Source organism: Cronobacter dublinensis subsp. dublinensis LMG 23823, assembly GCF_001277235.1.
In the GTDB taxonomy this organism is placed as follows: Bacteria; Pseudomonadota; Gammaproteobacteria; order Enterobacterales; family Enterobacteriaceae; genus Cronobacter; species Cronobacter dublinensis.
This window is the reverse complement of sequence record NZ_CP012266.1, coordinates 571341-629011: the sequence shown is the minus strand read 5'-3', so window position 1 is coordinate 629011 and position 57671 is coordinate 571341. Positions and strand designations below refer to the sequence as shown.

Here is a 57671-nt window from a genome sequence, read left to right as displayed (position 1 = left end):
GCCGAGCGCATAAGCGGCAAGCCCGGCGTAGTTGAAGCGCGGCAGGTTCGCCTCGCGCAGCGCCGGGTAACGCCCGCGGCGGTGGAACCAGTAATCGGCGATAATCACTCCGCCGACTGGCGGAATAATGCTGCCGAGCAGCACCAGAAACGGGATAAGCATTTCATACATGCCGCCAATGGCGAGCAGAATACCGATGCCCGCGCTGGCGACGGTCAGCGTGCGGCGGCGCTCGCTGCGCAGTAAATGACAGGCGGCAGCAGAAACGTTATAGATCGTCGGCCCCTGGATGGTCCACAGATTCAGACACAGCATAATCACCGCGGCGACCGAAAGCCCCTGCAACATCATCACCGCCACGATATCCGCCTGCTGATAGACCACCGCGCACCAGGCGCCGGCGATCACCATCAGTCCGTTGCCGAGCAGAAAGCTTATCAGGCTGCCGGTGATGGCGGTGCCGCTGCTGCGCGCCAGCCGCGTCCAGTTAGTCGCCTGGGTCGCGCCGCTCGCGAACGTGCCGAAGACCATGGTGATGGCCGCCGACCAGCCCAGCGTCTGGGTCGGCGCGATGCTCTGCATCCCCTGCCAGCCGCCTGCATGGCGGGTTGCTATCCACATCGAGACCACCAGCAGAATAAACATCAACGGCACCGAGACGCGCGAGAGCAGATCCAGCCCGCGATAGCCCACCAGCGCCGTCACGCAAAACGCCAGCCCGAAGAACACCATCAGCGGCGTCGTTATCCACTCGGGCAGCGCCAGCAGTTTTACGAGCGTTATCGCGACCGTCGCGGTGCCCCAGGCGTACCAGCCCAGCTCCGCGAAGCCGAGCAGGAAATCCGAGAGTTTGCTGCCCATTTCGCCAAAACAGAAGCGCCCCATCAGCACGGTGTTAAGCCCGCTGCGGGCGGCAATCCAGCCGAGCGCCGCCGCGTAGAGCGCCAGCAAGAGGTTGCCGATAACGGCAATCCAGAGCATCTCGACGATGGGAAAGGCGACGCCCAGCTTGCCGCCTGCGAACATCGTGCCGGTGAAAAAGGTAAAGCTGAACAGCACCATCGAGATGGAGAGCAGGCCTTTGCGTCCGGCGGCGGGCGCCTCGCTTAACGGGAATTCGGTGTTCGCTGACATAACGTCTCCTCTGCGAAAAGTAAAAACGCGATTACGCAGAGATTCAGCAAGTTATGTGCCAGGAATCGGCGGGCGAAAGGGGGGCGTTTTATGCCATAACGGGAAAACGACGCCCTGCGATTGTGCAACGCGGCACAGTTTGCACTGTCGGCGGGAGATGGGAGGGAGTGGAAACAGACGCGCGCCTCCTTTGACGGCGACGCGCGTTATAACGGATGGCGGGGATCAGTCGAGATCGGCGCCGTTGCTGGCGACAACTTTTTTATACCACCAGAACGATTTCTTACGCTTGCGCTCCAGCGTGCCGCGGCCCTGGTCGTCGCGATCCACCCAGACGAAACCGTAGCGCTTGCTCATCTCGCCGGTAGAGGCAGAGACCAGATCGATGCAGCCCCAGGTGGTATACCCCATCACCGGGATGCCGTCCCCGATGGCTTCGCGCATCGCAAGGATATGCTCGCGCAGGTAGCTGATGCGGTAATCGTCTTCGATTTCGCCGTTTTCGTTAAAAGCGTCTTTCGCGCCGAGGCCGTTTTCCACCAGAAAAAGCGGCTTCTGGTAGCGGTCGTACATCATGTTCATGGTGATGCGAAGCCCCAGCGGATCGATGCCCCAGCCCCATTCGCTGGCCTCGATATAAGGGTTTTTCAGCGATTTCACGATATTCGCCGCGCTGGTGACCTGGGTATTCATATCCGCTGAGGCGCAGCGTGAGGCGTAGTAGCTAAAGGAGACAAAATCGACGGTATCTTTGAGGATCTCGTCATCTTCCGGCGCTTTCTCGATAACAATGCCTTTTTCGCGGAACAAACGCTGCGTGTAGGCCGGGTACGCCCCGCGCGCCTGCACGTCGATGAAAAACAGGTTTTCCCTGTCTTTTTCCAGCGCCGCCCAGACATCTTCCGGCTTGCAGGAGTATGGATAGAAATTACCGCCTGCCAGCATACAGCCCACCTGGTTTTGCGGGTTCACCTCGTGGGCGATGCGGGTGGCGATAGCGCTGGCGATAAGCTCGTGGTGCGCCGCCTGGTATTTCACCTGCTCCTGGTTTTCACCCGGCTCAAACGCCAGGCCCGCGCCGGAAAACGGGCTGTGCAGCAGAATATTAATCTCGTTAAAGGTGAGCCAGTACTTCACCAGCCCGTCGAACGCTTCAAAGCAGGTGCGCGCGTAGCGGGTGAAAAACTCCACCATCTTGCGGCTGCGCCAGGAGCCATATTCGGTGACCAGATGCATCGGCACGTCGAAGTGGCAGAGCGTCACCAGCGGCTCGATATTGTACTTTTTGCACTCGCTAAAAAGGTCACGGTAAAACGCGATGCCCGCTTCGTTCGGCGTCTGTTCGTCGCCGTTCGGGTAGAGGCGACTCCAGGCGATAGAAGTACGAAACACCGTAAAGCCCATTTCAGCCATCAGCGCGATATCTTCTTTATAGCGATGGTAAAAATCGATCGCCTCGTGGCTTGGGTAAAACTCGTCGTCGCGCCATGCGACGCGCTTGTCCTGCCCGAGTTTCACCGCCAGACGATTCGGGCCGTGCGGCAGCATATCCACCGTGGTTGGCCCTTTGCCGCCCTCGCGCCAGGCACCTTCGGCCTGGTTTGCCGCAATGGCGCCGCCCCATAAAAATCCGTCGGGAAAAGTCTTGTTATCCATACGTATCCTCTGTTAATTCGTTTTTACTGCGGGCGCCTGCGTGGGGAATGCGGCAGGCTGCGCGTTGTCGCGGGCGGGCTGCGCTTCTTCGACAGGAATATCCTCAAAGCCCAACACCAGCGTCAGGATGAACGACAACACCACCGCCAGCGCCATCACCCCAAAGACCCAGACAATCGTCATCGGGTTGGCCGGATCGAAAAACTGCACGCTGGTAAAGAGCCCCGGCGCCGCCATCGAATGACTGGCGAGCCCGGCAAGCCCGGCGACCGCGCCGCAGATAAAGCCGCTGATAAGGCTCGCCACCAGCGGGCGTTTCAGCCGCACCGCCACGCCATAGAGCGCGGGCTCGGAGATGCCCGCCACAATGGCGGAGGCCGCCGCGGCAAGCGCCGTCTGGCGCAGTTCCGGGTTGCGGGTGCGCCAGGCTACCGCGAGCGATGAGCCGCCGAGCGACAGGTTCGCCCCGATTTCCGACGGCATCACCATGCCCTCTTTGCCGGTTTCGGCGATGGTCTGGATGATGGTCGGCGTGAACACGCGGTGCATGCCGGTCATCACCAAAAGCGGCCAGAGCGCGCCCATAATCGCCACCGACAGCCAGCCCAGATAGCCGTGGATGGTGTACACCACTGACGAAATACCGCTGCCGATCCAGATCCCAACAGGGCCAATCAGCACGATGGCGATGGGTGAGGCGATCAGCACAATGAGCATCGGCTTCAGGAAGTTCTTGGTTACCGCCGGCGTGATGTTGTCCACCCAGCGTTCAATATAGGAGAGTATCCAGGTCATGCAGAGCGCCGGGATCACGGTATAGGTATATTTTACCGCCGTGACCGGAATGCCAATGAAATCGACAGGTTGCCCCTGCGCGGCTTTGGCCATCAGGTCAACGAAGTTCGGGTGCACCAGCACGCCCGCGATAGCGATGGCGAGCGACATGTTGGTTTTGAACTTCACGGCGGCGGAGGCGGCCACCATAATCGGCAGGAAAAAAAACGCGCCGTCGCCGATGACGTTAAGAATGGTCAGCGTCGGCGCGCCCTTCGCGACCACGCCCGACATCTCCAGCACCATCGCCAGCAGTTTTACCATCGAGCCGCCGATAATGGCCGGGATCAGCGGCGACATGGTGCCTATCAGCGCATCAAGAATGCCCGCGCCGATGCGCCGCAGCGTGATTTTGTCATTGCGCGGCAGCGCGCGCTCGGCCCGCGCGCCTTCCGGCAGCAGCGTCAGCACTTGCGCGTAGGCCTGAGAGACCGTATTGCCGATGATGACCTGACACTGGTTGTCGCTGCGCACCACGCCCAGCACGCCGGGGATCGTTTTCAGACGCGCCGCGTCCACTGCGCTGTCATCGTTAAGCACAAAACGTAGGCGCGTCATGCAGTGCGTGACGGCCGCCACGTTACCGCCACCGCCAATCGCATCGACTATCGAGCGCGCCAGCGCCACGTAATTCTTTGACATGATGGTGAAATCTCTCGTTATCACACGCCGTGGCGCGACATCGCCCCTGCGCGTTTATTATTTTAAATTCAGGTACTTGCCAGTGCTTTGCGCGTAACACGCCGCGTTGCGCTGGCAGGATGACGAAATAGGTAACCGGTTCCACATCAGATTGGTTGCATGTGAAAAACAGATCAACTGAAATTTTTTTGGGCTTTTAAATCTGTGATGCAGATCGCCACAAGGCAGCCGTAAGCGTGCGCCATGCCCTGCCGCTTTGGCGGGAAATGTGTAGAATGTGCGGCACTTAAGCCGAGCCGGAGAGAGAAGATGTCGACAATGCAGGAAGTGGCCAAAAAAGCGGGCGTGTCCAAGGCCACCGTTTCTCGCGTGCTGTCCGGCAAAGGGTATGTGAGCGACGAGACGCGCAAACAGGTGTTCGACGCCATCGAAGCGACCGGCTATCGCCCGAACCTGCTGGCGCGTAATCTCGCGACCAACAAATCCCAGTGTATCGGGATGGTGGTCACCAACACGCTCTACAGCGGCAGTTACTTCAGCGAAATCCTCTCCCGCGCGGCGAAAAAGCTGGAAGAAAATGGCCGACAGTTAATCCTGGTGGACGGCAAGCACAGCGCCCGTGAAGAGCGCGAGGCGATTGAGTTTCTGCTCGATCTGCGCTGCGACGCGATTATCCTCTACCCGCGCTTTCTCGGCGTCGATGAGATTGACGATATCATCAGCCAGACCCGCCAGCCGGTGATGGTAGTGAACCGTAAACTGCGTAAACACCAGAGCCACTGCGTCTGCTGCGACCACAAAGGCGCGAGCCTTAGCGCCACCACGGCGCTGATTGCACGCGGGCATCGCGATATCGCGTTTATCACGGGCTCCCCTGATTCCCCCACCGCGCTGGAGCGTCTGGCGGGTTACAAGGAGGCGCTGCGCCAGCACGGCATCGCGTCTGCGCCATCGCGGGTGCTGGAGGGGAAATGGACGGCCGCAAGCGGCGCGGCGGCGGTCAACGCGCTGCTGGAACGCGGCGTGGCCTTCAGCGCGGTGATAGCCAGTAACGACGATATGGCGGTCGGCGCGCTGAAAGCGCTGACCGACGCAGGGCTCAGCGTGCCACAGCAGGTGTCGCTGATAGGCTTTGACAACAGCCCTAACGCGCCGTTTTTAAGCCCGGCGCTCGCGAGCGTCAAAGATCCGGTGACCGATATGGTTCACGAAACGATAAACCGCCTGATTTCCATGCTCGACGGCGGTTATCTCTCGCGCGACAACCTGTTTGTCTCGGAGCTTCTCCTGCGTGATTCGGTGGGGAATGGGCCTTATTACGGGTGCGCGTAAGTGGCGCTGAGGGTTAGCGGGAAATGCGCAGCTGTGGCGAAATGCGCGGTGAATAAGCGCTGCGGGCCGCCTTTCAGGCTCTGGAAATAATAGTACGCCGAATAGCGGTTGCCGGGGCGGTAACTGAATCCCAAATCGGGTAAACACTGCCCGCGCGCCACGTGGCGTTTCGCCTCGGGCAACTGCGATTCCATTAAGGACTCTCCCTTCTCGCTGTATATTTCAACCGAGCGGATGACCTCATCAGCTTTATTCGGCACCAGTAAACAGACCGTATCGCCACGCGCCATTACCGCGGCTGGCTCTTCGAGAGATATCCTGTCCGCACCGGAAGGACACCCTGTCAGCAAACCTGTCACAACCAGCAGGCGTTTCATTTTTCGGCTCCCTCAGCATTTCCGTTATGCATCATGCATCGCGAGCTTAACGCGCTGCGCAGGGCTGCGCCAGCCATCCACGCGGCGCAGGGAACGCCTTAAGGCTCGCTTTTTACCACGTAACGGGTAGCGGCGAAGCGGTTTAAGATGAGGTGCACTAAAAATACCATCGTGAGGGTTATCAGCAGCGACACGGTGACGGAGCTGATGCGGTAGAGATCGCTGAACACCAGATCGGTGTCGGGGTGCAGGTTCTGGCCGAACATAATGCCAAGCGTGGTGATGCTGGCGAAGCCGACGCCCGCACCGACCTTTTCCATCACGTGCAGCCGCGCGCTGAACGCAAAGCCGAGCGCGATAAGCGGCATCATCAGCACCATATGGCTGCTGTGATCGTAGAGCACCAGTTGCACCAGCAGCACGTAAAGACAGCCAATCACCACCCCGACCACGCGCCACAGCGAGCTCAACACCGCGCCGCGATAGTGCATGGGAAAGAGGATCAGAATGCCCGCCATCAGCGCCGAGAGCGAGTCGCTCAGATCCGCCATCTGAAACACCACGAAGTTCAGCGTCGCCACCGTGCCGGAGAGCAGATATTCATGGCGCACCCGCGCGGCGTCTTTCTCAATCAGCGGCGGCGGCTTGCGCGGCTCCACGTCCGGCAGCAGATAGTGCATCAGCGCGCTTAAGCCCACGGCCATCACGCTCGCTTCCATGTTGGAAAACAGCAGCGTATGCCAGTCGCTGGTCGGGTAGCTCATAAAGTTAAGCATCACGCTCTGACAGACCACGCCCATTGAGCCGAAAAGAAACAGCGGCCCTTTGCTCATAAAGCGAAAACGCATGACGTACAGCGCAAACACCACGCCGGTCATAACCACCGGCCACTGCGCAAGATAGCCGACGATAATCACCATTTCGACGCAGTTCAGCGCCGCGCTAAAGATAAACTGCTTCGCGACATGGCGGTTGAACACGGGCACCAGCGACAGCAGCATGATCGGGTAGATAACGAAAAAGACCCCATAGCTGGTGTTGTAGAAGCTCGAAATGCTGAGCGCCGTGACGCCCGCCGCCATGATGCGCAGCGTCTGGCGAAAATCATTCGCCGTGTAGACGATGTTGTCGTGCGGCGTAAAAACCCGCGCCAGCGTGTTAATAGACATGGTTAGTACACATAGTGCAGCAGGCTGATGAGGTGGATTTGCAGCCCGGAGAAGAAGCGGGCGAACGCGCCTTCGCTGTTATAGAGCTGCACCGTGGCGCGCGCGCCGGTCGGCAGCGACGCAGGCAGCGGCTCGTCGAGCGCCACGTGAATGCGCATACGGCGCGCGTCGCGCACCCAGCGGTTCGACTCTTCCGGCTGCGACAGCTGACCATTCACCGCCTCCTGGCCTGCCAGTATCCCGGCGTCGTGGCTGGTCACGTGGGCGCGAAACACCTGGCCTGGCAGCGCGTCGAACACCACGGCGGCGTCCGTCCCGGCATGGGTATGGCGCAGGCTTTTCTCGCGAAAATCGGCCACGATATCGGTCTGCTCGCTCACCAGCGCCAGCGCGGGCGTACCGGCAGCGGCGTACCAGCCGGGGCTTAATTGCAGATTGCTGACGGTGCCGTCGGCCTCGGCGCGGACCTGCGTCCAGCCGAGGTTCAGCTGCGCGTCCTGCAATGCGTTGCGGTATTTTTGCAGCGTGACGTTGCGGCTGTCATCACGCTCGCCGCGCGCGATGGTCAGCTCGCTGATTTTCGCCTCCAGCTGCGCCACCGCCTGTTCGCTGGTCTGCCAGGTGGTGCGCACTTTATCGAGATCCTGCTGAGAGACGTTTTGCAGCGCGCTCAGGCGCTGGTAGCGATCAAAGGTGACCTTATCGTTACGGGCCGTCAGACGGGCGGTATTGAGGTTCGCCCTGGCGGCGACGATTTGCGCGTCGAGCTGACTGTTGTCGAGTTTCGCCTGGCGCAGGGCGATTTCCGCCGCCTCGACGCGGTTGGCGAACGGCGAAGCGTCGAGCTCAAACAGCAGATCGCCTTTCTTCACGCGGCTGTTATTGGCGACATGCACCGCCGCCACGTAGCCCGACACGCGCGAGGAGACCGGCGTCACGACGCGCATCACGGTGGAATCCGGCGTCAGCGGGATCCAGATATCGGCGAGGATAAAGTACACAAACATCGCCAGGAAAGTGGCAATACTTACCCTTACCCAGCGGGCAAATTTTTGTTCCGGAGTCATCATAATTATTGTGTTTTTTCGGGGTCATCTTCGCGGATCGTTCGCAGATTACGCGCGATGTGATTTAACGTTTCGCTGAAGATATCCATATCCTGCGCGGGAATATTTTGCGACACGCGCGCCTGATAACGCGCAATGACCGCGTTCAGCGTGGCGAGCATCGCCCTGCCGTCGTCGGTGAGCGATAGCAGGCGAATGCGTTTGTCGTACGGCGAGGTGCTGCGCGCCAGGTAGCCTTTATTTTCAAGGCACGCCAGCGTGCGCATCAGCGGCGGCAGCTCAATGCCCTGCACCTGCGCCAGCTCGCTGACCGAAATGTTATCCCCTTGTTGATCGAGCTGCATCAGCACCGTCCAGCCCGACTGCGTCAGGCCGGTATCGGTAATGGCGTTGTCGATAATCGCGCGCCACTGGCGGACGATCATCGCCATGCGCATGCCCATCGGGCGGCGGGCGAAGCGTTCATCTTCAGTCATCGGGGGCTCCCTTCAGTCAGCGGGAGGGCAAATTAATACTTATCAGGGTAAGTATCAAGAAACGGGCGGGGAAAAGGCATGGATTGCGAAAGGCGCGGGCCGCCGCGCGCGGCAGACGGCCCAAACAGCCGGGAGGATTACTGGCTAAGACGACTGGCGATAAGCCGCAGCTCGTCAGCGATTTTGCGCATATCCGGCGTGTCGTCCGCGCGCGGCCCGGTGGAGTGACGGATAACCAGCCGCGCAGGCAGGATGGACGAAAGCCGCGAGGCGTCGCTTTCGCTCGCCTCCAGCATCCGGCGCACCGCCTCTTTGCCCTGCATGTCGAGATCGAGCGACACGGTGGTCAGCGCCGGATGGAAAAACGAGCTTTCGTACGTGTCATCGTAGCCAATCACCGATTTCTGGCCCGGAATGGAGAGCTGCTGCTGATGGAACGCGCTCAGTACGCCCAGCGCCATCTGGTCGTTTGCTACCAGCACGGCGGTAAAATGCGGCGCCTCGCGCAGCATTTGCAGCGCGCCCGCATAGCCGCTCTGGGCATCCCAGTTACCGTGCAGCACCGTGACCGGCTTTAAGCCGTAGCTCTCCAGCGTCTCCAGCCAGCTTTTCAGGCGCAGCCGCGCGGAAACCGACCGCTCCGGGCCTGCCAGCAGCGCGATATCGCGATGCCCCAGGTCGTATAAATACTTCACGCTCGCGCGCGTGCCGTCAGCCGGATTAAAAGAGACGTTAAATACCGAGCTGTACGGATCCACGTCCAGGAACAGGCACAGAATGTCGTCGTTCTCAGCGGCTATCTTCTCGGCTTCCTGGGTCTCCAGCGGCACGTTGATGATAACCTTATCCACCAGCTGGGACTTGAGCTCGTTGATGGAATCCTGAATTCCCTGGCTGACGTTCTCATCGATCATTGAGATCAACACCTGGTAGCCATCCAGATTTGCGTAACGTTTCACCGCCGCCGCCACCTGTGAAGGCGCGTGCAGGGCCAGCGACGTCGTCACCAGCCCAAGCGTCAGACTCTGCTTGCCGACCAGCTGCTGCGCCAGCCGGTTTGGCACGTAACGCAAATGGGCGATCGCCTCTTCCACCTTGCGGCGCGTGGCTTCAGAGACATTCGCCGACTTATTCAGTACACGAGACACCGTCTGGTAGGAAACCCCCGCGTGGCGGGCGACGTCTTCCAGTGTGGCGCTTTTAGACTTCATGTTCCGGTTCCTTTTTCGTAGGCTGGGCTGATTGTAACAGGGGCCAGCCGGAAATACCTTTTCTGCACAAATCGTCGTGATCCTTTCGCCACATCAAGTACTACGTTCACAATACATAAAACTCGTGAGAAACATCACCGTTCGTTACAAAACAGGCCAATTTATTTGCACTGAGTCACAATTAATCAAGATCAAATTTGCCTGATATTTCGTAAAGGCGTTTTATGGCTGCGGTTATGTGAACGTAATACAAAACAATAAAAGAGGTTACTATGAACACTACGCTACGCACAGTGGCCGTTGCGTTAGCCGCCGCGCTGACTTCACCCTGCCTGATGGCAGCCTCATCCTCTGTACCTATTGATTTTCATGGCTATTTGCGTGGCGGCGTGGGCGTCTCGCAGGACGGCGGCCAGGAAGAGTGGCAGAAAAACAAGCTGGGGCGTCTCGGCAACGAAACCGACACCTACGGCGAAGTGGAGCTGGGCTCTGAAGTTTATAAAAAAGATGAAGTCAGTTTCTATATCGACAGCATGGTCAGCATGGTGTCTGACGGCTCCAACGACAGCGAAACCACGCTGAATGACGATGCCCAGTTCGGCCTGCGCCAGTTAAACCTGCAGATCAAAGGGCTTGTCCCGGGCGATCCGAACGCCGTTATCTGGGGCGGTAAACGCTACTACCAGCGCCACGATCTGCACATCATCGATACCAAATACTGGAACATCTCCGGCTCCGGCGCGGGCATTGAAAACTACACCGTCGGGCCGGGCGCGGTCTCATTCGCCTGGATCCGCGGCGACGCCAACGATCTCGACTACCGCGTGGACGGCGATAACGACGTCAACATCAACTATCTCGACCTGCGTTACGCGGGCTGGAAACCGTGGGCGGGCGCCTGGACAGAGTTCGGCATTGATTACGCCATGCCTAACCCGACCGACAAACAGAAAGAGTACGGCGGCCTGTATGAAGCCGACAATGGCGTGATGCTGACCGGCGAAATCAGCCAGGACATGCTCGGCGGCTATAACAAACTCGTGTTGCAGTACGCCAACAAAGGCCTCGCGCAGAACATGGTATCTCAGGGCGGCGGCTGGTATGACATGTGGAACTATGTCAACGACGCCAGCGGCTATCGCGTGATCAACACGGGCCTGATTCCGATCACCGACAAGTTCTCTTTTAACCATGTCCTGACCTGGGGCTCGGCGGATGACATCACCGCCACGACCGATAAATCCCGCCTGCTCTCGCTGGTAGGCCGCGGTCAGTATCAGTTTACGCAGTACGTGCGCCTCATCGGGGAAGTGGGCGGTTTCTGGCAGAAAGACACCTATAACAACGGCACGGATTTCAAACAGAGCGGCGAAAAATATACCATCGCGCTGGGTCTTGCCGACGGCCCGGATTTCATGTCGCGCCCGGAACTGCGCGTGTTCGCCTCTTATCTGAACGACTCGCAGAACGGTAAATCGTTGCAGGACGGCACGGCTGACGATACCTGGAACTTCGGCGTTCAGGTCGAGGCCTGGTGGTAATACCCTGACGCCAGGCAGGCGGCAGCGGCCCGAAACCGCTGTCGCTATGTCGCCTTTCGGCAGTCATGCAGGACAAGCGTTGTATCTCTGAGAACTGTGGCACCTCCATCAAGGCGTAAGCCGCTGATGCACCCTCGTTGCCTTTTGCGGGATAACCTCTTATGCAGGGTTATCCCGCTTTTTTTTACTTACCCGTAAAGCGCTCATCCAGCAGCTTGCGCAGCGCATCGGACTGCTTGCCGAAAATCGCGTGAACTTCCTGACCGAGAATAATCACGCCCAGCGCCCCTTCGTCCTGTAAGGCCTGTGAATCAACGCGGGTTAAATCTTTCACCTTCACGCGCAGGCGCGTCATGCAGGCATCGACGCTGTCGATATTGTCCTGCCCGCCGAAATCCGCCACCAGGCGCGCGATTTGCTGACGCTCCTCGTCGCTTAGGGCAATCGTGCTGGCGGGCTGCGGGCGGGTAACGTGGTTGAGAAACGATTTCAGGCTAACCATAGCGGCTCCTTGTTCAGGCAGAAATAAAAAAGCGCCCGTTCGGGTGAACGGGCGCGCAGGGAGAGGGTCAGGCGAGGCGGCGGCGCAGAATGCGGCACCCCCACGGGGCGAGCGGCAGCTTGCCGCTGACGGCATCGCCGGTCAGCATATCCGCGCAGCCCTCCGGCAGCAGCACCGACTGCGGCGCGCCGGTGTAGTTTTCAACGAAGATAAACGCCGATTCGCCATCCTGACGGGCGTGCGCCGTGACGCCTGGCGGGAAGTCCGCCTCCAGCGCGCGCGCAAGCGCCAGCTCGTTAATAATGTTGGCGAAGAAATCACGCTGGAAGGCGAGATCGTTACGCGAGGCGACATACCACGCCTTGCCCGCGCCAAACCCGTTAACGGTCACCGCCGCGCGTCCGGCGTAGAAGTCGTCGCGATAGGTCGCGAGCGCCGTCGCGCCTTCGGTGTGGATAAGATCGCACAGATGGCGTACCTGATACGGCCCCTGTAGCCCCGCTTCGTTGCCCGCCAGCCCCTGAATGAGGTTGCGTTCGCCGTCCGCGAGGCAGTCAATCTCTTCCGCCCAGATGCCCAGCAGCTTACGCAGCGGGCCGGGGAACCCGCCCAGATGGCAGAGATCGGTGTCATTAACGATGCCGCTCCAGTACGTCGTCACGAAGTGACCGCCCTGTTCGACGAACGCCTCGACGCGCTGTGCGAAGCCCTCGCGCACCATGTAGAGCATCGGCGCGATAACCAGTTTATAGCGGCTGAGATCGGCGTCGGCGTTGATGATATCGACCGCGATCCCCTGCTCCCAGAAAGGCCGGTAGTGCTCGGCGACGGTCTTCTCATACTCCAGCCCCAGGTTACGCGGGCCCTGCGCATCATCCATCGCCCAGCGGCTTTCCCAGTCGAAAATCACCGCCACCTGCGCGTCCACCCGCGCGCCGACCACCGGGTCGAGCTGGCTTAAGATATCGCCGAGCTGCGCCACTTCGCGCCCGATGCGGGTGTCGATATGGCCGACGTGATCGACCACCGCGCCGTGGAATTTCTCCACCGAGCCGCGGCTCTTGCGCCACTGGAAGTACTGCACCGCATCCGCGCCGTGCGCCACCGCCTGGAGCGAGGAGAGAATATGCATCCCCGGCTTTTTCAGCTTGCTGGTGGGCTGCCAGTTGGTGGTGCCCGGCGTCGATTCCATCAGCACAAACGGTTTGCCGTGCTTTAAAGTGCGCATCAGGTCGTGATACATGGCCGTGTAGCAGGCAAGCTCGGTTTCGTCTTTCTCGCGGTGCCACATCGGGTAGCTGTCCCAGGAGATAAAATCGAGCGGCTCCGCGAGCTGCCAGTAGTCGTAATCGTAGAAATACTCCATGAAGTTAGTGGTCGCCGGTAATTCCGGGTTCACCGCCTTCAGCGGGGCCAGTTCGTGACGGCAGAAATCGGTCACCTGCGCGGTGTTGAAGCGCCGCCAGTCCAGATTCAGGCCGTGAATAGAGTTTTCGCCCTGCGGCGCCGGGGACTCAATCTGCGACCAGTCGGTAAACGTGTGGCTCCAGAAGGTGCTCCACCAGGCCTCGTTGAGTTTATCGAGCGTGCCGTAGCGCGCTTTCAGCCAGCCGCGGAAATTCTCCTGACATAAATCGCAATGACACTCGCCGCCATATTCATTAGAGATGTGCCAGCCGAGCACCGCCGGGTGGTGCGCGTAACGCTCCGCCAGCAGACGGTTAATGGTCGCGGTTTTTTCGCGGTAGACCGGCGAGCTCATGCAGTGATTGTGACGCCCGCCGTGCAGCGCCGGAACGCGATCGCGCCCCACGCGCAGCACCTGGGGGTATTTCTGCGACATCCAGGCCGGGCGCGCGCCGCTCGGCGTCGCGAGAAACACGTGAATGCCGCCCTGATACAGCTTGTCGATAATCTCATCGAGCCACTCGAAGCGGAACACGCCCTCTTCGGGCTCAAGCTTCGCCCAGCTGAAAATACCGACCGACATGACGTTGCATTTGGCCTGCTGCATCATGGCGATATCGCTCTCAACGGTGCCCGGATAGTGCTCCCACTGCTCCGGGTTGTAGTCCGCGCCGTGCAAAAGGGCGCTGACCTTCGGACTTAAAGGCGCAAATTTGTTCATTGTAAGCTTCCTGATACCGCATACCCGTCCACTTTCATCCGGCAGGCATCAGGGCCTGCCGGGTGAATACAACCGGGTATAAAGGGAATAAAAAGGATTAATTAAAGACTTTCACCGAGGGCAGGACCTGCCCGTGGCAATCGAAAAACGCCTGGTTTTCGCGGGCGTTGCCAGTCTTCCACTCGTCGTGGATATACTTCATGCCCGCGGGCGTCGCCCAGGTGTTGCCGGGAACGGCAATCCACGCGGGCTCCCAGTAGAAGATGCCCTTGCCGCGATGGTTTTCGACATTCGCCACGCTCTGCATCAGGTCATGCACGTAGTCGTACTGGCCCTGCACCGTCGCCGGGTAACCGCCGTCTTTTTCTTCTTTCTGCTGGAAGCTGTTCTCGGCGTTGTCGCAATTCTCCAGCGTGTACGCATAGGCAGCTTCCACCACGATCACATCTTTGTCGTAGCGCTTGCTGATGTCGTCCATATTGGCTTTAAGCGCGCTGATGGGGCCGTTCCAGTAGGTGTACATCGACAACCCAATGACATCGAACGGCACCTGGCGTTTGGTGATTTCATCAAACCACCAGCGGAAGGTGTCGTTTTTGGTGCCTTCGGCCAGATGCAGCATGATTTTTACCTGCTCGCCCTGGGTGAGATTTTCCCGCAGGCCGCTGATGGCCGCGTTCAACAGCCCCGCGAGACGGTCAAACTCGCCGCCGCCCTGCCCCCAGCTTTTGCCCTCCGGCCACAGGATGCCGCCGTTAATTTCATTACCGATCTGCACCATATCCGGCAGCACGCCCGCCTTTTTGAATTCAGCGATGGTGTCGCGGGTGTAGTCATGGATCGTAGTTTTCAGCTGGTCGTAACTCTGGTTTTCCCAGGCTTTCGGTTTGAACTGCTTGCCAGGGTCAGTCCAGAAATCGCTGTAGTGGAAATCGAGCAGCAGCTTCATGCCCTGCGCTTTTACGCGTTTTGCCAGCGCCAGCGTGGTGGCGAGATCGTTGGTGCCGCCGCCGTAGGGCGCGCCCGCGCTGTCTTTCGGGTCGACCCACAGGCGCAGGCGCACGTAGTTCACGCCGTTCTCACGCAGGATAGTCAGCGCGTCCTGCTGTTTATGGTGCGCGTCGTAAAACTTCGCGCCCTGGCGCTCCAGCTCCGGCAGCGTGGAGATATCCGCGCCTTTAATGAAATCGGCCGGGAGAGAAAGCGGTTTCGGCGTTATCTGCGTCGTACTGGCGGCGAAAGCGGAAAAGCAGCAGGCCAGCGAGACGGCAAGCAGTGCGGGTTTACACAGTTTCATCAGATTATCCTTTGGTACTGCCGGAGGTCAGGCCGGAGACGAAGTATTTCTGTAAAGCCAGATAGAGAATGGCGACGGGTACCGCAATCAGCACCGCACCCGCGGCGTAGGTGGTGTAGCTCGCGCCCATCTTCTGCGCGACCAGGTTATAGAGCCCGATAGGCAGCGTGTATTTGTCCGGCGTGCGCAGAATAGTGCTCGATAAAATGAAATCCCCGAGCGGCCCGGTAAAAGAGAACAGCGCCACCACCGCCACGATGGGTTTAGAGAGCGGCATGATGATCTCAATGAAAATGCGGAAGTTGCTGGCACCGTCCATACGCGCGGACTCGTCGAGATCTTTTGGGATAGCGTCGAGATAGCCCTTCATCAGGTACGTATTCATCGGGATCATGCCCGCAACGTAAATCAGCACCAGCGCCAGGTGGCTGTTAATCAGCCCGAGCAGCTGCGACAGCACGAAAATGGCAATCAGCGCCGAGAACTGCGGGATCATCTGCAACAGCAGGAACAGCATCAGCCCGTTCTGACGCCCTTTAAAGCGGAAGCGCGAGAACGCGTAGGCGGTGAAGCTGACGCTGATTAACGTCAGTACCATCGTCATGAAGCTGATTTTCATCGAGTTCCAGTACCAGGTGAGGTAATTCACCTGGCCGTTGAAGAGATCGGCGTAATGCTGGAACGACAGGTTTTCCGGGATTATCGAGCTGCTGAGCAGGCTATTGCCGGCGTTCAGCGACGCGCCGACCGTCCAGATGAGCGGATAGATAATGATTACGCTCACCGTCAGGATCAGCAGCCACGAGAGCGAGAGCCGCAGCCACTTTTCCTGTTTCATGCTTTGTCTTTTGGCCATGACGTCTCCTTATGCCGTCTCGTCATTTTTGAACGACTTCGTGGCGCGGAACTGCCACAGCGCCAGCCCTACCACGAAGATGGAGAGCAGAATGGTTATCGTCGCGGCGATGGCGTACTGGGACGAAGACATCGTCAGCTTGTAGATCCAGGAGACCAGAATATCGGTGCCGCCCGCGTTGGAGCCGGCCACCGCAGGGCCGCCGTTGTTAAACAGATAGATGATGTTGAAGTTGTTAAAATTGAACGTGTACTGGGTGATGATGATGGGTGCAATCGCATAGAGCACCAGCGGCAGCGTAATGGTGCGCAGGCGCGTCCAGGTGCTGGCGCCGTCCATCTTCGCGGCCTCATACAAATCATCCGGGATCGCCTGCAACACGCCGGTGGTCATCGCGAACACAAACGGGAAGCCGAGCCAGGTCTGCATCATGATCAGCGCGGTTTTAGTCCAGAACGGATCGGTCATCCAGGGTTTCGGCGCGATATTGAAAAACGCCAGGATCGCGTTGTTAATCACCCCGAAGCTGTCGTTAAACATCCCGGCGAACACCAGAATGGTGACAAAACCCGGCACCGCCCACGGCAGAATGAAAATGGTGCGGATAAGCGGCTTGAAGCGCAGATCTTTCTGGTTCACCAGAATCGCCAGCAGCACCCCCACCGTGCACTGGAACGTCGTGGCGAGTAGCGTCCACACCACCGTCCATTGCAACACGTCAAGGAACGTCGAGCGCCAGATGGAGAGCGTGAAAATATTGACGAAATTCTTAAGCCCCACCCAGTCCACGAGCTTCGCGGGCGGCGTGTGGTAGAGGTTGTAGTTGGTGAAGGCTATCGCAAACCCAAAGAGGATCGGAAACACCACCAGAAACACCAGCAGAATAAAGCCGGGCGCAATCATCAGATACGGAAAGCCATCCGAGAGCAGCAGCTGATACTGCTTACGCACGCTGTTGAGCGTCAGCCCCTCGTCGCGGCGCTTGCCATTGATCCACGCATCGCGCAGCGAGAAGTAATAGACCGTCACTCCAAAGCACACCACCAGCAGGCTCAGAATGCCCTCCGCCAGCAGGAAGATGGAGTTATCGCGCGGCACCTCTTCACCCAGCGTGTAGAGCCCCCACAGCCCGACACGCAGGAAATCGTGAAACACCCCGAGGAAGCTTGCCAGCAGCACCAGGAAGGTGACGCCTTTTAGCCACTGACGGTTATAAAACTGGCCCACGCCCGGCAGCAGAGCGCAGAGCAGCGCGCACCAGGCGTGTCGGCCGGCCCCTCGGGCTACGGGCATCTTTTCGCTGGGACTGATAATCACACACGGCTCCTTCTGAAAACGGGAGGCGCGCCTCCCGCTTTTGACTGTTCATCCGGCGACGCCCGCAGACGCCGCCGGGTACGGCTTACTGATTGCTGGCCTGCATCGCTTCTATCTGCATGGTTATCTGTTTCACCGCGTTATCAAGCGCGGTTTTCGGCTCCTGCTTGCCGGTCACGCTCAGCTCCAGCGCGGCGTTGGCCGGTGCCCAGACTTCCCCCATTTCAGGAATGCCCGGCATCGCGCTGGCGCGGGCCGCCTGCACGGCGACGGCGCTCGCCTTCTGATCGTCTTTAATCACCGGATCTTCCATCAGCGCCACCAGCGGCGGGATCTCGCGGGTCGCGATGTAGCGGATCTTCACGTACTTCGGCTGGTTGATGAATTCGAGAAACTGCTGGGCCAGCGCTTTGTCTTTGCTCCAGGTAGAGACCACGTAGCCTTTAACGCCGAGGAACGAGCTCATCGGCTTGCCGTCCGGCAGCGTCGGCAGCGGGGCCACGCCGTAGTTAATACCGGCGGCTTCGTAAGGCTGGAACGCCCACGGGCCGTTAATCACCGCCGCCGCTTTTTTCTCGGTAAACAGGGAGTCGATAGCGTTCAGGCCGTTATCGCCGATGATCCCCGCCGGGAACACGCCATCAGCGTAGAATTTCTTCAGGAAGGTGACGGCTTCCACCGCGCCTGGCTTGTTCAGGCCCACGTCGGTGGCGTTAAACCCGCCTTTGTCGTTTTTACCGAAGATGTAGCCGCCCATCGGGCCGATAGCGCCCCAGCTGTAGTAAATCTGGTCGAACTTGGCGAGCAGGCCGTACTGGTTTTTCGCGCGCTGTGCTTTAGAGAAGTCATACCAGGCCTGGAGGCTGTCGAACGGCTTTTCGACCAGATCTTTGTTGTAAATAAGCACCAGCGTTTCGACGGCTTTCGGCAGGCCGTATTGCGCGTTGTCCATGCGGAACGCGGCGATGGAAGACGGCGTAAACGCGTCGGTCTCTTTTTTGTCGAAGCTCAGCGGCGTTAACAGCCCCTGCACCACCGCGCCGCCCAGCTGATCGTTTGGGATCACCAGCACGTCCGGGCCGATCCCCGCCGGGCCGTCGAGGCGCAGCTTCTCAAGCTGCTGGGCGAACGGCATCTCCTGCAGATTCACTTTCACGTCGTACTGCTTTTCAAAATCCGCCACGGCATCCTTAATTCCGGCGGATTTTTTAATATCTTCCCAGACGTTAAGCTGTCGGGTCGCCGCGCTGGCGCCCGTGCTGACCATCAAAGCAGAGAGCACCAGGGCGGTAAGTATGTTCTTTTTCATTCTCAACCTCATGTGAAGGTATAACAATCAGGCGTTTTTTATTGAATGTGGTCGTTCTGTTTTAAAACCCAATCGCTGTAACCACGCAGCTTGCGAAGGACTGCTTAGCGAGAGTTCGTTTTGTTATACGCTACGCTGCCAACCCTGATAACTCTACAAAAAACTGTGCGTTGTGTGATCGTGGTTACAGAAATGAAAACCAGCGATAGGGGGCGAAATCCGGGGAAGTTATAGTCATGACACTGATTTAAAGCCGTTGCGCATCACTACGCTGAATTGTTACACGTAATACAAAAAGAGGTTCAGCGCCCGTCCATTACGCCAGCGGCCACCACGGCTTACACTTTCGAGGAACCCTGATGTCCAGCATAAGACTGAGGAATGTCACCAAACGGTTCGGGAAAACCGAAACCCTGCACAATATCAATCTCGATATTGCCGACGGCGAATTTGCGGTGTTCGTCGGGCCGTCCGGCTGCGGGAAGTCCACGCTGCTGCGCATGATCGCGGGCCTTGAAGAGGTGAGCGACGGTGAAGTGCTGATCGGCGATGAAGTCATGAACGACGTGGCGCCGGCGCACCGCGGCGTGGCGATGGTGTTTCAGTCCTACGCGCTCTACCCACATATGACGGTGGCGGAGAACATGGGCTACGGGCTGAAGGTCAATAAAGTGCCGAAAGATCAGATCCGTCATCAGGTGGAAATGGTGGCGAAAACGCTGCAGCTCTCGCACCTGCTGGATCGCAAACCGAAGCAGCTTTCCGGCGGCCAGCGCCAGCGCGTGGCGATTGGCCGGGCGATTGTGCGCAACCCGCAGGTGTTTATGTTCGACGAGCCGCTCTCGAACCTCGACGCCGAATTGCGCGTGGAGATGCGTCTGCATATCGCCAGACTGCACCAGGAACTGAAAACTACCATGGTCTATGTCACCCATGACCAGGTCGAGGCGATGACGCTCGCCGATAAAATCGTGGTGATGAATTACGGCAAGGTCGAGCAGATGGGTTCGCCGATGGAGCTTTACTACAATCCGGTGAATAAATTCGTGGCCGGGTTTATCGGCTCGCCGAAGATGAATTTCCTGCCCGCCACCGTGGCGCACTGGGAAGAAGGCGTGCTGGACGTGACGCTCTCGCAGGGTAAAACGCTGCGTCTGGCGCTCAACACCGCGCCGCTTAAGCCTGGCGATGCCGTCACGCTCGGCATTCGCCCGGAGCATCTCTCGACTAACGCGCAGGCGGAGGTCACCCTCACCTTTAACTGCGAAGTGGTGGAGCGGCTCGGCAACAACACCTACCTGTTCGGCCAGTGCTACGGGCATGACAACGTGAAAATTTTACTGCCGGGCGACGTGCATTTCCGCCCGTGGCAGGCGATCGACGTGGGCTTCAGCCCGCGTGACTGTATGGTGTTTGACGCCGACGGGCTGCGCATCAGCGCCGAAACCGACGTCCCGCACGCGCATTAATGTTCTCCTGCGTCGGCCTTAACGGGGCCGACGATTTTCCCGCCGCTTTTCGGATTTCACAAAGATCCCCTCCCTCCATTACTGTATATAATACCAGTATTTTGCAGGCTGCCTTTACCGCCCGTTTAAGGAGGAACTATGTCGACGTTATCCCTGCTCCCTGAAGCATTACCTGAGGCGCTGGCATTACCCGCGCCCGCCGCACTGGCCGCGCCGCGCCGCATTCGTGTGAGCTACGCCAGCCGCTTTCATGACGGCGTGAACCTGGCCGCGCTGACGCTTCGCGGTAAATGGCTGGAGGAAGCCGGGTTTACTACTGGCACCGATACCGACGTGCGGGTCATGCCCGGTTGTATCGTCATCACCGCGCGCCCGCCGGAGCCGGAAGATCCGCCCCTGCTGAAATCGCTGCGCCGCGTTTGCAAGCTCTCTGCCCGCAAGCAGCAACAGGTGCAGGAATTTATCGATGTCATTGCCAGCAAGCGTAAAAAAACCCAATAACCGCGCGGGCGCAGTACCGCCCGCCTCGGCGGATTAACGCATGTCATCGCGTCGCAGCCCGACATCGCGCAGCTGCTCATCGCTCATGCGGCCCAGTACCTGGCGCGCGCGGGCACGCGCCCGCCAGGCTTTCCAGGCGCGCCATAACAGCGTAAAGCCGATGAACGGCTGGCGGGGTCGGTTTTCATGAAATTCCATCGTCGCTCTCCTGTTTAACGCAGAGCCTTATGATGGTCGCGATCGCCGTTAACAATACAGATTCAAAAAATATCTTTGTTGACCATACAGAATAGCGACACAGACGGCTGAAACGAGTATTCTGCCGCTATCTGTACTGGTTTAAGTATCTGTACTATATCGAGGGAGCATACAGCATGACGCGTTATCAGCATCTGGCCAGCCTGCTGGCGGAGCGTATCGAGCAGGGTCTTTACCGTCACGGAGAAAAACTGCCGTCGGTGCGCAGCCTGAGCCTGGAACATGGCGTGAGCATTAGCACGGTGCAGCAGGCGTATCAGGTGCTGGAAAACCAGCAGCTCATCGTGCCGCGTCCACGTTCGGGGTATTTTGTCGCGCCGCGCAAAATGCAGCCTCCGGAGCCTGCGATGACCCGCCCGGTGCAGCGCCCGGTTGAGGTGACGCAGTGGGATGAAGTGATGACGCTGCTTGATGGGCGCAGTGATAAAAACCTGCTGACGTTCGGCGGCGGCGCGCCGGATATCTCGCATCCTTCGCTCAAGCCGCTGTGGCGGGAGATGAGCCGCGTGGTGCAGCACAATCTGCAGGAGGTGTTCAGCTATGACGATCTCGCGGGCAGGCAGGAGCTGCGTGAGCAGATAGCGCGCCTGATGCTGGATGGCGGCGCCAATATCACCGCCGATGAGCTTATTATCACCAGCGGTTGCCACAACGCGCTCTCTGTCGCCCTGCTGGCCGTCTGCAAGCCCGGCGACATCGTTGCCGTGGAATCGCCCTGCTATTACGGCACCATGCAGCTGCTGCGAAGCTTTGATATCAAAGCAATTGAAATTCCGACCGATTCACAGACCGGCATCAGCGTCGAAGCGCTGGAGCTGGCGCTGGAGCAGTGGCCCATCAAAGGTGTGATCCTGGTGCCCAACTGCAATAATCCGCTCGGTTTTATCATGCCTGAGCCACGCAAACGGGCCGTGCTGGCGCTGGCGCAGCGCCACGACATCGTGATTTTCGAAGATGATATCTACGGCGAGCTCGCCACCGACTACCCCCGCCCTCGCACCATCAACTCATATGACATCGACGGGCGCGTCGTGCTGTGCAGCTCGTTTACGAAAACACTCGCCCCTGGCCTGCGGGTCGGCTGGATAGCGCCGGGGCGTTACCGCGAGCGCGTGCTGCAGATGAAATATGCCGCCAGCGGCACCAACGTGCCCGCCACGCAGCTTGCGGTGGCGGCGTTTATCCGCGACGGCCATTACCACCGCCACCTGCGCCGGATGCGCCTGCACTATCAGCGGCAGATGGAAATCTACACCTGCTGGGTGCGCGAGTACTTCCCGTGCGGGATTTGCGTCACGCGGCCTAAAGGCGGCTTTATGCTGTGGATAGAGCTACCGGAGAGCGTCGATATGGTCTGTGTGGCGCGCCAGCTCACGCGCCTGAAGATCCGCGTGGCCCCCGGCTCGCTCTTTTCCGCCTCGGGCAAATACCGCAACTGCCTGCGCATCAACTGCGCGCTGCCGACAAGCGAGCGTCACCAGCAGGCGCTGAAGCAGGTTGGCGAGGCGCTGCATCATGCGATGGAAGAGAGCTAAGCTTTGGATAAATCTCCTGTCGCAACATCCTGACGGGTTATATGCTTAACGCATGGAAAAATTAGCTGAACTTAAGCGCACCAAGCGTATTGCGCTCGCGCTGCTGCTGACGGCAGCGGCCACCTTTGTCACCACACTGTTTCTGCCGCCCGGCTTCTGGGTCAGCGGCGTTAAGGCCATCGCAGAGGCGGCGATGGTCGGCGCGCTGGCGGACTGGTTCGCCGTGGTGGCGCTGTTTCGCCGGGTGCCGATTCCGTTTATCTCGCGCCACACCGCGATTATTCCGCGTAAAAAAGATCGTATCGGCGAGAACCTCGGGCAGTTTGTGCAGGAGAAATTCCTCGATACCGACTCGCTGGTGGCGCTTATCCGCCGCCATGAACCGGCGCAGCTGCTGGGCCAGTGGCTTAGCCAACCCGCGAACGCGCAGCGCGTGGGCCAGAACCTGGTGCAGGTGATGAGCGGCTTTCTGGAGCTGACCGACGATACCCGCATTCAGGGCCTGTTAAAGCGGGCGGTACATAAGGCGATTGATAAGGTCGACCTCACCCAGACCAGCGCGCTGATGCTGGAGAGCATGACCAAAAACAACCGACATCAGGTGCTGCTGGACGCCCTCATCGGCAGGCTGATTCGCCTGGTACAGAAGCAGAGCACGCGCGACTTTATCGCCCGTCAGATTGTCCACTGGTTACAGACCGAGCATCCGCGCAAGGCGAAAATTCTGCCGACCGAGTGGCTTGGCGAACACAGCGCCGAACTGGTCTCCAGCGCCGTCAATTCGATGCTCGACGACATCAGCCACGACCAGGCGCACCAGCTGCGCCTCGCCTTTGATCGCATCACCGCAGAGTTTATCGACAAACTGAAAAGCGACCCGGAGATGGCCGCCCGCGCCGATGGCATTAAAGCGTACCTGAAAGAGGACGAGGCGTTTAACCGCTACCTCGCAGAGCTGTGGGGCGACCTGCGCGGCTGGCTGAAGAACGACATGCAGGCCGAAGATTCCCGCACGCGCCAGCGCATCGCCGATGCCGGACAGTGGTTCGGCGAATCGCTGATGAACGACGACGCCCTGCGCGCCTCGTTCAATGAGCATCTCGAACAGGCCGCCACCAGCGTCGCGCCGGAGTTCGCGACCTTCCTCACGCGTCACATCACCGACACGGTAAAAAGCTGGGACGCGCGCGAGATGTCGCAGCAGATAGAGCTCAACATCGGCAAAGATTTACAGTTTATCCGCATCAACGGCACGCTGGTCGGCGGCACCATCGGGCTGGTGCTGTATTTGCTGTCGCAGATACCGCATCTGCTGTAAGCCCGCTTAGCGCACAAACACCTGGCCGATGCGCGGCGATTTCAGAAAGTACGGGAGCCAGCACGTAACGCCGATGGCCGCCGTCAGAACGCTGCGGATGCTGGCGTTATCCCAGGTCGCGCCGAACAGACTTACCGGCAGCACGGCGAACCAGAGCGCGCTCACCACACCCGCCAGATAGTAAATAACCATCGCGCGGCGCGTCTGGCGTTTACGCTGAAAGAACTGCCAGCTCGCGTAGGCGGTAATGCCAATCAGCACCAGCAACAGCGCCGCCGCGCCCGCCGCATACCAGGTAATAATGCCCGAGCGGCTGAAATACGCACTTATCGCGCTGACCAGATCAAACAGCTCTACGGGAAGAAAAATAAGGCTGAAAATAAGCCCGGCGGCTGGCAGATACAGCAAGCCGTTAATTTTACAGGCTTCAGTTTCTTCGCATGCGTCGCATAATCCCGACGCTTTGTTCGGCTCATTTTCATTGCACTGGATACACTTCATTTTCTTTCCCTGTTAATTTCACTTAAATCAAAAAATGGTGGAGTAATAATGAGAGACTGCGGGTAGCATAACGCAAGCGAAGAGCGTGGCGAAGGGGATCAATGCGTGGAGGGGTTAATGAATGGAGGTCGTGCCGCATTAACGAGAGTGCGTTATTCCCCCGGCGCATTGCCAGAGACAGTGAAATGACGATGACAAATAATGAATTTAATGTCTTACGCGTAATGGCTGAAAAGGACATCGCCTGGACATGGATGATGCTGGATCGCACTCTTGCTCTGCGCGGCATTGCAGGGTTTGGCAATGTTGCGAATATAGTGACCCGCCTTGTAAAAATGGAAATGGTTGAGACGGTGTATGACGAGAGCACCTCAAAGCCTCGTTATCGTGTCTCAGAACAAGGTCATCAGTTATTAAGAAAACCCCATGATGATTGATAATGCAGAGTTAAATATCCTCAGGCTGTTAGCCTCCCAAAAAGAAGTCAACTGGACCTGGTATAATCTCGATCGCGCCATGACCCGTCGGAATATGGAAGGCGTGGGTCATGTCGCAAGGCTCGTACATCATTTATACGAGGCAGGGTTCGTCGACATAATACCGGCGAACCCGGCGGGTATGGACTACTATTCTGTTTCAGAAAGCGGCATAAAATACCTGGCAGCGCTTCGTCAGCAAAACGCAGCGCCAAATAATTAAGTGATGACGGCAGTAACGTTTAATAAAAACACTTTCTCGTGTTTATTACCTGCCCGCAGGCCTGGCGCGATCGCATCTCCTTAGATGTAGCGCAACAAATTATCATTCGCCCGGCGGTAGAGTCAGGGATTGAGAAGTCTGAGCAGGACAAGGAAACACATCCGTTAACTCATTCTGAAGGAGAAATGGTATGGACCGTATCATTCAGTCACCCGGTAAATACATTCAGGGCGCAGGCGTGCTCGCCCGCATCGGCGACTATTTAAAACCGCTGGCCGAACGCTGGCTGGTCGTCGGCGATAAATTCGTGCTCGGGTTTGCAGAAGAGACACTGCGCCAGAGCTTTAAACAGGCCGAACTTAACGTTGAAATCGCGCCCTTTGGCGGCGAATGCTCGCAGAATGAAATCGACCGCCTGCGCAAGCTCGCCGACAGCGCCCACTGTACCGCCGTGCTCGGCATCGGCGGCGGTAAAACGCTCGATACGGCAAAAGCGCTGGCGCACTTTATGGCAGTGCCGGTCGCTATCGCGCCGACCATCGCCTCTACCGACGCGCCCTGCAGCGCCCTTTCGGTTATCTACACCGACAACGGCGAGTTCGACCGCTACCTGATGCTGCCGCACAACCCGAATATCGTTATCGTCGATACGCAGGTCGTGGCGGGCGCCCCGGCACGCCTGCTGGCGGCAGGCATTGGCGACGCGCTCGCCACCTGGTTTGAAGCGCGCGCCTGCTCGCGTAGCGGCGCGACCACCATGGCGAGCGGCAAATGCACCCAGGCCGCGCTGGCGCTTGCCGAGCTGTGCTACAACACGCTGCTTGAACAGGGAGAAAAAGCGATGCTGGCGGCTGAGCAGCACGTCGTCACCCCGGCGCTTGAGCGCATCATCGAGGCTAACACATATCTCAGCGGCGTCGGCTTTGAAAGCGGCGGCCTCGCGGCGGCGCATGCCATTCACAACGGGCTTACCTCCATTCCGGACGCGCATCATTACTACCACGGCGAGAAAGTCGCCTTCGGCACGCTCACCCAACTGGTGCTGGAAAATGCGCCGTCAGAGGAGATTGAAACGGTTGCCGCGCTGTGCCACAGCGTCGGGCTGCCGATTACGCTCGCACAGCTCGATATCAAAGAGGATGTGCAAACCAAAATGCGCATGGTGGCGCAGGCGGCGTGCGCGGAGGGCGAAACCATTCACAACATGCCGGGTGATGTCTCGCCCGATCAGGTCTATGCCGCGCTGCTGGTCGCCGACCAGTACGGCCAGCGCTTTTTGCAGGAGTGGGAGTAAGCGCGGCGAGTCGTGTTTTGAAGCATATTGACTGGAAAATCCCCGCTGCGGCGGGGATTTTTATGGGAGGGTAAGTGTAGGGCTTTTATCAATTGTACTTATTTCAGCGTTTATTCATACAACCAGCGACCAGCTCTGGCAGAGGCGATTAACATTCCTATGGTGAAATCCGGCACTGGAATAGGCTCTGGTTTCTTAAAAATATTCCATGAGAAAGGCGAGTCGGGAAAATAGGTTGTTATCGTAAACCCGGCGCGATCAACGTTAAATGTGGTAAAAAAGTCATCCATTAAATCTTCTATTTCCGCCTCGTCTATTTGCAGATCGGTATCTAAATCCGTTTCCGGCGTTAGCGGGACGTCCTTCCCCGTAAAGAGATACGTACCGGCGTAAGGCCGAATAAGTTCGTAGATCTGCTTTTCGAAGTTGTCTACCATATTTTGTCATCTCCTCTGGCGATAGCGTTGTAATCGCGTATCGTACAGAAAATAATTTGTGATACATCTGCCGACAAAATAATAACACCGGGCAAAGGAATCGTCCGGCCAATGAAAGGGGCGCTGTTGCGAACCATCACCCGGCGCGCTGTCCACGGCGTATAACCACATGGTCGTGTTGTTAATCTGGCTGGCTGGCATGAAAATAGTCGTGGTGCGAAAAGAAAAACACCGCAGTAAGTGACTCTCAATAGTTAATCAGCCATTGCGCCTATATGAGGTCAACCTGAAGCTGCCATTCTCATTCTGCTCCAGTGAGAAGCTCACAGCATACGTCTTGCCCGGCTCAGTAGCGTTCTTTTCTGTTTGATAAAAAGCCGCATACCTGTTGCCAGGCTTAAACTCAAAACCAAAGGTGGGAAGACACTCCCCGTGAGCAACGACGGGCTGCTGCGCATAACGACTAAAAGTTTTATATATCTCCTGCCCGGTCCCGTTGCTTATATGTACAGAAAATATTTTTTCACCCGTACCGGCTGGCGTAGTAATACATACCCGATTGCCGAGCAGTCTGACCTGTGCAGGCTCCTCAACAGGGACAGGATCCATTGGGCCTGGGCAGCCACTTAACAGAAATGCCATTGCAACTAACGTATATTTAGTCATCTTATCCGCGTCCATAAATAATTTTCCTATAAAGCATTGGCACATCTTTTAAAAGGTCTACTCCCCTGTAATTCCCTAATCGATTTGGTCTTTGATTATCCCGCCAAACTTTCATTCCGTAGGTTAATAAAAACCAGTAGTCTGCGATTATTGCTGCCTGCTGTTCGAGGGTATAGTCCGTAATTTTCTCTTTATCAAGCCTGTACGTATAATCAGCAGCCCAGCTAAACGACCCGCGCAATCTAACCCATCTGCCGGTCTGGTGCTGCCAGACATGTCCCATCTCGTGAATAAATAAGTGTTTAGAGCCTGGAGTAACCGATACGTCTGAGTAGTCAGCTGCATATTTCTCTTTTCTGAACCACAATTCACCGTTTGGCGTCATTGCAAATCTGGTACTCTGCAACCCAAAAGGTAAATAACTATCGCAATGTATCCATACCCGGCTATACACAATGCTATGCCCAAAAAAACGCTTTGCCATTGCGATTTCGCCAAGCGTCATCAACCTTAATGATCCTTCAACATCGTTTTGCATCGTCTTGTCCCTGAAACGCAAATATGATTTTGCAGTTATTATTTACCAGACAAGAGAGAGAAGTAACGAGGGGGATATTAATTCATTCAATAAAGAACCATTACAAAAATTCGCAATTCCTTATTAATCAAATAAAAATTTCATTGATTAGATAAAATCTGAAGTTTTCATTTTCGGATAATTAATTAGGGGTTGCTTTAATTCAGCTGAAAAAATCTTATTTAATATGACTCAGGATGGTATATTTAACGTCTTGATCAAGCAGCTGCCAGCGAAGCAACAACTCCGCAAGCTCATCATCCTCAGTGTAAAAGTAAGCCAGCGGTACTGCTAAAGCGTCCGCCAGTTTGCGTGCGATTTCGATACTTGCCTGATGAACGCCCTTTTCGTAGCGGTTGATACGTGCACTCGCGACGAACTCATCAATCCCGGCCAGGATGCCAAGCTTCTTCTGAGAAAGGCCCTTCGCTTCACGCGCCGTTTTCAGGCGTTTGCAAAAGACAGTTGGAATACACCCAATAGATTGATATCAATGTTGTTTATAAGAAGAGATAAATAGTTATACCCGCACTTGTACCCACAAGTTAAAATCCGTACAAAAAATAGACATTGCAAGTGGGTATCAAGCCATACCAGTAGAACACCGATATGGCTATCAAAGCAAGATTCAGGCAGGCAGGAAAGTTTTCTTCAGAGGCACCAAAAGTTTGGTCTCAATATCCACTTGCTCATAGTTCTCAATAAGCGCACGGACGAGATCATCAAGCGTCCAGAGCGTTAGTGGTATCGTCGAACGGTCGGCTTCATATCGAGCATCTTTTGTAAAACCACCGGTACTGACATAAAGCCCGCGATCGTCTTTATGGCGACCGCCGATAAAGCTGCGGATCTGTTGGCTTCCCATTTGTTCTCTACGATGTTTTACCTCAACGACGATACGTGGATTCTCAAATCCAAATCCATCAGGTGATGCGATGATATCCTTCCCACGATCTGGACCCACAGGAGACACCTGTGTTTTATATCCCATGCTGCGTAAAACTCCTGCAACCAGATACTCCATCTCCTTCGGATCGAGCCCATTAACTCGATCTTTAATACCTTCACGCGCCAACGACTCCACATCGCGGAGCGGATCAGAAACGACCTCATCTTCATCCATCGCAATTGGATTCTGTGTAATCACATCTACAGGGGGTTTCTTATCCTGCAAAAGCTCTTCTAGCGCATATTCTGGAAGCTGGAAAACCGTCAGCGTAGAACCCAATGTATTCTTGGTAGCAACAGACAGTCGATCGCGATCAATTTCTTGAGTATTCCATTTAACCTGTCGAGCGATTCCCATCCCCTCTTCCACCCATTCAGGATGATATTGGAAATCTGAAGTAACTTTGCCTAGCAAATAAGTACGGTTGGCTGGCGAATAGGTAATAACCCAATCACCCTTTTGGATTTCGTTCACAAAACGCCAGACCTGCGATGCACCAGAACGCGCAGTTCCCAGCTTTGTTAATGGATCTGCCTCCTGGTATAAGGCGAGTAACTGAGCTCGGGACAGGCCGGGTTTGACTAATGGAGCCAGCTGAGACCAACCGATGCCTACAATTTGCTTATCGCGAAAATCGTCATAGAGTTTGCCGCCGTCACCACGGATCATCCACATTCTGTTGCCCATAGCCGTCCCTTCATGAGGAAAAGAAATTAAGCTGGATCATAAGTTTGTTCGCCGCATGCGTCAAAACCTCCATAGCGACTGCCTAATAGTACCGGATAACGTTACGCGATGATGTGGTTAGTTAAAATTAAATTATCATTTTTCATAACATTCCGCCCATACAAGAAAAAGCATTAACCAACATCCATTATTTTTATAAGGAGTAAATAATTAAGGCAGAAATGTGAATCAGCGAAGCCACTTGTAATATCTACAAAAATGCATTAATGCTTTTATTTTTTTAATAAGCCAGTTGTCTTTCTCAATCGTAGGATATAGACACCCACAGTTATGAGAAATTTCATTGCCAGTTGAACCTCTTAATATCAATAAGAACCTAGCCGTAATTTTCCATTAGAAAATTCACGGCATTAACCAAAGCAATACCGGTATAGATATGCCCTGCATTACCGTTTCATTACTGAATAGTGTATCGCTCAGTGTCAAGCTATAATGTTCTTCCAACAGACATAGCCCCGCAGCTAGCGAAAATACCGCCATATATAGTAGTTAGATAGTTAATGGCCCCAACTATCTAATGTATCTTTATGAACTTGCCAGAGAATAATTTTTTCGTGAATAGTTACGCGCTATAATTATGCCTGTCGCCTCTACAGCTGTCTGTACGGATGTATAGATAATGAAGCATATGGATAGCAGGAGTTCGTACTCGCGTATAATGCTCTCCAGCCAGTTCGACAAAAGAAGCCTGTTAATATCGCGATTTCCGATGCGGTGTCGGTGCTGGATTTGATTTCAGCAGATGAATTCCACTACCTGGTAAGGCATGGCATTATCGGCGTTACTTCTATCCATGCCTACTGGAAATTCACAAGTACCGCCATGCGGGTGAGGCATAAATGCTCTTCATTAGAGCCGCTGACCTGCTCCCCGTTGATTAATACACCGCGATGTTAGTAATGTCTTCATAAGCCACATGAGGACATCCCCATGAAGAAGCGTTTTTCCGACGAACAGATCATCAGTATCCTCCGCGAGGCTGAAGCCGGGGTTTCTGCCCGTGAGCTCTGCCGTAAGCACGCCATTTCCGACGCCACCTTTTACACCTGGCGCAAGAAGTATGGCGGTATGGAGGTGCCCGAGGTTAAGCGCCTGAAGTCGCTTGAGGAAGAGAACGCCAGACTCAAGAAGCTGCTTGCCGAAGCCATGCTGGATAAGGAGGCGCTTCAGGTGGCTCTGGGGCGAAAGTACTGACGACAGGCCAGAAGCGGGAAGCCGTTGAGTTTATGTGTGATGCAACCGGTCTGTCGCAACGTCGAGCCTGCAGGCTTACAGGTTTGTCTCTGTCGACCTGCCGCTACGAGGCTCAGCGTCCGGCGGTTGATGCGCATTTATCAGAGCGCATTATTGAGCTGGCACTGGAGCGCAGGCGTTTTGGCTACCGCCGCATCTGGCAATTACTGCGCCGTGAAGGCCTTCAGGTTAATCACAAGCGCGTGTACCGTCTTTATCATCTCAGCGGGCTGGGCGTAAAACGCAGACGACGTCGTAAAGGACTGGCAACGGAACGTCTGCCGCTGCTCCGCCCGGAAGCGCCCAACCTGACCTGGTCGATGGATTTCGTCATGGACGCACTGGCCACCGGTCGCAGGATAAAGTGCCTGACCTGTGTGGACGACTTCACGAAGGAGTGCCTGACAATTACCACAGCATTCGGGATTTCAGGCGTTCAGGTCACGCGTATACTGGACAGCATTGCACTGTTTCGAGGCTATCCGGCGACAATAAGAACTGACCAGGGGCCGGAGTTTACCTGCCGCGTACTGGATCAATGGGCCTTTGAGCATGGTGTTGAGTTGCGCTTAATCCAGCCGGGCAAGCCAACGCAGAACGGATTTATTGAGAGCTTTAACGGACGATTTCGCGATGAATGTCTGAATGAGCACTGGTTCAGCGATATCGTTCACGCCAGGAAAATCATTAATGACTGGCGGCAGGATTATAACGAGTGTCGTCCACATTCGGCACTGAATTATCAGACGCCATCAGAGTTTGCAGCACGGTGGCGAAATGAAAAATATGAAGATAAACAAACCGACATTACTAACTGACGGTTGTATCTAATACTGGGGGCAGGTCACCGCTGCCTCTCACAAATTGTCTTTTCCCATGGCATCCGGCCCCTCCCCCTATTACAATCATTGTTTGTTTTTTCGCGAGCTGCATAGCAGTCTTCAGAGGATAGAAATGACGATGAAAAACGACAAGACATGGATTGGAGACCTGTTAGGCGGGCCGCTGATGAGCAGGGAAAGTCGAATCATCGCAGAACTCATGCTTACCGATCCTGATGAACAAACCTGTCAAGAGCAGATCGTTGTTCATAACATTCTACAAGCCTCCTCTGCGAATACGGCGAAGCGCTATGCCACAACCATAAGACTACGCCTGAATATGCTTGATAAAACGGCGTGGTCACTTATTGCGGAAGGGAGCGAGCGCGAGCGTCAGCAATTACTGTTTGTCGCCCTGGTGCTCCATTCGCCAGTTGTCAAAGACTTCCTGGCAGAAGTAGTGAATGACCTGCGTAGACAGTTTAAAGAAAAGCTCCCTATGGATAGCTGGGATGAGTTTGTGACCAACCATCTTCGCCAGCAGCCCGTACTCACCAGTTACTCAGATTCATCCATAAAAAAAATGGGTAACAACCTGGTCAAAGCGCTGGCTGAAGCGGGTTATCTGGATACGCCGCGCCGACGCAATCTCCAGTCAGTGTTTCTTTTACCAGAAACTCAGGCAACCTTGCAGCGCCTCGGGCAACAGGAATTGGTTTCTATTCTGGAGGGCCAACGGTGATCGATCCCGTGCTTGAATACCGCCTGTCACAGGTTCAGAGCCGCATTAGAGAAGAGCGCTTTCTCAAAAACAACGGCTCCGGTAATGAGATTGGGTTCTGGATTTTTGATTATCCTGCTCAGAATGAGCTGCAGGTACGTGAACATCTCAAGTATCTGCTCCGTAATCTGGAAAAGGACCACAAGTTCGCACACCTCAACATCTTTCAGATCATTATCGAAATGCTCACCGAACGTGGGCTATTTGAGCGCGTCTGTCAGCAGGAAGTGAAAGTCGGTACCGAAGCGCTGAAAAAACAACTCGTTGGCTTGTTAAATCAGAAAAAAATCGCGGATTACATAGCAAAAAAAGTCGATCTTAAAAATCAAGAGTTTGTCATTCTGACGGGCATGGGTAATGCCTGGCCGCTGGTTCGTGGCCATGAGCTGATGAGCGCCTTGCAGGACGTGATGGGTTTTACCCCTCTGTTGATGTTTTATCCGGGAACCTATAGCGGACACGACCTCTCTCCGTTGGCGGGCATTGATTCCCGAAATTACTATCGCGCCTTCAGGCTGGTACCCGAAAGCGGGCCTGCGGCGACATTGAATCCTCGTTAAAGAGCACAGCAATGAATATTGAACAGATCTTTGAAAAACGTCTGGACCGAAATATTAATGGTGTTGTAAAAGCCGAGCAGACGGACGATGCCAGTGCCTGGATTGAGCTTGATGAATACGTCATCACCCGGGAACTGGAAGGACATCTTCGCCATTTCTTCGAATCTTATGTTCCGGCAACCGGTCCGGAGCGCATACGCATGGAAAACAAAATTGGCGTATGGGTTTCAGGATTCTTTGGCTCAGGTAAATCGCACTTTATCAAGATCCTGTCATATCTATTGTCTAACCGTAAAGTCAGTCATAACGGTACGGAACGTAATGCATACTCCTTCTTTGAAGACAAAATCAAAGATGCTCTGTTCCTCGCTGATATCAACAAAGCGGTTCATTACCCGACGGAAGTGATTCTGTTCAATATTGATTCTCGCGCTAACGTCGATGATAAAGAAGACGCCATCCTTAAAGTCTTCCTGAAGGTGTTTAACGAACGGGTTGGCTACTGTGCTGATTTTCCGCACATCGCTCATCTGGAACGTGAGCTGGCTAAACGCGGCCAATACGACGCGTTTAAGACCGCATTCTCCACTATCACTGGTTCAAGCTGGGAAAAAGAGCGCGATTCCTACTATTTCATCAGCGATGAAATGGCAGAAGCCCTAAGCCAGGCCACAGGTCAAAGCGTTGACGCCTCGCGTCAATGGGTGGAACAGCTGGATAAGAACTTCCCATTAGATATCAATAACTTTTGCCAGTGGGTCAAAGAATGGCTGGATGAAAACGGCAAAAACATCCTCTTTATGGTGGATGAAGTCGGCCAGTTCATCGGTAAAAATACGCAGATGATGTTGAAGCTGCAGACTATCACTGAAAACCTGGGTGTTATCTGTGGTGGACGCGCATGGGTTATTGTTACCTCCCAGGCGGATATCAATGCGGCCATTGGCGGTATGAGCAGCCGCGATGGACAAGACTTCTCTAAAATCCAGGGCCGTTTCTCTACGCGTTTGCAGCTTTCAAGCTCTAACACTTCCGAAGTTATCCAAAAACGTTTGCTGGTGAAAACCGATGCTGCAAAACCCGCGCTGGCTAAAGTCTGGCAGGAGAAAGGCGACATTCTGCGTAACCAGCTTGCGTTTGACCCTACAACCACTGCTTCTTTGCGCCCTTATACCAGTGAAGAAGAATTTATTGATAATTACCCGTTTGTCCCGTGGCACTACCAGATCCTGCAGAAGGTTTTTGAATCTATCCGGACCAAAGGTGCCGCCGGTAAACAGTTAGCCATGGGTGAACGCTCACAGTTAGAAGCATTCCAGACTGCGGCGCAGCAAATCGCCCCGCAGGGTCTGGATTCTCTGGTGCCGTTCTGGCGTTTTTATGCCGCGATTGAGAGCTTCCTGGAACCGGCTGTAAGCCGCACCATCACTCAGGCCTGTCATAATGGCATTCTTGATGAGTTCGATGGCAACTTACTGAAAACGCTGTTCCTGATCCGCTATGTCGATGTGCTGAAAAGTACACTCGATAATCTGGTCACCCTTTCCATTGATACAATCGATGCTGATAAAGTCGATCTGCGCCGTCGCGTTGAAAAAAGCCTGAATAAGCTGGAACGGGAAATGTTGATTGCACGTGTTGAAGACAAATACGTGTTCCTGACTAACGAAGAAAAAGAGATCGAGAACGAGATCCGCAATGTTGAAGTCGACTTCTCTGCGATCAACAAAAAACTGGCTTCGATCATCTTTGATGACATTCTGAAAAACCGGAAGTATCGCTACCCGGCAAATAAGCAGGACTTTGATATCAGCCGCTTCCTGAACGGGCACCCGTTGGATGGCGCGATGCTTAACGATTTGGTGGTGAAAATCCTCACGCCAAAAGATCCGACCTATACGTTCTATAACAGCGATGCAGCCTGCCGTCCTTATACTTCGGACGGTGATGGCTGTATTTTGATTCGCCTCCCTGAGGAGGGGCGCACCTGGACCGATATTGATTTAGTTGTCCAGACAGAAAAATTTCTCAGGGACAACGCCGGGCAGCGTCCGGAACAGGCCAGCTTGCTTTCAGAAAAAGCCCGCGAAAACAGCGTTCGCGAAAAAATGCTGCGCGTCCAGCTAGAGTCGCTTATTGCCGAAGCGGATGTCTGGGCGATTGGCGAGCGCTTACCGAAGAAATCTTCAACACCGTCCAGCATTGTAGATGAAGCCTGCCGTTATGTGATTGAAAACACGTTCGGCAAATTAAAAATGCTGCATCCCTATAACGGTGAAATCGCGCGTGAGATTCATGAACAGCTTACGTTAGAAAATGATACAGAACTGGATCTGGGTGATACAGAAGAGTCCAATCCCGACGCCATGCGCGAGGTGGAAACCTGGGTCAGTATGAACATTGAGTACAATAAGCCTGTCTATTTACGCGATATTCTGAACCACTTTGCCCGTCGTCCTTATGGATGGCAGGAAGAAGAAGTGAAACTGCTGGTTGCTCGTCTGGCGCGCAAAGGTAAATTCAGCTTCAGCCAGCAGAATAACAATATCGAGCGTAAACAGGTGTGGGAGCTGTTCAATAACAGCCGTCGCCACAGTGAGCTGCGTCTGCACAAAATTCGTCGTCACGACGAAGCGCAAATTCGCAAAGCTGCGCAAACCATGGCAGAGATTGCCCAGCAGCCGTTTAGCGAACGTGAAGAACCTGCCCTGGTTGAACATATTCGCCAGGTCTTCGACGACTGGAGGCAGGAGCTGAATGTCTTCAGAGCGAAAGCGGAAGGTGGAAACAATCCCGGAAAAGAGGAGATTGAATCAGGTTTGCGTCTACTGAATTCCATTCTGAGTGAAAAAGAAGATTTTGCCCTGATAGAGAAAGTCACCAGCCAGGCCAATGAACTGCTGGATTTCAGTGAAGATCGTGAAGATTTGGTCGATTTCTACCGCAAGCAGTTTGCGACCTGGCAAAAGCTGGGTGCTGCGCTGAATGGCAGCTTTAAATCCAACCGCAGCGCGCTGGAAAAAGACGCCGTGGCGGTAAAAGCGCTGGGTGAACTGGAAAGTATCTGGCAGATGCAGGAGCCTTACAAGCATCTCAATCGCATCACGCCGCTGATTGAGCAGGTGCAGAACGTCAATCACCAGTTAGTGGAACAGTACCGCCAGCATGCCATGGAGCGTATCGACGCCCGCATCGAAGAGAGCCGCCAACGCTTGCAGGAAGCACATGCCACCTCAGAGCTGCAAAACAGTGTTCTGCTGCCGATGCAAAAAGCCAGAAAACGCGCTGAGGTCAGCCAGTCGATTCCGGAAATTCTGGCGGAACAGCAAGAGACGAAGGCGCTGCAAACGGATGCAGAGAAGAAAATTAACCAGTGGATCGACGAGCTGCGTAAAAAGCAGGAAGCCCAGCTACGAGCCGCGAGTGAAGTAAAACACGCTGCCGAGTCGCAACAGACCTATGTTGTGGAAGAGAAACCCGTTATCCAGCCGGTACCGAAAAAAACGCATCTGGTGAACGTCGCCAGCGAGATGCGCAAAGCCACCGGTGGTGAAGTGCTGGAAACCGCCGAGCAGGTGGAAAAAGCGCTTGATAGGCTTCGTGCTGCTCTGCTGGCAGCCATTGAGGCAGGTGACCGGATTCGTCTTCAGTAACCCCCATTTCAGGGCAGCGCTCTGCTGCCCTTTGCAGGATTTTCTATGAATACCAATAACATCAAAAAATATGCTCCACAGGCCCGTAACCAGTTCCGCGATGCGGTGATCCAGAAGCTAACCACGCTGGGGATTTCCGCCGATAAAAAAGGCAATCTGCAGATTGCGGATGCCGAAGTCATCGGTGAGACCGTGCGCTATGGCCAGTTCGACTACCCGAAATCCACCCTCATCCGCCGCGATCGTCTGGTAAAACGCGCCCGCGATCAGGGCTTTGACGTACTGGTTGAGCACTGTGCCTACACCTGGTTCAACCGCCTGTGCGCCATTCGTTATATGGAAATCCACGGCTACCTTGACCACGGCTTCCATATGCTCTCGCACCCGGATAACCCGACCGGCTTTAAAGTGCTGGACCATGTGCCGGAAGTGGCGGAAGCGCTGCTGCCGGAGAAAAAAGCACAACTGGTCGAGATGAAGCTGTCCGGCAACCAGGACGAAGCCATCTACCGCGAATTGCTGTTGGCCCAGTGCCACGCCCTGCACCACGCGATGCCGTTCCTGTTTGAAGCAGTCGACGATGAAGCCGAACTGCTGCTGCCGGATAACCTGACCCGCACCGACTCCATTCTGCGCGGTCTGGTGGACGGCATTCCAGAAGAAGACTGGCAAGAGGTCGAAGTCATCGGCTGGCTGTATCAGTTTTATATCTCTGAGAAAAAAGATGCGGTTATCGGCAAAGTAGTAAAGAGCGAAGATATTCCTGCCGCCACCCAGCTTTTTACCCCAAACTGGATTGTACAGTATCTTGTGCAGAACTCCGTCGGTCGCCAGTGGCTGCAGACCTACCCGGACTCGCCGCTGAAAGGCAAAATGGACTACTACATTGAGCCAGCCGAACAGACGCCGGAAGTGCAGGCACAGCTGGCAGCCATTACACCTGCCAGCATTGAACCGGAAAGCATTAAGGTGCTCGACCCGGCCTGCGGCTCAGGGCATATTCTGATTGAAGCCTATAACGTGCTGAAAAATATCTACGAAGAGCGCGGCTATCGCGCCCGTGATATTCCACAGCTGATTCTGGAAAATAATATTTTTGGTCTCGACATCGACGACCGTGCTGCCCAGCTTTCCGGTTTTGCATTATTAATGATGGCCCGGCAGGATGACCGACGGATATTTACCCGCGACGTACGCCTGAATATTGTCTCTCTGCAGGAGAGCCTGCATCTGGATATTGCTAAACTGTGGCAGCAGCTGAACTTCCACCAGCAGAACCAGACCGGCAGCATGGGGGATATGTTTGCCGAAAATACCACATTAACCCATACCGACAGCGCAGAATATCGGCTGCTTATGCGCACGCTTAAGCGCTTTGTGAATGCCAAAACGCTGGGCTCGCTGATTCAGGTTCCACAGGAAGAAGAGGCGGAACTGAAGTCGTTTCTCGAAGCGCTATATCGCATGGAGCAGGAAGGCGATTTCCAGCAGAAGGCGGCAGCGAAAGTGTTTATTCCGTATATTCAGCAGGCATGGATATTGGCGCAGCGGTATGATGCAGTAGTGGCGAACCCGCCGTATATGGGTAACGGGGGAATGAATAATGAACTGAAAGAATTTGCCAAAAATAATTTCCCAGATAGCAAGTCAGATTTATTTTCAATGTTTATGCAGCATGCATTTTTTTTGCTGAAAGAAAATGGTTTTAATGCTCAGATTAATATGCAGTCATGGATGTTTTTAACTAGTTTTGAATCTCTACGTAGATGGTTACTAGAAAATGTAACATTAATTACAATGGCTCACTTGGGAGCGAGAGCTTTTGGGCAAATATCAGGGGAAGTAGTGAAGACTTGCACATATGTTTTCCTAAAAAAAGAACATTTATCTTTCAATGCTTCTTATCAAGATTTGAAAGATGGCAATGAATCATTAAAACATGAAAAATTAAAAACGAACACATTTATCACATATAATATACAACAAAATAATTTCACAAAAATCCCCAGCTGCATTATTTGCTACTGGTTCACCCCTGAGTTATTATCTCTTTTTAAAAAAAACAAGATAGGCCTCAAAGCTAAAGTTGGAGTGGGTCTTCAGACAGGCAATAACGATAAATACATTCGAAATTGGTTTGAGGTTAGCTATAGTAAAATAACATTTAATGCACCAGAGGAGAATGCTAAATGGTATCCTTGTAATAAAGGTGGTGGGCATAGAAAATGGTCAGGAGAGCATTTAGACATTATAAATTGGGAAAATTCAGGCTTCGATATTAAAAATCATTCAAAAGGTGCTGCAATTCGGAACGAAAAATATTATTTTAAATCTTGCATCACATGGTCCCGCATATCTAGCGGAAGTATTTCATTTAGATACTTAGACAAAGGTTTTGTTCATAATGATGCGAGTTGCTTTATTTCACTTCCCTCAGAAGAGTCAAAGTATACAATATTAGGCTATCTTAATAGCCCTTTAAAAAAACCATTACTAGAAGATTTAAATCCAACAATAAATTTATTACCAGGCATGCTAAATGAAACGCCTTACATTGATAATTATTGTCCCGAAGTTATATTAGCCCTAGAAATATCTAAGGCTGATTGGGATGAACAAGAAACGTCTTGGGGTTTTATCAGAAACGTACTCATCTTAAATACAAAAGATAATAATAAGTTATCCTTTGTGTACGAGAACGTTTTATCACACTGGAATGATAATGTTAACAGAATGAGGAATATTGAATCACATATAAACGCATCATTTTTAGAAAAAACTGGCCTTACTAAACAATTAGAATCAGACGTAAAAGAAGATGATATAACACTCTGTTGCAATAAATCATTCCGTTATGGAATCAATATATCAGCTGAAGAAAAAGAATATCGTTTTTCTTCTGACAATTTATCTCAATTAATTTCGTATATTATAGGCTGCATGATGGGCCGCTACTCCCTCGATCGCGAAGGTCTTGTCTACGCCCATGAAGGCAACAAAGGCTTTACCGAACTGGTCGCCGAAGGTGCATACAAAACCTTCCCGGCGGATAATGACGGCATTCTACCGCTGATGGATGACGAGTGGTTTGACGATGACGTCACCTCCCGCGTCAAAGAGTTTGTCCGCACCGTCTGGGGCGAAGAAAACTTGCAGGAAAACCTCGAATTTATCGCCGAAAGTCTCTGTTTATATGCGATCAAACCGAAAAAAGGTGAATCTGCGCTGGATACCATCCGTCGTTATCTTTCTACTCAGTTCTGGAAAGATCATATGAAGATGTATAAAAAGCGCCCGATCTACTGGCTGTTCAGCTCTGGTAAAGAGAAAGCATTCGAGTGCCTGGTCTATCTGCATCGCTACAACGACGCGACGCTGGCGAGAATGCGTACCGAATATGTGGTTCCACTGCTGGCCCGCTACCAGGCCAATATCGATCGTCTGAACGAACAGATTGATGGCGCTACAGGCGGCGAAGCCACGCGTCTGAAGCGCGATCGCGACAATCTGAGCAAGAAATTCAACGAACTGCGAAGCTTTGACGATCGCTTACGCCACTATGCTGATATGAGAATCAGTATTGATCTCGACGACGGCGTTAAGGTTAACTACGGTAAGTTTGGCGATCTGCTGGCGGATGTGAAAGCCATTACCGGCAATGCGCCTGAGGTGATTTAATCAAATAACTTACCTTCCCACACCACCGGGCTTCAGCCCGGTGGTGATATCGATACGGGAATCCGGCCTTTTTCAGGCATTCGTCACCTCCAGTACATGATAAAATGTGGCTTTGTGTCAGAACGCGGAACACGGCTTCCAGGCGTTCAGACATCTTTAAATTTACCGAATCAACATGGGATTGTGACCTTGCAAAATCAGGAATTTATTGCCGGCCTTAAAGCAAAATTCGCCGAACATCGCATCGTTTTCTGGCACGATCCCGATAAGCGTTTCCTTGAAGAACTGGGTAACTTCGAACTGGAGAACGTCACGCTGCTCGATATGACCGACCAGTCACAACTGGCGGTAAAAAAGCGCATTGAAATTGATGAGCCTGAACAGCAGTTTTTGCTGTGGTTTCCCCACGATGTACCTCCAAAAGAATTCGACTGGCTGTTGGATATTCGACTTTACAGTACGGAGTTCCACGCCGATTTCGCCGCCATCACGTTGAATACGTTAGGCATTCCTCAGCTTGGCCTACGCGAGCACATACAACGCCGGAAGGCATTTTTCAGCACTAAACGTCTTGCTGCCTTGAAAGGTCTGGTGACTGAGCAGGAAAACGAAGCCTCCCTTGATAAGAAGATAGTTGCGGTCATCGCTGGCGTAAAAACAGCAAAAACGGAAGAGATTCTGTTCAGCCTGATTACCCAATACGTTAATCAGCAAAAAGATGACGACAGCGACCTGGAAAACACGCTGGCGATGCTGAAACGCCACGATCTGGAAGGTGTGCTGTGGGGCATGCTGAATCAGGAAATGGGCTATCAGGCCGAGAATCCGACCCTGGAAAACCTGATCCTCAAACTGTTCTGTACCGATCTCTCCGCACAGGCAGATCCGCAGAAACGCGAATGGCTGGAAAAAAACGTGCTGGCCACGCCTTCAGGCAGAGCCTCCGCGCTGGCCTTTATGGTTACCTGGCGCGCCGACCGTCGCTACAAAGACGCCTATGATTATTGCGCACAGCAGATGCAGGATGCGCTGCGACCAGAAGACCAGTACCGTCTCAGCTCACCTTATGATTTACACGAGTGCGAAACCACGCTGAGCATTGAACAGACCATTATTCATGCACTAGTGACGCAGCTTCTGGAAGAGAGCACCACGCTTGACCGTGAAGCCTTCAAGAAGCTTCTGTCCGAACGACAGAGCAAATACTGGTGCCAGACTCGTCAGGAATACTACGCCATCTATGACGCGCTTCGTCAGGCTGAGCGGCTGCTAAATCTGCGTAATCGTCATATTGATGGTTTCCACTATCAGGACAGCGCAACGTTCTGGAAAGCGTACTGCGAAGAGCTGTTCCGCTTTGATCAGGCCTACCGCCTGTTTAACGAATACGCGCTGTTGGTTCACAGCAAAGGCGCAATGATCCTGAAAAGCCTGGATGACTATATCGAAGCGCTATATTCCAACTGGTACCTGGCAGAATTAAGCCGGAGCTGGAATAAGGTTCTGGAAGCCGAAAACCGTATGCAGGAGTGGCGTATTGCGGGCGTTCCACGGCAGCAGAACTTCTACAATGAGGCCGTTAAGCCACAGTTTAACAATCCACAAATCAAGCGCGTGTTCGTGATTATCTCCGATGCGCTGCGCTATGAAGTAGCAGAAGAGCTGGGAAATCAGATCAATACTGAGAAACGCTTTACTGCCGAACTGCGTTCCCAGTTGGGCGTGTTACCCAGCTATACCCAGCTGGGTATGGCTGCATTGCTGCCCCATGACGAGATATGCTACCAACCGGGTAATGGTGACATCGTTTATGCGGACGGGTTATCCACCTCAGGTACGCCTAACCGCGATACCATTCTGAAGAAATATAAAGGCATGGCAGTAAAATCCGACGATCTTCTGAAATGGAAAAATCAGGAAGGACGGGATCTTATTCGCGATTACGAAGTCGTTTATATCTGGCATAACACCATTGATGCTATGGGCGACACAGCATCTACAGAAGAAAAGACCTTCGAAGCGTGCCGCAGCGCGGTGGTTGAACTGAAGGATTTAGTCACCCGTGTGATTAACCGTCTACATGGTACACGCATTATCGTCACGGCGGACCACGGCTTCCTGTTCCAGCAGCAGCCCCTTTCCGGGCAGGATAAAACCACGCTGCAGATCAAGCCAGAAAATACGATTAAAAACCACAAACGCTTTATTATCGGCCATCAGCTTCCTGCCGATGATTTTTGCTGGAAAGGAAAAGTGGCGGATACCGCAGGCGTCAGCGATAACAGCGAGTTTCTGATTCCGAAAGGGATCCAGCGTTTCCATTTCTCAGGTGGTGCACGGTTTGTGCACGGTGGAGCCATGCTGCAGGAAGTCTGCGTTCCCGTATTGCAGGTGAAAGCGCTGCAGAAAACGGCTGCCGAGAAGCAACCTCAGCGTCGTCCGGTAGATATCGTGAACTACCATCCGTTGATCAAACTCGTCAACAACATTGATAAAGTCAGTTTGCTGCAAACCCATCCGGTGGGTGAGTTATACGAACCGCGCACCCTAAACATCTTTATCGTCGATAACGCCAACAATGTGGTATCCGGTAAAGAGCGAATCTGCTTTGACAGCGATAACAACACCATGGAAAAACGTGTGCGTGACGTTACGCTGAAGCTGATTGGCGCGAATTTCAATCGCCGAAATGAGTACTGGCTGATACTGGAAGATGCACAAACGGAAACGGGTTACCAGAAGTACCCTGTCATTATCGATCTGGCATTTCAGGATGATTTCTTTTAAGTGAGGCGATATGCAAATCCATCATGACTTACCCGTTCTAGCTGTATCTGAAGGGGAACTCGTCGCAGAAGGTTACGATTTAGACGCCTTACTGAATCAGCATTTTCGTGGCCGGGTAGTGCGTAAAGATCTGACTAAACAGCTCAAGGAAGGGGCAAATGTCCCGGTCTATGTGCTAGAGTATCTGCTCGGTATGTACTGTGCTTCCGACGATGACCAGATCGTCGAGCAAGGGTTGCAGAACGTTAAGCGCATTCTGGCTGATAACTACGTCCGCCCTGATGAAGCGGAGAAGGTGAAATCGCTTATTCGTGAGCGAGGATCCTACAAGATCATCGATAAAGTGTCGGTAAAGCTCAATCAGAAGAAAGACGTTTACGAAGCCCAGCTCTCTAACCTCGGCATTAAAGATGCACTGGTTCCGCCGCAAATGGTCAAGGACAACGAGAAGCTGTTGACCGGTGGCATCTGGTGCATGATCACCGTGAACTACTTCTTTGAGGAGGGACAGAAAACTTCGCCCTTCTCTCTGATGACGCTTAAACCTATCCAGATGCCTAATATGGACATGGAAGAGGTATTTACCGCACGTACGCACTTCAACCGCGACCAGTGGATTGATGTCCTGCTGCGCTCCGTGGGTATGGAACCTGCCAACATTGAGCAGCGAACCAAGTGGCACCTGATCACCCGCATGATCCCTTTCGTGGAAAACAACTATAACGTCTGCGAACTGGGCCCACGCGGTACCGGTAAAAGCCACGTCTATAAAGAATGTTCGCCAAACTCGCTGCTAGTTTCCGGCGGACAAACCACGGTAGCAAACCTGTTTTACAACATGGCCAGTCGCCAGATTGGCCTGGTCGGCATGTGGGATGTGGTCGCGTTTGATGAAGTAGCAGGGATCACTTTCAAAGACAAAGACGGCGTGCAAATCATGAAGGATTACATGGCGTCTGGCTCGTTTTCACGCGGCAGAGATTCGATTGAAGGCAAAGCGTCGATGGTATTCGTCGGCAACATCAATCAGAGCGTTGAGACGTTAGTCAAAACCAGCCATCTGTTAGCCCCCTTCCCTGCCGCGATGATCGACACGGCGTTTTTTGACCGCTTCCATGCCTATATCCCCGGCTGGGAAATCCCGAAAATGCGCCCGGAATTCTTTACCAATCGCTACGGCCTTATCACAGATTATCTCGCAGAATACATGCGGGAAATGCGTAAGCGCAGTTTCTCCGATGCGATCGATAAGTTCTATAAGCTGGGTAACAATCTTAACCAACGCGACGTTATTGCAGTAAGGCGTACGGTTTCTGGTCTATTGAAACTTCTTCATCCCAATGGTTCTTACAGTAAAGAAGATGTCCGTGTTTGTCTGACCTACGCCATGGAAGCCCGCCGTCGAGTCAAAGAACAGCTTAAAAAGCTAGGCGGACTGGAATTCTTCGATGTGAACTTCAGTTACATCGATAACGAAACGCTGGAAGAATTCTTCGTCAGCGTGCCAGAACAGGGCGGCAGCGAATTAATTCCGGCTGGCATGCCAAAACCAGGCGTAGTGCATTTAGTTACGCAAGCGGAAAGTGGCATGACAGGTCTGTATCGCTTCGAAACTCAGATGACCGCAGGCAATGGTAAGCATAGCGTTTCAGGTCTGGGATCAAGTACCTCGGCTAAGGAAGCTATCCGGGTTGGCTTTGATTATTTCAAAGGCAACCTCAGCCGCGTTAGCGCAACAGCGAAATTTTCTGAACATGAGTACCATCTGCACGTAGTCGAATTGCATAATACCGGACCAAGTACTGCGACCAGCCTTGCGGCACTTATTGCCCTGTGTTCCGTTTTACTGGCGAAACCCGTTCAGGAACAAATGGTCGTGTTAGGTAGCATGACGCTCGGTGGAGTAATCAACCCTGTTCAGGATCTGGCGGCTAGCTTACAACTCGCCTTTGATAGTGGCGCGAAAAAGGTTCTTCTGCCGATGTCTTCCGCAGTAGATATTCCGACTGTACCAGCCGAGTTGTTTACTAAATTCCAGGTCAGTTTTTACTCTGAACCTGTAGATGCGGTTTATAAGGCGTTGGGGGTAAATTAAGACATACCGAGGAATGGATCACATTTCTCGGTATGTTAATGCCCATATTATTTTTATTTAATATAACATCATCCTAAATACATTTATTTTATGAAAAACTTCCCGGTAAAATAATAATGAAACTTATTGCTAACGGATTAAATGGAGAGTTTTTTAGATCATGTTTACCCACTCCAGGTAAAGAAATTGATGGTGTTGTTGCCGCCATTGCTTATGGAGATGATAAAACCACGTTCCTCGAGCATTGCATAAAAAACCATCACCGCCTTGATATTTGGATGCGATATGATCATACAGTTCCTGTATCGCCTGCATTTTTATCAAAACTTCTCGCAAACGTTAAAAATAATATTTTTTGTAAACTTATACCAGATCGCCTGCACAGCAAAGTTATTTGGTGGAAGGGATATGGCGCCTATATTGGTTCAGCTAATTTAACTGAGCGTGCATGGTACTCGAATATAGAAGCCGGTATTTTCTTCACTGAGAGTGATTTATACAGTTCTAATTTAATTGAACAGTTAGAGGAATTCTTCGATAACTTAGCATCACTTGACTCTTGCGTTGATCTTAGTAAAGAGATTATTGATGAACAAAGACAATTATTAAAACTAAAAGTCGAATTAGAGAAAAAAGAACGAGAGCTTATCAAAAAGCGGAAAATACCTGAATGGGGTGGCGTGAATTTTGTTGATAACAAAAAAACTAAAGATAGAAGGAAAGAGAGTTTCCATAAAGAATGGGAAAGCACATTTTCAATCATCAAGAGTATCTCAGACCAAATTAATGATTACAGACCTGCATGGATATCAGAAGATACTCCAATGTTTTGGCAAACCGATCAATTTCTACACGCATACTATTATAAAAAAGTTCATCAACAAGATAATACTTATCCTTTTGAGGATTATCACCGTACCAATAGTAAAAACCCACAAGCAGCATTGATGAATATGCTCTCCTGGTGGAAAATCCAATCAGTTCCTCCGTCTAATGAGGATATTCATCTTGGGATTTACGCCCCCTACATTCGCGAACACTTGTCAAAAAATAATATTAGCTCATTGACAGAGGATAAGCTCTATCAAATATTCTCTTACACACATGCAACAATGGACCATGTGATAAAAATGAGCGCTGAAACATTTGGCTATTCAGCCAAAACATCCTTAAATAAAGAAGAGCGCGCCGTTTTATTCACAAAATGGATCATGGGCCAAACCAATCAAAAAGGTATGACTATTGCTGAATTGCTCAACTATGTCCTCTACGGTGGAAAGCCTTCATTAATGTGGGAAAGGCTCTATCTGGCAGGCAAAGACGAGGAGTACAAATTCCAGCATTACGGTATTAACTCTATTGCTGAAGTGGTCGGTTGGGCAAGGCCAGAAGATACACCTCCCAGAAATGGCAGAACCAATAAAGCCTTGCGTGCATTAGGCTATCCAGTTCGCGTAAATATTTGAATACTTACTTTCACACTCTGGTAAGCAAAACCCAGAAATTCATGCCCACCCGAAGAAGCAGTTCAAAGGCGTGCTCAGTTTACTGAAACACGCCTCACAATGACCAAGCGTGTCAAATAAAAAAGTTTGCATCGCCACACTCTCTCTAATCAGCTAGGATCACTCTTCATATTACCTTGAACCAAGATGATTTTCCCATTTAAACACGCTTTGCTTCAGTTACTTCAAGGCATTTATGTGATTTTATGGAAGAAATTTACTCTCATACTGCAAGTTTCTCTGAAACTAATTTGTCACATAAACCTCTTTTCTTACATGGAGCTTTGCAAAATCAAATGGACTCACTCCCTTCTCCCGATTCGCATCCAGAAAATCAGCCCACCACTGCAACATTAGCCTCCTCTCCCCCAGATGCTCCGCCTTGTGGATATAAGCTGCTCGTACAGAGTTACGCTCCTGGTGACTCATCTGCCGTTCTACCGCATACCTTGACCACAATCCTGATTCAATCAAAGAACTACAAGCCATTGTCCTGAAACCATGTCCACAAACTTCCGTTTTCGTGTCATACCCCATTACGCGTAGCGCCTTGTTCACCGTGTTCTCACTCATAGGCTTACGCGGATCGTGATCGCCCACAAAAATCAGCTCTCGATTCCCACTCATACTTCTGATCTTTTCCAGAATGACCAGCGCCTGGCGCGACAAGGGAACGAGATGAGGTGTTCGCATCTTCGAACCACGCTGAGAATGTTTAACACCTTCCAGTGGTTCACGCTCACCTGGAATCGTCCACATGGCCGTTTCAAAATCTACTTCTGACCAACGGGCAAAGCGCAGTTCGCTTGAACGGATGAAAACTAACAACGTGAGTTCGACAGCAAGTCGGGTTAATGGTCTTCCGGAATAGTAATCAATGCGGTGAAGTAATTCGGGAATACGTTCAAGATCCAGAGCAGCACGATGCTGTCTTTTCGCCGTAGCAACCGCTCCGGCTATCTCTTGCGCGGGATTGTAGTCGATTAAACCACTCTGAACGGCAAAGCGCATAATCGCGGTAGTACGCTGCTGTAAACGGGCGGCAACTTCGAGCCGCCCGGATGACTCGACGGCTTTGATGGGGACAAGCAGATCCCGTGTCTTCAATTCAGCAATGTTCCGCTTACCGATGGCTGAAAAAAGATTATCTTCCAGGCTTTTCAATACACGAGCACTGTGCGACTCAGACCACTTTTGATTGCTGGCGTGCCACTCTCTGGCAACCACTTCAAACGTTATCGCCTCTTGCTCCTGCTCTACCTTAACGGCTTTCTTGTTCTCACTGGGATCGACACCATTAGCTAATAGCTTACGAGCCTCATCCCGGTGTGCCCGGGCATCCGCCAATGACACTTCAGGGTATTTTCCCAACGCCAGCATCTTCTCTTTGCCGCCAAAGCGATAGCGTAGCCGCCAGTATTTTGAGCCGTTAGGGTGAACCAGCAAAACCATGCCTTCACCGTCAGCCAGTTTATAGGCTTTTGCTTCAGGCTTAGCCGAACGAACCTTCACATCACTCAGAGCCATGATGAGTATCCTTTCAAGGGTTCTGTGTGGGTACAAACATTATCGAACCGGGATATACCCGCAGTTGTACCCGCATCAGTAAGTTGATGTAGATTGAATCAGGTTGACTTAGGTTGAGTGAAAAAGCGAGGAAAGCCTTGCGGATAATGGATTTCAGGCACAAAAAAAGACGTCCGTTGACGTCTATTGATGTTCCGATGGTGCCGAAGGCCGGACTCGAACCGGCACGTATTTCTACGGTTGATTTTGAATCAACTGCGTCTACCGATTTCGCCACTCCGGCACGGAAGGGATGCGGAAAACGTTGCGATTATACCTGTCAGGGCCCGCCATGCAAGCAGCGCTCTTGCGCCGTCCTGTTGAGTGCTGAAAATTTCAGCATAGCGCACCGCCCCTTCTCCCGCCCTGTCGCCTCTCTTCCGCTCATAAATTCACCAAAACAATCATTTGCAGGTTTACATCACCTTTCATTTGGTATGTGATCCCGTTACGGGTTCCACTACTTGCGCGGCTCGCCCTCCTCGCTCCCTGACAGGACAATGTATGGATTTTTTCGAGAAAGATCCCACGCCGGAAAACTACTGGCGCGGCGTGATCCTTTTTGGAAACAACTTCGCCACGTACAAATTCGCGCTGGCGCAGGCGCTCTGTGAGGTAAAACGCGATAACAGCCTCGTAAAGCTTGAGGATCTGGCGCTGCCGTTCAGCGCGCATATCTGCGCACACTTACGAGAAGCGCCGAAGCAAATCCTCAACATTAAGCGCCCCGGCCAGTTCATCCTTGCCTGTCAGCATTTTAACGAGCAGGCAATAACCCACGGGCAGTTGATTGAAGCCACGGTCAGGCACGGTTTTAACGTGGTGCTCAGCGCCTTTCATAACGTGAGCGGTGGGCCTGTCGCGAAGCCGTTTTTCATTAACGAACCGCGCGCCCATACAGCCATCCGCCTGACCGATGACTTTTATAACCTCACGGAAAGCGCGCAGTTCGCGAATCTTACGCAGGAAACGGACGCGCGCTGGCGGCTGGTCGAAAAAGCCTGGCAGATGAATCTGCCACCGCAGCTGCTGGATGTCCATTACGACGCGGAGCAGGAAATCCTGTTCACCCCCCGCTTGTACTCATCGCGCATCACCCTGACGAGCTGTCGCAACAGCCTGAACGGCTACCAGAAGGGCCACTGTTTTTACTGCAACGCGCCCATCAGCCTTGAGAAGCATGACGCGACGCTTGCCGATGTCGACCACTTCCTGCCGCTCGCGGCACAGCTGCCGGGCATCAACCTGAACGGCGTCTGGAATCTGGTGCTCGCCTGTCGCGGCTGTAATCGCGGCGAAAACGGCAAATCCGCCCGCGTCCCGACCCTTACGCTGCTCGCGCGGCTGCACGCCCGTAACGAATACTTTATTAACAGCCGTCTGCCGCTGCATGAGGCAATCATTAACCAGACGGGTAATAATGAACGCCTGCGTAAAACCTTCCTGCAGGACGCCTGGAGCGCCGCCTTCGCGAACCGCCTGCAACAGTGGGAGCCCGCGCTGCAACAGGAGCTGATTTTCTGATGACGCAAAACTATTACCAGACGCACTCGCAGGCCTTTTTCGACGGCACCGTCGCGGTCGATATGTCCTCGCTGTACGCCGCCTTCACGCCGCACCTGCCTGCGGGCGCGCGCGTTCTGGACGCGGGCTGCGGCTCCGGGCGCGACGCGCTCGCGTTCCATCGCATGGGCTATGACGTCGACGCGTTCGATGCCAGCCGCGAGCTGGTCGCGCTGGCTCGCGCCCACAGCGGCCTGCCGGTAAAGGAGATGACGTTTCACGATGTGGACGCCGTTGAGCGCTACGACGGCATCTGGTGCTGCGCGTCGCTGCTGCATCTCGCACATGACGAACTCCCCGGCGCCATGCAAAAGCTCTCGGACGCCCTCAGGCCCGGCGGCGTCTGGTATCTCTCGTTCAAATATGGCGACGGAGAGCGCGAACAGCAGGGGCGTCGTTTTACCGATATGAATGAAGCGCGCCTGACCGCGCTGCTGGCCGCGTTTCCGGCCCTGTCGCCGCTCGCGCTGTGGGTCACGCAGGATATCCGCCCGGCGCGCCGCGAACAGTGGCTGAATGGGTTGCTTGTAAAGCGCTGAACCCGGTTTCATGCGCAGGTTGTGACGCTATTCACATGCCGGGATTAATGTCCCTGCACGCGGGTAAATATTGCCAGCGTTAAACAGCTCAGGCGGTTTGGTTAATAACCCGAAAATCGCTAAACGCCATTTTTATCTTTCTATAAAAATCAGCCACCAATAAATAAACCAAAAACCGCACCATGCTATATATGATATTTCTTTAATTATTTTTACCCTTTTTCATTATCCCATTATTGCCATCGGTAAAAAGACCTATGGCAAATAGCCTCTTTTATTTTTTTCGGCTCATTGAATACTCTTTCTGCTAATAGACTTCCCAACGAGCGCTACTGCATGGAGATTAACAATGAATGTGTTAATGATTGATAAGCAATCGATATTTATTGAAGGAATGGCATCGGTGCTGAAGCAGTTTATTCCAGAAATAACCATCTGCGGATTAAATAACCCGAATGAGATAGACACGACACTGCGTTATTTTCCGGCCTCGTTGATTTTACTGGACGGTGACGCGGGGAAAAGCGTGAACATTGATCTGCTGGATGATTTAGCGCAGCGCCACCCGGCCATTCCGGTGGTGTTGCTGATCCATCAGTGCCAGCCCGCGCTGCTGCGGCTGTTTCTGCGCCACCACGTGGCGGCATTCGTGCGGCGCGATTCGCCGCCAGAAGCGATTGTCCAGACGCTGCGCGCCGCCGCGATGGGGATGCTGTGCTTCCCGCAGGAGAGTATTTCGCTGCTGGACAGCGGCCCGAGCGCGCTGGCGCGGCTGAGCGAACGCCAGCGTGAAATCCTCAAACTGCTGGCGGCGGGGGAATCGAACAAGCAGATCAGCCGCCATCTGAATATCAGCGCCGGCACCGTGAAGGCCCATCTGGAATCGATATTCCGTCGCCTTAACGTCACGAATCGCACCCAGGCGGCAATGATGTATTCCGGGGATGAATAACGCTCTGTTGATGTGTTAATTGATGATACAAGATTAATCATGCTGACGATTAAGGGGCATTATGCGCGACATAATGCCCCTGTTTGTTTACCGCGGATAGCTGGTTAATACATACCATTGACCTTTACTACTTTTTACCATCTTGATAAAAGCTTTGCTATCACCATTAATATCCTGGTAAACGCCATTCCTGTATACTCTGCCGACAATTTCTGATGCGTTTCCTTTCATATCACTATACAGATTAATAAAATTTTTAGCTGGCGCAGGGGCATTACAAGCCTTCTCAATCGCCCAACCAACGGTTTTCCACATCGCCTCTGCACTTTGCCAGGTTGAAGCCGTTTTTTTATCATTTTTGAGGCAGCCGTCTTTACCATACAGCGCCCGCTCCTTAAGCCATTCGTCACTTTTGGCGATATGGCACTCCACCAGATGCCCGCGCTCGATCTTCTGCGCATCAGCCCAGGCGGCTTCACCACCCGGTTGCGGGAAAACGCACGCCGGTCCCGGTAGCGGTGCTGCCCAGCTACTGAAAGAAAACGCCATTAACGTGGCGGCAAAAGCGCCGGACATGACGCGGGTTTTGGTGATACCTGAAACCAGATTAATAGTAAACATATCTCTCTCCTGCACGTAAATAAAAGGGAATGCGAACTCGCAGGATTAAAATAAATTCAGGCGAGCATCAGGAATATTCGCCGGGTGGCAGGAAATCATCGCCGTTTAGCCTGGGCCATTTCCCGGAATAACCTTGTGAGCTATTCCGGGAACGGTTATGGCGTGGTCTTTTTACGTGGCGAACGGGGCGGGGATTTTTTGCGGGCAGGGGTAATCGCTTTTTTAGGTTTTGGCAAAGGCGCTGCGTTTTTACGGCTTATCATGACGCTCCAGAAATAATAAATCGCCACCAGCCCTACCCCCATATCTTTTAAGATCCAGAAAGGCAGCGTCTGCGCCATAATATTTTTATCCAGCAGTAAATAAGGCAGATTAAGACCACTTTGGGCCGCAAAGCCAAACGCCGCCACTAATAATCCGAGCCGATACCAGAGCGGGATTAACAGCATTCGGGTGTTCAGCGCGCTGATAAAAATCACTATGGCGACGGTGATATCGATAAGCGTAATGGCCCAGAACAGTAATTTAATCGATAGCATTACGACTCTCCTGATTTCGGGCGTCGGGGCGGGCGCTTGCGTGCAGGCGCGCGTTTCGTCACGCCGCGGGCGACGCGCTTAAGCTCGCCCGCCACCTGCAAAATGTCGTGCCCTTCGCGACGGTTAAAGAAATTGGCAAGCCAGGCGATCATCCCGACGCTCAGCGCGCCGACGAAATACCCGATACCCATCGCGATATCGCTGTCCCGGAAGTTCATACCGAGCCAGTGGGAAATAAATCCGCCCAGCGTAAAGGTCGTGGTGACGCTGATCGCGCCAATAATGATCCCGGCGGCGAGCCGGCCATGCTGATGCAGTTTTTTAGGCTGCCAGAAAAAAGAGACGCTCAGCCCGCCGAACAATCCGGCGAGCGCCGCCAGGCACTGGCTTAACAGCTCATGAATGTTTTGATCCGCCATAGCGGCACCTCAGTGAAGCAGCCCCAGTGCCGCGCGCCGGGGCTGCGGCGGTTACTGACAGGGAGGCAGCGCTACCACGCTGGCGTCATTATCGGTCGAGAGATAACGCGTCATGTTCTGGAAGCTGAAGATGAGATGTCGACCGCTGCTGATGCCCCGCACGCTGTCGATATCGGCGGTGAACCATTCACCCGGCTCCGGCAGCGGTACGCCCGTATAGCGGTCCCCACCCAGCTGTTTTTGATTGAGCGACCAGACGCTCCACAGCGAATCCTGCGGATTGCCGCTCCAGCCCTGCTGGCGTGCCTGCTCACGCGTCACATATTCGCGGGGCAACACGTCGTTCTTATTCAGGCTGCGTAACAACACAGTGAGTTTAGGGACATCCCTAACGGGCTTTTTATTTTGCTGCACCAGTTCCTGATTCGCGTTCTTTACCACCAGATCGCATTCCGGCAAACTGGCGTAACCCGGCAGGGTAAATAAGCATGCAGCGAGCCCCATGCCGATCGGCATGTATTTAAAACGTTTCATGAGTTGTTCCTTAAATTAATGGGTCAGAGCGCGGTCAGAAATAAAAGGCGCTCGGCTTCACGGCGACGGGTTAAACCGGCCAGCACGTTACCGCCCGCTTTATTCCAGCGTAAAAACTGATCCGCCGCCTCGCGATAACTGCCTTGATTCAGCAGCCTCAGCAGTGTACTGCTTTGCAGGTTGCCGAGCCCTACGTTAAACGCAAAGCTCACCAGCGCGTCAAACTGGTTCTGGTTCACATCGACCGTCACCAGCTTGCGAATGCCGCGCTCGGTCATGCCTAAATCGGCGCGCAGGAGATCTTCCGCCTCCTGAAGCGTTAAGGCGCGGGTAAAGTTTTCCTCCGGTAAAATAAGATGGCCGTAGCCGATGGTCCATTTGCCGACCGCGTCCCGATATTTCTCCAGCCGCAGTCCTTCAAATGATTTAATTAATTCCACGCCGGGTATACCGGTATTAACGGGAATATTAGCCATTGTCATTACTCCTGTCTGTCGGTTTAGGGAGAACCTGATTGGTATATTCTTCAATCAGGCGCATCACGCTTTCAGGCGGCTCCAGTACGGTGAACTGCATTTCAATGTCCACATGGTCGCTGTCACGCCCGTTGTTATCCCGGCTCTGCGGCGACATGCTGACGTGAAAACGCCCTACCGCATCGTCGGACACGCCTGCCGGCGCGCTTTGCTGCTCAACCGCATCCGTGCGTACCGTCAGGAACACTTTCATCTTTTCGAGCATCAGCCCGCGCGGTGTGGCCAGCGCCACCAGCGGCAGCTTGAAGTGGTGGTTGTCATCAAGCGCCATCTCAATGACTTTCGGCACCAGCCGCCCGTCGTCGCTGTGCTCGAAGAAGGGATCCAGCGCCTGCATATACTGATGGGCGATGAGCTGGTTCGCGGAGGTCGCCGCGTGCTGCATGCCGCGGGTGATATCTGCGAGCGTAACGGGCATCCCGCGCGGCGGCGGCCCTGACGGCGGCGTACCGCTGCCGGGGGGCGGCGAGCCTGGCGGCGGCGCGCCCGGCGGCAAAGGGTCGGGCGGCGTGATATCCGCGGCGGCGACAGGGCGCTGTACGGGCTCGTCCGGCGGGTCTACCGCTGCCGTGCCCTGGGTGGACGCCGTCGTTAACGGCGCCTGCCCGCCACCCGCCCCCGTTTCCCGGTTGCCGCGTATCCAGTCTTTCAGTGACATAGTGCGCTCCGTGAGAAATGAGGCTGCCAGGCAGCCTCAGGGTTAGCTATCAGGGGGTTCTGGTGGCAGGTGCGGCGTTATTGCCCGCAGGCGCGACCGGCGTGACGGGATACGTATCGAGCGTTTTGTCGTCCAGCTTTTTGGCTTCGGACGGCAGAATGGCCGGGCGCGTGGCCGCATCGGTCAGGAAGTCGATCACACGCATCAGCGCTTCCGGCGGCGGCTGGCGCTTCACCTGGGTGTGAATGCTGTATTTCGCGCGCGTGTCGGTGGAGCGGGTTTGCTGCGCTTTATGCGAAACGCGTCCGCTGATCTTCACGCTAAACGGCCCCCAGCCCACCGACGCCTCCAGCGACGCTTCCGCCGCGGTTTCGCTGTTGCTGGATTCGCTCTGCGAGACTTCCAGCTCGAAGTCGATGGTCCCTTCTTCGATGCTGATGTTCGGGTGAGAAATCGCCGCCAGCAGCGGGATACGCATGGTCTTTTTCACCACGCCCTGAATCACGCCTTTTTCATCCACCACGGTTTCGTCGTAGTCGAACTGCACCGCCTCCGCCTTGCCGTCTTTGATACAGACGGAAAGCAGGAAATCGGCATACGCTTTGCTGGCCTGCACCTGCGCTTTGATCATCGCCTGCAGCGGCCCGCCAATCATGTGTTCCAGCGGCAGCGCATTAATGACCGATCCGATAAATTGAGAATCCATAATGCTTACTCCTGTGAGTGTGTAAGAACGTCGCGATGCGAATTCGCAGGAGTCACATTACCGGGCGCTAAACCGGCGAAATAGTAGCCTGATGCCGGACGAAGACGAGGGAAAATGGCCCAGGACATTGGGAATAGTCCCGCTTAACCGTTCGAATGTTAACGATATGAGCGGTTGGCGTCGGGGGGTGCTGCGCCGCGCCAGCGGAATGCTCTACACTCCTTGTCAGTGTCCACAACAAAGGAAACCGCGATGACCATCATCAAAAGTTACGCCGCGCACGAAGCTGGCGCAGAGCTTGAGCTCTATGAGTACGACGCAGGCGAGCTGAAGCCTGAGGATGTGGAGGTTGAGGTTGAGTACTGCGGCATCTGCCACTCCGATCTCTCGATGATCGACAACGAATGGGGCATCTCGGCGTATCCGCTGATTGCGGGCCACGAGGTGATTGGCCGCGTGAGTTCACTGGGTGCCAGCGCGCAGAACAAGGGCCTGAAAGTGGGCCAGCGCGTCGGGATCGGCTGGACGGCGTCGAGTTGCGAGCACTGCGACGCGTGTATCAGCGGCAACCAGGTAAACTGCCAGCACGGCAGCGTGCCGACCATCCTGAATCGCGGCGGCTTCGCCGATAAAATTCGCGCGAACTGGCAGTGGGTGATCCCGATGCCGGACAATATCGACGCCGCCTCCGCCGGTCCGTTGCTGTGCGGCGGCATCACGGTGTTTAAACCGCTGCTGATGCATCATATCACCGCCACCAGCCGTGTCGGCGTTATCGGCATCGGCGGCCTCGGCCATATCGCTATCAAGCTGCTGCGCGCGATGGGCTGCGAGGTGACGGCGTTCAGCTCGAACCCGTCGAAAGAGCAGGAGATCCTGGCGATGGGCGCGGATAAGGTAGTGAACAGCCGTGACCCGAAAGCGCTTGAAGCGCTGGCCGGGCAGTTCGACCTGATTATTAACACCGTGAACGTGTCGCTCGACTGGATGCCGTATTTCCAGGCGCTGGCCTGGGGCGGGAATTTCCATACCGTCGGCGCGGTGATGAAGCCGTTCGAAGTCCCGGCGTTTTCGCTCATCATGGGCGACCGCAGCGTGACCGGCTCCGCGACCGGTTCTCCGCACGAGCTGCGCTCGCTGATGAAGCTCGCCGCACGCGCGAAAGTGGCTCCGCAGACCGAAGAGTTCCCGATGTCGCGCATCAACGAAGCGCTGCAACACGTGCGTGACGGTAAAGCCCGCTACCGCGTGGTGTTAAAGGCAGATTTCTGAGGTTGAAAGTAAAAGCAAAGGCGCCGCGAGGCGCCTTTTTTATGGGATGTGTAGCGTCGTTGTCGCAGGATGGGTACTTTATTTTGTGCCATGGTGGGTGCGCTTCGCTTACCCACCCTACCAATCACCACCCGCGCCTAACGTGGGCGGGTAAGCGCCGCGCACCCGCCACCCCGCCCTATCACCCGCCGCCAGGCGCTATCAATGCCCCGCCTGGCTTCTCAACTGCGCCAGCTGCTGGAGCAGGTCATGCACCGGCACCACGCCAAACAGCATCTCGTTTTGCGTGATCCAGACGGGTGCGACCAGCAACACCCCGGTCGCGATCGCACATGCCAGCAGCGAGCCGAGCAGCCAGCAGCTGCGCAGGCGTCGTTGCTGTTTGCTCCATTCGGTCAGCGACGGTCCAAAGTTGCGCCGCATCCAGCGTCGCCGCCACAGGTAACCCACCAGCGTGCCGACCAGCGCGATGCCCGCCATCGGTATGCCATGTACCAGGGCGATACCCTGTAGCCCCGCCTGCACATTCCACACGCCATCAATATGGCCGGGAGCCGTCAGGTAAATGCGCCCGGTATCAAAGTTCATCATCCCCTGCTTCTGGTACGCCGTGAGCACCGGCAGCAGCAGATACATCATCAGCGCCGTAAACAGGCTCCACTTCACCATCGACCAGCGCTGCACCGCGCTGACGATATTGCCGAGGCTCGTCAGCGCCTCGTTAAGATAAGGCGTCGCGAACGCCCGGTTCAGCGCCTCGCGAAGCGCGTCGCCCCGCTTGCCGCGACGGTGCTCCAGCAGCATGCTCTGGTGCGCTTCCGACTCCATAAACGTCTGCACCGTTTTACGGCTGG

General features: G+C 54.1%; 51 protein-coding genes, 1 tRNA gene and 1 pseudogene (2 of these 53 cut by a window edge). 21 read left to right on the top strand and 32 right to left on the bottom strand.

Annotation, left to right across the window (positions count from 1 at the left end; translation table 11 throughout):
* From codB to ascF, 3 genes are all read right to left on the bottom strand, one after another.
* Positions 1-1134, bottom strand: the 5' portion of a protein-coding gene (gene codB / locus AFK67_RS02945) for a cytosine permease (RefSeq protein WP_007732138.1). 135 nt of this gene lie to the left of the window's left edge; the window shows 1134 of its 1269 coding nt (coding positions 1-1134); the start codon lies at positions 1132-1134; its stop codon lies beyond the left edge, outside the window.
* 225 nt (positions 1135-1359) lie between these two features.
* Positions 1360-2790, bottom strand: a complete 1431-nt coding sequence (locus AFK67_RS02940; protein ID WP_007732140.1) for a 6-phospho-beta-glucosidase — start codon at positions 2788-2790, stop codon at positions 1360-1362.
* A 12-nt stretch (positions 2791-2802) separates the two neighbouring features.
* A complete protein-coding gene (ascF, locus tag AFK67_RS02935) occupies positions 2803-4266 on the bottom strand; it encodes a PTS cellobiose/arbutin/salicin transporter subunit IIBC (RefSeq protein ID WP_007732145.1) in 1464 nt (487 codons plus the stop codon).
* Positions 4267-4575: 309 nt separating this feature from the next.
* On the opposite strand from ascF, the gene AFK67_RS02930 reads away from it, so the two are divergent.
* Positions 4576-5598, top strand: a complete 1023-nt coding sequence (locus tag AFK67_RS02930; protein ID WP_007732150.1) for a LacI family DNA-binding transcriptional regulator — start codon at positions 4576-4578, stop codon at positions 5596-5598.
* On the opposite strand, the gene AFK67_RS02925 is transcribed toward AFK67_RS02930, so the two are convergent.
* The 5 genes from AFK67_RS02925 to AFK67_RS02905 all read right to left on the bottom strand — a co-directional run bounded on the left by AFK67_RS02925 (position 5583) and on the right by AFK67_RS02905 (position 9898).
* A complete protein-coding gene (locus tag AFK67_RS02925; RefSeq protein WP_007732154.1) occupies positions 5583-5975 on the bottom strand; it encodes a putative T6SS immunity periplasmic lipoprotein in 393 nt (130 codons plus the stop codon). The two genes, AFK67_RS02930 and AFK67_RS02925, sit on opposite strands and share 16 nt — an antisense overlap.
* Before the next feature lie 98 nt (positions 5976-6073).
* Complete coding sequence (locus AFK67_RS02920) at positions 6074-7144, bottom strand: DUF2955 domain-containing protein (protein WP_007732156.1); 1071 nt, start codon at positions 7142-7144, stop codon at positions 6074-6076.
* Between the two features lie 2 nt (positions 7145-7146).
* On the bottom strand, positions 7147-8214 hold the full coding sequence (locus AFK67_RS02915; RefSeq protein WP_007732157.1) for an HlyD family secretion protein: 1068 nt from the start codon (positions 8212-8214) through the stop codon (positions 7147-7149).
* Between the two features lie 2 nt (positions 8215-8216).
* Complete coding sequence (locus tag AFK67_RS02910) at positions 8217-8687, bottom strand: MarR family winged helix-turn-helix transcriptional regulator (protein ID WP_007732159.1); 471 nt, start codon at positions 8685-8687, stop codon at positions 8217-8219.
* Positions 8688-8824: 137 nt separating this feature from the next.
* A complete protein-coding gene (locus tag AFK67_RS02905; protein WP_007732164.1) occupies positions 8825-9898 on the bottom strand; it encodes a LacI family DNA-binding transcriptional regulator in 1074 nt (357 codons plus the stop codon).
* A 272-nt stretch (positions 9899-10170) separates the two neighbouring features.
* Here AFK67_RS02905 and AFK67_RS02900 point away from each other — a divergent pair, with 272 nt between their 5' ends.
* Complete coding sequence (locus AFK67_RS02900; RefSeq protein ID WP_007732166.1) at positions 10171-11439, top strand: maltoporin; 1269 nt, start codon at positions 10171-10173, stop codon at positions 11437-11439.
* Between the two features lie 184 nt (positions 11440-11623).
* Here the strand turns inward: AFK67_RS02900 and AFK67_RS02895 are convergent, their stop codons facing one another.
* From AFK67_RS02895 to AFK67_RS02870, 6 genes are all read right to left on the bottom strand, one after another.
* A complete protein-coding gene (locus AFK67_RS02895; RefSeq protein WP_007732170.1) occupies positions 11624-11941 on the bottom strand; it encodes a PTS sugar transporter subunit IIB in 318 nt (105 codons plus the stop codon).
* 67 nt (positions 11942-12008) lie between these two features.
* Positions 12009-14069 carry a beta-galactosidase gene (locus tag AFK67_RS02890; protein ID WP_007732171.1) on the bottom strand — a complete coding sequence of 687 codons (2061 nt, stop codon included), beginning with the start codon at positions 14067-14069 and terminating at the stop codon, positions 12009-12011.
* Between the two features lie 97 nt (positions 14070-14166).
* Complete coding sequence (locus tag AFK67_RS02885) at positions 14167-15366, bottom strand: glycoside hydrolase family 53 protein (RefSeq protein ID WP_007732177.1); 1200 nt, start codon at positions 15364-15366, stop codon at positions 14167-14169.
* A 4-nt stretch (positions 15367-15370) separates the two neighbouring features.
* Positions 15371-16222, bottom strand: coding sequence for a sugar ABC transporter permease (locus AFK67_RS02880; RefSeq protein WP_007732178.1), 852 nt, complete (start codon positions 16220-16222; stop codon positions 15371-15373).
* Positions 16223-16231: 9 nt separating this feature from the next.
* Positions 16232-17515, bottom strand: a complete 1284-nt coding sequence (locus AFK67_RS02875; protein ID WP_085958849.1) for a carbohydrate ABC transporter permease — start codon at positions 17513-17515, stop codon at positions 16232-16234.
* A gap of 109 nt (positions 17516-17624) precedes the next feature.
* Positions 17625-18848, bottom strand: coding sequence for an extracellular solute-binding protein (locus AFK67_RS02870; RefSeq protein ID WP_007732181.1), 1224 nt, complete (start codon positions 18846-18848; stop codon positions 17625-17627).
* A 359-nt stretch (positions 18849-19207) separates the two neighbouring features.
* Here AFK67_RS02870 and AFK67_RS02865 point away from each other — a divergent pair, with 359 nt between their 5' ends.
* Both AFK67_RS02865 and symE read left to right on the top strand, forming a co-directional pair.
* Positions 19208-20317: an ABC transporter ATP-binding protein gene (locus AFK67_RS02865; protein ID WP_007732184.1), complete on the top strand. Its 1110-nt coding sequence runs from the start codon at positions 19208-19210 to the stop codon at positions 20315-20317.
* A gap of 138 nt (positions 20318-20455) precedes the next feature.
* Positions 20456-20818 (top strand): endoribonuclease SymE, encoded by a 363-nt coding sequence (gene symE / locus AFK67_RS02860; RefSeq protein ID WP_007732186.1) that lies wholly within the window; start codon positions 20456-20458, stop codon positions 20816-20818.
* 33 nt (positions 20819-20851) lie between these two features.
* Here the strand turns inward: symE and AFK67_RS21495 are convergent, their stop codons facing one another.
* Complete coding sequence (locus AFK67_RS21495) at positions 20852-21016, bottom strand: YjiS-like domain-containing protein (protein ID WP_071602791.1); 165 nt, start codon at positions 21014-21016, stop codon at positions 20852-20854.
* A gap of 176 nt (positions 21017-21192) precedes the next feature.
* Here AFK67_RS21495 and AFK67_RS02855 point away from each other — a divergent pair, with 176 nt between their 5' ends.
* On the top strand, positions 21193-22611 hold the full coding sequence (locus tag AFK67_RS02855) for an aminotransferase-like domain-containing protein (protein WP_007732189.1): 1419 nt from the start codon (positions 21193-21195) through the stop codon (positions 22609-22611).
* Positions 22612-22663: 52 nt separating this feature from the next.
* Positions 22664-23929 (top strand): DUF445 domain-containing protein, encoded by a 1266-nt coding sequence (locus tag AFK67_RS02850; RefSeq protein WP_032967644.1) that lies wholly within the window; start codon positions 22664-22666, stop codon positions 23927-23929.
* Between the two features lie 6 nt (positions 23930-23935).
* On the opposite strand, the gene AFK67_RS02845 is transcribed toward AFK67_RS02850, so the two are convergent.
* The gene (locus tag AFK67_RS02845) at positions 23936-24430 is read right to left on the bottom strand and encodes a DUF2569 domain-containing protein (RefSeq protein ID WP_007732194.1); all 495 of its coding nucleotides are present in this window, start codon (positions 24428-24430) and stop codon (positions 23936-23938) included.
* A gap of 185 nt (positions 24431-24615) precedes the next feature.
* On the opposite strand from AFK67_RS02845, the gene AFK67_RS02840 reads away from it, so the two are divergent.
* The 3 genes from AFK67_RS02840 (at position 24616) to gldA (ending at position 26423) form a co-directional block, all read left to right on the top strand.
* A complete protein-coding gene (locus AFK67_RS02840; protein ID WP_032967647.1) occupies positions 24616-24867 on the top strand; it encodes a MarR family transcriptional regulator in 252 nt (83 codons plus the stop codon).
* Positions 24857-25129: a hypothetical protein gene (locus tag AFK67_RS02835; protein ID WP_007732200.1), complete on the top strand. Its 273-nt coding sequence runs from the start codon at positions 24857-24859 to the stop codon at positions 25127-25129. Before AFK67_RS02840 ends, AFK67_RS02835 begins: the two co-directional genes overlap by 11 nt.
* Before the next feature lie 190 nt (positions 25130-25319).
* The gene (gene gldA / locus AFK67_RS02830) at positions 25320-26423 is read left to right on the top strand and encodes a bifunctional L-1,2-propanediol dehydrogenase/glycerol dehydrogenase (protein WP_007732203.1); all 1104 of its coding nucleotides are present in this window, start codon (positions 25320-25322) and stop codon (positions 26421-26423) included.
* A gap of 110 nt (positions 26424-26533) precedes the next feature.
* Here the strand turns inward: gldA and AFK67_RS02825 are convergent, their stop codons facing one another.
* The 6 genes and pseudogenes from AFK67_RS02825 to AFK67_RS02810 form a co-directional block, all read right to left on the bottom strand.
* Positions 26534-26860, bottom strand: a complete 327-nt coding sequence (locus tag AFK67_RS02825) for a DUF1493 family protein (RefSeq protein WP_007732205.1) — start codon at positions 26858-26860, stop codon at positions 26534-26536.
* Positions 26854-27027 (bottom strand): annotated as a pseudogene (locus tag AFK67_RS23610) (STM2901 family protein); the annotation flags it as partial. The pseudogene AFK67_RS23610 and the gene AFK67_RS02825, both read right to left, overlap by 7 nt.
* A gap of 91 nt (positions 27028-27118) precedes the next feature.
* The gene (locus tag AFK67_RS02820) at positions 27119-27541 is read right to left on the bottom strand and encodes a putative T6SS immunity periplasmic lipoprotein (protein ID WP_032967645.1); all 423 of its coding nucleotides are present in this window, start codon (positions 27539-27541) and stop codon (positions 27119-27121) included.
* On the bottom strand, positions 27528-28064 hold the full coding sequence (locus AFK67_RS02815; RefSeq protein WP_032967646.1) for a type IV secretion protein Rhs: 537 nt from the start codon (positions 28062-28064) through the stop codon (positions 27528-27530). Before AFK67_RS02815 ends, AFK67_RS02820 begins: the two co-directional genes overlap by 14 nt.
* Positions 28065-28281: 217 nt before the next feature.
* Positions 28282-28584: a helix-turn-helix domain-containing protein gene (locus tag AFK67_RS21485; RefSeq protein WP_071602793.1), complete on the bottom strand. Its 303-nt coding sequence runs from the start codon at positions 28582-28584 to the stop codon at positions 28282-28284.
* A gap of 147 nt (positions 28585-28731) precedes the next feature.
* A complete protein-coding gene (locus AFK67_RS02810; protein ID WP_007732207.1) occupies positions 28732-29739 on the bottom strand; it encodes a restriction endonuclease in 1008 nt (335 codons plus the stop codon).
* Between the two features lie 990 nt (positions 29740-30729).
* Between AFK67_RS02810 and AFK67_RS02800 the strand changes: the two genes are divergently transcribed.
* The 8 genes from AFK67_RS02800 to AFK67_RS02765 all read left to right on the top strand — a co-directional run bounded on the left by AFK67_RS02800 (position 30730) and on the right by AFK67_RS02765 (position 46873).
* Positions 30730-31850, top strand: a protein-coding gene (locus tag AFK67_RS02800; RefSeq protein WP_085958808.1) for an IS3 family transposase whose coding sequence is annotated in 2 segments (ribosomal slippage) — positions 30730-30988 and positions 30988-31850 — 1122 coding nt in all. Because the reading frame shifts where the segments join, the coding sequence is not laid out codon by codon here.
* A 142-nt stretch (positions 31851-31992) separates the two neighbouring features.
* A complete protein-coding gene (gene brxA, locus AFK67_RS02795; protein ID WP_085958813.1) occupies positions 31993-32595 on the top strand; it encodes a BREX-1 system protein BrxA in 603 nt (200 codons plus the stop codon).
* A complete protein-coding gene (brxB, locus tag AFK67_RS02790; RefSeq protein WP_007729761.1) occupies positions 32592-33194 on the top strand; it encodes a BREX-1 system protein BrxB in 603 nt (200 codons plus the stop codon). Before brxA ends, brxB begins: the two co-directional genes overlap by 4 nt.
* 11 nt (positions 33195-33205) lie before the next feature.
* A complete protein-coding gene (brxC, locus tag AFK67_RS02785) occupies positions 33206-36847 on the top strand; it encodes a BREX system P-loop protein BrxC (RefSeq protein WP_007729758.1) in 3642 nt (1213 codons plus the stop codon).
* A 45-nt stretch (positions 36848-36892) separates the two neighbouring features.
* A complete protein-coding gene (pglX, locus tag AFK67_RS02780; protein WP_038884861.1) occupies positions 36893-40525 on the top strand; it encodes a BREX-1 system adenine-specific DNA-methyltransferase PglX in 3633 nt (1210 codons plus the stop codon).
* Between the two features lie 189 nt (positions 40526-40714).
* Complete coding sequence (gene pglZ / locus AFK67_RS02775) at positions 40715-43312, top strand: BREX-1 system phosphatase PglZ type A (protein WP_081591129.1); 2598 nt, start codon at positions 40715-40717, stop codon at positions 43310-43312.
* 10 nt (positions 43313-43322) lie between these two features.
* Positions 43323-45407, top strand: coding sequence for a protease Lon-related BREX system protein BrxL (gene brxL, locus AFK67_RS02770; RefSeq protein ID WP_038884862.1), 2085 nt, complete (start codon positions 43323-43325; stop codon positions 45405-45407).
* 116 nt (positions 45408-45523) lie between these two features.
* A complete protein-coding gene (locus AFK67_RS02765; protein ID WP_032967173.1) occupies positions 45524-46873 on the top strand; it encodes a phospholipase D-like domain-containing protein in 1350 nt (449 codons plus the stop codon).
* 285 nt (positions 46874-47158) lie between these two features.
* Here AFK67_RS02765 and AFK67_RS02760 read toward each other — a convergent pair whose 3' ends face one another.
* On the bottom strand, positions 47159-48439 hold the full coding sequence (locus tag AFK67_RS02760; protein WP_038884865.1) for a tyrosine-type recombinase/integrase: 1281 nt from the start codon (positions 48437-48439) through the stop codon (positions 47159-47161).
* A 198-nt stretch (positions 48440-48637) separates the two neighbouring features.
* Positions 48638-48722: transfer RNA gene (locus AFK67_RS02755), tRNA-Leu, on the bottom strand.
* A 260-nt stretch (positions 48723-48982) separates the two neighbouring features.
* On the opposite strand from AFK67_RS02755, the gene AFK67_RS02750 reads away from it, so the two are divergent.
* The 3 genes from AFK67_RS02750 (at position 48983) to AFK67_RS02740 (ending at position 51532) form a co-directional block, all read left to right on the top strand.
* A complete protein-coding gene (locus tag AFK67_RS02750) occupies positions 48983-50002 on the top strand; it encodes an HNH endonuclease domain-containing protein (protein WP_007723013.1) in 1020 nt (339 codons plus the stop codon).
* Positions 50002-50580, top strand: coding sequence for a class I SAM-dependent methyltransferase (locus AFK67_RS02745; protein WP_007723015.1), 579 nt, complete (start codon positions 50002-50004; stop codon positions 50578-50580). Before AFK67_RS02750 ends, AFK67_RS02745 begins: the two co-directional genes overlap by 1 nt.
* A 349-nt stretch (positions 50581-50929) precedes the next feature.
* Positions 50930-51532: a helix-turn-helix transcriptional regulator gene (locus AFK67_RS02740; RefSeq protein ID WP_007723017.1), complete on the top strand. Its 603-nt coding sequence runs from the start codon at positions 50930-50932 to the stop codon at positions 51530-51532.
* 87 nt (positions 51533-51619) lie between these two features.
* Here AFK67_RS02740 and AFK67_RS02735 read toward each other — a convergent pair whose 3' ends face one another.
* The 7 genes from AFK67_RS02735 to AFK67_RS02705 form a co-directional block, all read right to left on the bottom strand.
* Positions 51620-52153: an RNase A-like domain-containing protein gene (locus AFK67_RS02735; protein WP_007723018.1), complete on the bottom strand. Its 534-nt coding sequence runs from the start codon at positions 52151-52153 to the stop codon at positions 51620-51622.
* A 155-nt stretch (positions 52154-52308) separates the two neighbouring features.
* On the bottom strand, positions 52309-52692 hold the full coding sequence (locus AFK67_RS02730) for a hypothetical protein (protein ID WP_007723021.1): 384 nt from the start codon (positions 52690-52692) through the stop codon (positions 52309-52311).
* Positions 52692-53111, bottom strand: a complete 420-nt coding sequence (locus tag AFK67_RS02725; RefSeq protein WP_007723024.1) for a hypothetical protein — start codon at positions 53109-53111, stop codon at positions 52692-52694. The genes AFK67_RS02730 and AFK67_RS02725 overlap by 1 nt, the downstream gene beginning before the upstream one ends.
* A 51-nt stretch (positions 53112-53162) precedes the next feature.
* Positions 53163-53645 carry a hypothetical protein gene (locus tag AFK67_RS02720; protein ID WP_007723027.1) on the bottom strand — a complete coding sequence of 161 codons (483 nt, stop codon included), beginning with the start codon at positions 53643-53645 and terminating at the stop codon, positions 53163-53165.
* A gap of 23 nt (positions 53646-53668) precedes the next feature.
* Positions 53669-54121, bottom strand: coding sequence for a lysozyme (locus AFK67_RS02715; protein WP_007723030.1), 453 nt, complete (start codon positions 54119-54121; stop codon positions 53669-53671).
* Positions 54114-54839, bottom strand: a complete 726-nt coding sequence (locus AFK67_RS02710) for a DUF2589 domain-containing protein (protein ID WP_038884869.1) — start codon at positions 54837-54839, stop codon at positions 54114-54116. Before AFK67_RS02710 ends, AFK67_RS02715 begins: the two co-directional genes overlap by 8 nt.
* Positions 54840-54888: 49 nt before the next feature.
* Positions 54889-55545: a DUF2589 domain-containing protein gene (locus AFK67_RS02705; protein ID WP_007718290.1), complete on the bottom strand. Its 657-nt coding sequence runs from the start codon at positions 55543-55545 to the stop codon at positions 54889-54891.
* Between the two features lie 252 nt (positions 55546-55797).
* Here AFK67_RS02705 and ahr point away from each other — a divergent pair, with 252 nt between their 5' ends.
* Positions 55798-56817 (top strand): NADPH-dependent aldehyde reductase Ahr, encoded by a 1020-nt coding sequence (gene ahr / locus AFK67_RS02700; RefSeq protein ID WP_007718292.1) that lies wholly within the window; start codon positions 55798-55800, stop codon positions 56815-56817.
* Positions 56818-57018: 201 nt separating this feature from the next.
* On the opposite strand, the gene AFK67_RS02695 is transcribed toward ahr, so the two are convergent.
* Positions 57019-57671, bottom strand: the final stretch of a protein-coding gene (locus tag AFK67_RS02695) for a DnaJ-like cysteine-rich domain-containing protein (RefSeq protein WP_007718294.1). Its footprint extends 1027 nt past the window's final position; only the last 653 of its 1680 coding nucleotides appear in the window; its start codon lies off the right edge, out of view; it ends in the stop codon at positions 57019-57021.

Bases quoted from the DNA above. Each gene is read 5' to 3' on its own strand.
- AFK67_RS02940 (WP_007732140.1), bottom strand. From the start codon at position 2,790: ATGGATAACAAGACTTTTCCCGACGGATTTTTATGGGGCGGCGCCATT.
- ascF (WP_007732145.1), bottom strand. From the start codon at position 4,266: ATGTCAAAGAATTACGTGGCGCTGGCGCGCTCGATAGTCGATGCGATT.
- AFK67_RS02930 (WP_007732150.1), top strand. From the start codon at position 4,576: ATGTCGACAATGCAGGAAGTGGCCAAAAAAGCGGGCGTGTCCAAGGCC.
- AFK67_RS02925 (WP_007732154.1), bottom strand. From the start codon at position 5,975: ATGAAACGCCTGCTGGTTGTGACAGGTTTGCTGACAGGGTGTCCTTCC.
- AFK67_RS02920 (WP_007732156.1), bottom strand. From the start codon at position 7,144: ATGTCTATTAACACGCTGGCGCGGGTTTTTACGCCGCACGACAACATC.
- AFK67_RS02915 (WP_007732157.1), bottom strand. From the start codon at position 8,214: ATGATGACTCCGGAACAAAAATTTGCCCGCTGGGTAAGGGTAAGTATT.
- AFK67_RS02910 (WP_007732159.1), bottom strand. From the start codon at position 8,687: ATGACTGAAGATGAACGCTTCGCCCGCCGCCCGATGGGCATGCGCATG.
- AFK67_RS02905 (WP_007732164.1), bottom strand. From the start codon at position 9,898: ATGAAGTCTAAAAGCGCCACACTGGAAGACGTCGCCCGCCACGCGGGG.
- AFK67_RS02900 (WP_007732166.1), top strand. From the start codon at position 10,171: ATGAACACTACGCTACGCACAGTGGCCGTTGCGTTAGCCGCCGCGCTG.
- AFK67_RS02895 (WP_007732170.1), bottom strand. From the start codon at position 11,941: ATGGTTAGCCTGAAATCGTTTCTCAACCACGTTACCCGCCCGCAGCCC.
- AFK67_RS02890 (WP_007732171.1), bottom strand. From the start codon at position 14,069: ATGAACAAATTTGCGCCTTTAAGTCCGAAGGTCAGCGCCCTTTTGCAC.
- AFK67_RS02885 (WP_007732177.1), bottom strand. From the start codon at position 15,366: ATGAAACTGTGTAAACCCGCACTGCTTGCCGTCTCGCTGGCCTGCTGC.
- AFK67_RS02880 (WP_007732178.1), bottom strand. From the start codon at position 16,222: ATGGCCAAAAGACAAAGCATGAAACAGGAAAAGTGGCTGCGGCTCTCG.
- AFK67_RS02875 (WP_085958849.1), bottom strand. From the start codon at position 17,515: ATGCCCGTAGCCCGAGGGGCCGGCCGACACGCCTGGTGCGCGCTGCTC.
- AFK67_RS02870 (WP_007732181.1), bottom strand. From the start codon at position 18,848: ATGAAAAAGAACATACTTACCGCCCTGGTGCTCTCTGCTTTGATGGTC.
- AFK67_RS02865 (WP_007732184.1), top strand. From the start codon at position 19,208: ATGTCCAGCATAAGACTGAGGAATGTCACCAAACGGTTCGGGAAAACC.
- symE (WP_007732186.1), top strand. From the start codon at position 20,456: ATGTCGACGTTATCCCTGCTCCCTGAAGCATTACCTGAGGCGCTGGCA.
- AFK67_RS21495 (WP_071602791.1), bottom strand. From the start codon at position 21,016: ATGGAATTTCATGAAAACCGACCCCGCCAGCCGTTCATCGGCTTTACG.
- AFK67_RS02855 (WP_007732189.1), top strand. From the start codon at position 21,193: ATGACGCGTTATCAGCATCTGGCCAGCCTGCTGGCGGAGCGTATCGAG.
- AFK67_RS02850 (WP_032967644.1), top strand. From the start codon at position 22,664: ATGGAAAAATTAGCTGAACTTAAGCGCACCAAGCGTATTGCGCTCGCG.
- AFK67_RS02845 (WP_007732194.1), bottom strand. From the start codon at position 24,430: ATGAAGTGTATCCAGTGCAATGAAAATGAGCCGAACAAAGCGTCGGGA.
- AFK67_RS02840 (WP_032967647.1), top strand. From the start codon at position 24,616: ATGACGATGACAAATAATGAATTTAATGTCTTACGCGTAATGGCTGAA.
- AFK67_RS02835 (WP_007732200.1), top strand. From the start codon at position 24,857: ATGATGATTGATAATGCAGAGTTAAATATCCTCAGGCTGTTAGCCTCC.
- gldA (WP_007732203.1), top strand. From the start codon at position 25,320: ATGGACCGTATCATTCAGTCACCCGGTAAATACATTCAGGGCGCAGGC.
- AFK67_RS02825 (WP_007732205.1), bottom strand. From the start codon at position 26,860: ATGGTAGACAACTTCGAAAAGCAGATCTACGAACTTATTCGGCCTTAC.
- AFK67_RS02820 (WP_032967645.1), bottom strand. From the start codon at position 27,541: ATGGACGCGGATAAGATGACTAAATATACGTTAGTTGCAATGGCATTT.
- AFK67_RS02815 (WP_032967646.1), bottom strand. From the start codon at position 28,064: ATGCAAAACGATGTTGAAGGATCATTAAGGTTGATGACGCTTGGCGAA.
- AFK67_RS02810 (WP_007732207.1), bottom strand. From the start codon at position 29,739: ATGGGCAACAGAATGTGGATGATCCGTGGTGACGGCGGCAAACTCTAT.
- brxA (WP_085958813.1), top strand. From the start codon at position 31,993: ATGAAAAACGACAAGACATGGATTGGAGACCTGTTAGGCGGGCCGCTG.
- brxC (WP_007729758.1), top strand. From the start codon at position 33,206: ATGAATATTGAACAGATCTTTGAAAAACGTCTGGACCGAAATATTAAT.
- pglX (WP_038884861.1), top strand. From the start codon at position 36,893: ATGAATACCAATAACATCAAAAAATATGCTCCACAGGCCCGTAACCAG.
- brxL (WP_038884862.1), top strand. From the start codon at position 43,323: ATGCAAATCCATCATGACTTACCCGTTCTAGCTGTATCTGAAGGGGAA.
- AFK67_RS02765 (WP_032967173.1), top strand. From the start codon at position 45,524: ATGAAACTTATTGCTAACGGATTAAATGGAGAGTTTTTTAGATCATGT.
- AFK67_RS02760 (WP_038884865.1), bottom strand. From the start codon at position 48,439: ATGGCTCTGAGTGATGTGAAGGTTCGTTCGGCTAAGCCTGAAGCAAAA.
- AFK67_RS02750 (WP_007723013.1), top strand. From the start codon at position 48,983: ATGGATTTTTTCGAGAAAGATCCCACGCCGGAAAACTACTGGCGCGGC.
- AFK67_RS02745 (WP_007723015.1), top strand. From the start codon at position 50,002: ATGACGCAAAACTATTACCAGACGCACTCGCAGGCCTTTTTCGACGGC.
- AFK67_RS02740 (WP_007723017.1), top strand. From the start codon at position 50,930: ATGAATGTGTTAATGATTGATAAGCAATCGATATTTATTGAAGGAATG.
- AFK67_RS02735 (WP_007723018.1), bottom strand. From the start codon at position 52,153: ATGTTTACTATTAATCTGGTTTCAGGTATCACCAAAACCCGCGTCATG.
- AFK67_RS02730 (WP_007723021.1), bottom strand. From the start codon at position 52,692: ATGCTATCGATTAAATTACTGTTCTGGGCCATTACGCTTATCGATATC.
- AFK67_RS02725 (WP_007723024.1), bottom strand. From the start codon at position 53,111: ATGGCGGATCAAAACATTCATGAGCTGTTAAGCCAGTGCCTGGCGGCG.
- AFK67_RS02720 (WP_007723027.1), bottom strand. From the start codon at position 53,645: ATGAAACGTTTTAAATACATGCCGATCGGCATGGGGCTCGCTGCATGC.
- AFK67_RS02715 (WP_007723030.1), bottom strand. From the start codon at position 54,121: ATGGCTAATATTCCCGTTAATACCGGTATACCCGGCGTGGAATTAATT.
- AFK67_RS02710 (WP_038884869.1), bottom strand. From the start codon at position 54,839: ATGTCACTGAAAGACTGGATACGCGGCAACCGGGAAACGGGGGCGGGT.
- AFK67_RS02705 (WP_007718290.1), bottom strand. From the start codon at position 55,545: ATGGATTCTCAATTTATCGGATCGGTCATTAATGCGCTGCCGCTGGAA.
- ahr (WP_007718292.1), top strand. From the start codon at position 55,798: ATGACCATCATCAAAAGTTACGCCGCGCACGAAGCTGGCGCAGAGCTT.